Below are 57,671 nucleotides of genomic sequence, written 5' to 3'. Positions count from 1 at the left end.
GATAATTTCATAGACACCTGTTGCTGCGAACAGGTTTTTCCATAAAATCACCATCACTGCACCCATAATCATACCTGCCAAGGCACCATTCAAAGTCATGCGTTTCCAGAACAGGGACAGAATGATCAGCGGGCCAAATGCAGCACCAAAACCGGCCCAGGCATAAGCGACCAGACCCAGCACTTTCGATTCAGGATTACCCGCCATCCAGATTGCCAGCAGGGCAATCAGCAGCACCATAAAACGGCCAACCCAAACCAGTTCTTTTTGAGATGCATTTTTGCGCAGGAAGGATTTATAAAAATCCTCTGTCAGCGTACTTGAGCAGACTAGAAGCTGACAGCTTAAAGTACTCATTACCGCAGCCAAAATCGCAGCCAGGACAATACCGGCAATCCATGGGTTGAACAGAATTTTGGTCAATTCCATAAATACAGTTTCAGGATTGGCATTCACCACACTGGCCAGTTCCGGATGTTGCTGGAAATAAGCAATACCAAAGAAACCGGCAGCCACGGCACCAGCTAAGCACAGGATCATCCAGGTCATACCAATACGGCGTGCATTTGGAATTGACTTGACTGAATCTGCCGCCATAAAGCGCACCAGAATATGTGGCTGACCAAAATAACCCAAGCCCCATGCCAGTAGCGACAGGATAGCCACCGTACTTAAGTCACCGACCAGATTCATGGCCTGTGGACGTGCCGTTTCAAGCGCCAGAGTGACCTGAGACATATCAGAGAAGGTCAACAGGGTCACAATTGGCGTGAGCAACAGCGCAAAGATCATCAGGCCAGCCTGAATGGTATCGGTCCAGCTGACTGCCAGGAAACCGCCAATAAATACATAACTGATGGTGGCAATGGCACTAATCCAGAGCGCCGTCGTGTAGGACATTTCAAACATGCTTTCGAACAGGCGCGCACCTGCCACCATGCCTGAGGCACAGTAAATCGCAAAGAAAATCAGAATCACAAAAGCCGATACAATACGTAAAATTTTCTTCTGGTCGTTAAAACGATTGGAAAAATAATCTGGAAGGGTCAGGGCATTGTGCTGAACTTCCGTATGTACCCGTAAGCGGCCAGCCACCAGCAACCAGTTTAACCAGGCACCAATAATCAGGCCAATGGCAATCCACATTTCCGACAAACCGGAAAGATAAATTGCACCGGGCAGGCCCATCAGCAGCCAGCCACTCATATCGGAAGCCCCAGCGGAAAGTGCAGTAACAAAACTACCTAAACGACGGCCCCCTAAAATGTAATCGGAAAAGTTTGTGGTCGCACGATAAGCCATCAGGCCGATCACCACCATGGCGACAATATAAAAAAGAAAGGTAATTAACGTTGGATTTAGGGAGCTCATACGGTATCCATTTTCGAGTTGGACAGTAATCGAATAAGGACTTATGTTGATGATAAATGCTGTGGCGAAACACAGATCTGGCATCAAAGCCCAAAGGATTTCAAAAAATAACGCGAAATTTAAGCATAAATTCCAAATCTTTGCTGAGATTTTCGTGTTTAAACGAAAAATAGGCAGCGAATACGCTGCCTATGGATTTGAAAATGAAAATTTTTACTGAGGCGGACGACCCATCACGCCTCGAATCGTGTTCAGCACGTCTGCAGGCAAGACCACCGTTTTGGCATTCGGTGATTTGGCCATATCTTGCATGGCCTTGATATATTGCTCACCGAGTAAATAGGCAACCGGAATCTCATTACTACCAATTGCCGAAGTCACCATATCAATCGCACGTTGTGAAGATTCAGCCAGAACCACCTGTGCTTCTGCATCACGGCGCGATGCTTCCAGACGACCATCCGCTTCCAGAATGGCAGCCTGTTTTTCACCATCAGCTTTGGTCACGGTCGCACGACGTTGACGTTCAGCAGCGGCCTGTTCTTCCATCGCGGTTTGCATGGTGACTGACGGTTTAATGTCCTGAATTTCAACTGTTTTCAGGGTAATACCCCAGTCCGAGATATCATCGGAAATACTGGATTTTAAACGTGCTTTAATATGATCACGTGATGATAGTGCATCATCCAGATCCATTTCACCGACAATCGAACGTAATGAGGTTTGTACCAGGTTTTGAATTGCCCAAGAATAGTTTTCAATGCCGTAGACCGCTTTTTCAGGTGTGGTCAGGTTGATATAGGCCACCGCATTCATGAGTAACACGGCATTATCGCGGGTAATCACTTCCTGTGAAGGAATATCCAGCACAATATCTTTGGTGGTGACTTTATAAGCCACTTCATCAATATACGGAATGACAAAATTCAGACCCGGATTCAGCGTCGTATGGTATTTGCCCAAGCGTTGTGCGATCCATTTATAACCTTGCGGGACAATACGTACCCCTTTAAAAATTGTAATCGCCACAAAGGCCAAAAATGCGATAACAATTATAGTTCCACCAGACATATCTTATTCACCTTTTTCATTTTGATAATGTGTGCTGTGGGGTTGAACCACCAGATCATTCCCCAGAATATCCACGACGCGAACACGGTCACCGACCTGAACCTGATCCAGAGTACGACATTCCCATTCATCTGAGCCTAAAACCGGCATCGGGAAACGTACCCGGATTTGTTCATGTTCCAGATTGGTCTGAATCACCATGCCAATTTGGCCAATAGTCGCTTCACGAGACAGGCCAGCTTTGGTTTTATCAATCGAAAGTGGCTTGATAAATTTAAACCATGCCAGCGTACAGAGGACGGATAGAGCAATCCAGGTCAGGATCTGGGTGGTCAGTCCCATCATCGGGAACATCCAGTATAAAATGCCCACTAAAATGGCGCCGATACCAAACCACAGGGCAGCAAAAGCGGGTAGAAGCAATTCCGAAAGAATCAGCAAAAAGCCTAATACAAACCAGTGCCAAGGTTCAATAACAAATTCCATATCGTGACCTATATCGCTAAGTGTTTAATTAATCATCATTATGTGATTAAGCCCAATGTAACAGATGCCGGTTCAGATGAATATAAAAAATTCGTACCTTAGAATTTCGCAGCACGTGGTGCTTTAAATGCAGCAGGGGACTGTTTGAAATCAGTAATCATTTTCTGGATGGCCCGGATTTTTAACTGTGCTGCTTTTTCACCCTCCAGAATGGTTTGATTGCTGGCCTTTAAATCCAGGGTGCCAATATGGCCAACTTTAGGCTGGATTACCACATTGGCCTGACTGAGTTCTTCATGAATACTTTGCTGTCCCATAATATTCAGGGTTTGATCCAGCACACCCCACATATTCAGGGCTTTACTAGCATCCGGACGGGCAGAAATATCGACAGCAATGACCAGATCGGCACCCATATCCTTGGCAGTTTTGACTGGAATCGGGCTGACCAGTCCACCATCGACATATTTCAGACCGCCAATGGTGGCCGGGACAAATACATTGGGAATACTGCAAGAGGCGCGCACCGCCTGTCCGGCATTGCCTTTAATAAAGTCTGCCTTGCGTCCCGTATCCAGGCGGGTCGCCACCGCAGCAAACCGTATCGGGAACTGCTCAATCGGTTTATTCGCCACATTTTTGTTGACGAAATCCTGTAACTTTTGTCCGGCAATAATCCCTTGCCGATTCAAGGTTAAATCACGGATGTCCGACTCCTTAAAGTTCAAGGCAATTTGCTGCAACTGATACGGTGATTTGCCGCTGGCATATAGACTGCCGACAAAACTGCCGGCACTTGTGCCTGTGACAATTTTCGGTTTAATGCCGTGTGACTCCAGTACCTTAATCACGCCAATATGGGCGAAGCCTTTCGCACCGCCGCCGCCAAGTGCAATTGCAATCACGGGTTCGCGGGCCTGAAGTGGTGTAGGAGTCGGTGTGGTTTTACTGGCTTTATCACATGCAGCCAGACTGAGGCCAAGACAGCCAATCAGAGCATAAGACACTAATTTCATTGTAGGAAATGATCACTAAATCATCAAAATATAGGCTATCAGAGCAAAAAAACAGGATTTTGCCTAGTCTTTTTTCAACAGCTTTTGTAAAGGCCTGGCAATCCAGTCTGGATTTTTTGCCGAAATCTTGCCTTGATAATGTGCATAAATCTGCACCAGATCATGTTCATAATCGCCCGTCGGCTGATAGACACCCAGAATATGAATGGTTTTAATATCATAATCAAAAGCCAGCATGACAATAGGCAGGCCGGCCTGATCGGCAATATGATAAAAACCACTGCGGATTTTTTCTGGCGCTTTACGTGAACCTTCGGGTGCCATACCGACCCAAATCTGGGGTTTTCGCTTGATGATTTCCACGATCTGCTGAGTATGACCTTGTGGACTATCCCGAACCACCGGAATCACCCCAACCCATTCAAGTAAGGGCTTTAATGGGGTATGGAACAGGCTGTTTTTACCAAAAATAGTGACCTTTAACCCGATAGCTAAGAGTGCAATAAAACCATGCCAGGCATCAATATTGGACGTATGTGGAGAAATAATCGCAACGGCTTTTGGTAAATTGGGAAACTCACCTTCAAGCTGCCACCCCTGCACTAAAAAGATCCGTTTAAAAAAATAACGGCTGAGTCGATTGCCTCGACTGGGTACCAAGGGAGGTAATTCTGGAAAGTGCTTTTTGGTCATGCTTAAAGTCTCTTCCTGACACATATTTTTCTTTATTTTTAATGATATTAGGCTTTTACTTTGGTTTTTTCATTGGCAAAATGTCCAGCTTGTTGAATGATTTCTGCTTCTTTTGCCTATTAAGGACCCAGCATGCCGAATATGTGGAATACTTACATTGTGTTGTTTTCCCTGTATTGGGCGCAAGGATTGCCGGTCGGATTTATGACTCATGCTTTGCCGGTGATCTTACGGGCAGAAGGAGTGTCGCTGGCACAGATCGGTGGTTTTGGCCTGCTCATGCTGCCTTGGTCAATCAAGGTGTTTTGGGCGCCATTGGTCGATCGTTATGGCTCTAAAGCTACAGGGCATTATCGAAGCTGGATTATTCCGCTGCAATTGCTCTCGGTGGCAGTGCTGATCGCCTTGTCCTTTTTGCCCATTCAGGCTTTAGATCAGCCGGTTTATCTATTGGCCTTTTTTATTGCGTTATTATTTATGAATGGGGTGGGGGCGACACAGGATATTGCCACCGATGCACTGGCAGTCAATATTCTGAAAAATGAACAGCAGCACTGGGGCAATACCTTTCAGGTGATTGGATCACGTTTGGGTTTCATTGTCGGTGGTGGTGCGATTTTACTGTTTTTAGATCTGTTGCAGTGGCAAAGCACTTTTTTGCTTTTGGCTGCACTAGTTTTTATAAACACACTGCCTGTTTTAAAATTTAAAGAGCCACAGCATCGCTCGATCGCATCTGAGCAAATTACCGCTTCCAGTAAAATAAAAATCAAAGCCTATTTTCAGTATTTTTATACACATCCAGGCTTGCGTTGCTGGTTGCTGGTATTACTGAGCTTTAAAGTCGCGGATGGGCTGTCTGGCCCTTTGCTGAAGCCTTTAATGGTCGATCTCGGTCTGAGTTTCAGCCAGATCGGCGTATATGTGACCATGCTGGGTGCAGGTGCCGCCTTGATCGGGGCCGGTTTGGCAGGTTATTGCCTGAAGTTTTTTTCGCGTCGCTCTTGTTTGATGTCTTTTTCGATTCTCAAAATACTGAGCTTAATGGCCTATGCCTGGCTGGCAGCACAATATGAAGCCCAGCTTAAAGTCGAAAACTGGCTGATTTATACTATTAATGCAGCAGAAGATCTGGTTTCGGCAATGCTCTTGGTGGTAATGCTGACGCTCATTATGCAATACAGCCGTAAGCGTCTGGCCGGGACTGATTTTACTTTTCAAGTCTCAATTATGGCGACGGTAAGTGGTGGCTTATATATGTTGAGTGGGATATTGGGGGATTATTTAGGCTATGCAAAATATCTAACCTATATTGTTTATATCAGCATAGTGCTTCTATTGCCTATCGTATTTTGGGGGAGAGTCGATCAGCAATCACAGTCATCATGAAATATGAATTAAAGCTGACTGAAAAAAAAGCAATCTATTTTAAAAGTGTGGTTAATACATATTATAGATAAAAGTATGAGATAAAAATGATTTCAAACTGATTTGAAAGTTGTTAAATTCTTGATGTTTTCAAGTAGCTTGTTGTGTAGCTAGGGTTAAAAGTGTAAGTCCAGTCAAATACATGACATGATACGTGGGCTTTTAACTCGACATATATTGCGTGAGTCGTCTTTCGAGATCATAACCAAGCTATTTCATAATTATAGATATTCCACACGGTGTAGGTTTCAGTTGAAATCACCGAACTTCCAATGCCAATGAACATGTGTTCACTATGGAGAATTTAATGAGTCAAGTTTTAACAGGAAAGTTTTTAGCTAAAGGATTAGCAGTAGCAGTAACAACATTGATGATGGGGACTGTTGCACATGCTGAAACACAAGAGCAAAAAGAAATTAAGCAGCTGCGCCAAGAAATTGAAGCATTAAAAGCATTAGTATTACAGCAGCAACAAGTTCAGCAAACTCAAGCAGTGCAAATAGAACAAGTCAAAGCAACCCCACAACAATCAGCAGCTGCACCGAAAGCCCTAAGTACAAAATCAGATACTGAAGTGAAGCTATATGGTTTCGTTCGTGGTGATGCGAACTATATTATTGAAGGTTCATCAGGTGACTTCTCTGATGTTGCAAAAACCAATGGTCAAACGAATGACAAGTTCGTTGCAACAGCAAAAACAACACGAATAGGTTTAGATTTTAAAACCAATGTTGAAGGTGCAGAAATTGGCGGTAAACTTGAAAGTGATTTTGCAGGTACTAACGATTCATTCCGTGTACGTCAAGCATATTTAACCTATAAAAATTGGTTAATTGGTCAAACACAATCTACCTTCTTGTCAAATCATGCACCGTTTATGATTGACTTCAGCACCAACGTCGGTGGGGGTACTACCCGTCTACCAATGATTCGTTATGGTTTTGATTTATCTCCTGCAACACAGTTGTTCCTGGCTGCAGAAAAGCCAAACTCAAGTGCTGGGCACAATGAGTTAAATGCGAAGGGTGAAACAGTAAGTGTTGAACATAACAAATCAAGTGCACCAACTTTGACTGCTAAATTAGTTCATAACTTTGATGATAAAAAAGGCAATGCATCTGCACGTGCTTTAGTTGAAGTTACTAAAGATGAAAGCGTTAATGACCGTAAAGCAGGTTGGGGTCTAGCTGCAGGTACAACCTATCAAGTGCTTGAGCCTTTAAAAGCGACGATTGATGTGAGCTATACGCAAGGTGTGAACGGTATTCTGTATGGTACCAACGCGAATGCAGCATTTGTACATGATGCAGATAATCGTAATATCGAACAAAATGAAATTTGGGCGGTACAAACAGGCTTAACCTACAGCATCTTACCTAACTTAAAAACATCAATAGGTTATGGTGCATTGTTTGCTGATAAAGATTCAGACTATGCAGACCTCAATGCTATTGCAAACAAAGAGGTACAACAAGCGTGGTTAAACTTGGTGTATTCACCTGTTAAACCACTTGAGTTTGGTGTTGAGTATGTCAACGGTGAGCGTAAAGACTTTAATAATGATAAATTCAAAGATAATCGTATTGGTTTAATGAGCAAATATAGCTTCTAATTGATGATATAACGCTTAATAAAAAATCCCACCACTTGGTGGGATTTTTTATATCAATACTTTAGGAGAAGATTTTCTTAATGAAGCCTAGGGATTGGTACAGACTTAGATTACAAATTCTAATTTAAACTTTGTAATCTAAAAAAAGCGGTGCTTCGGCACCGCTTTTTTATATTTGAAACTACAAAACTTAGCAATTTTAGTTCTGATGCTTAAAGTGTCAGGCTGATACCATGATTATAAACCTTAGCATTCCGTTTTTAAAACTATGACTATTCAAGCTGTTTTATTTGACCTTGATAATACCTTGACCCATCGTGATCTCACCGCACAAGCTTATAGCCGCTCTCTGGCAGAGCATTATGCTCCGGCTCTGGCACAGGTTGAACCAGAAAAAATTATCGAGATTGTACGGCGCATCGATAATGGCGGTTATCCGAAAAAGGAATTGTTGACGCACGGCAGTATCGGGGCTTCGGCGGCTTATGCCTTATTACAGGAGCTATCCTGGTTAAATCCTCCCAGTATAGAAGAGCTGGCACAGTTCTGGTTCAGCCAGTTTGGTCGTTGCGCTGTAGAAGTGCCGGATGCCAAGCAGGTACTCGAGCAGTTGAAATCCCAAGGCTATCAACTGGCGATTGTTTCCAATGGTGGACACGACACCCGTTTAAATACCATTCGGGGTTTGGGGATTGCCGGTTATTTTGATGAAATCATCAGTTCGGGATTAGTCGGCTTCAGCAAACCCCAACCAGAAATTTTCCAGATTACTGCACAACGTTTAGGCGTCTTGCCTGAACATTGTTTATATATTGGCGATCATCCGGTGAATGATATACAAGGGGCAAAAAATGCCGGAATGCATGCCTTGTGGATGCAGGGCTTTCATCCTGATGCCGAAGAAATTCAATATAAAATCCAGCAGCTACCTGAAATTTTTACGCATTTACAACGGCTGAATCAGCTTTAATTCAAGTGATGCGTAAACAATTAATCGCTTCAGCCCACTGTGCTGATTTGCAGCGAGGACATTGTTGTGCAGCTGTGGAGAGGTTTTGAACCTGACCGCAATAAATACAGGCATATAAACGGTCTGCTTTCACCTGCTCCACGATCGAACAGGTTTTAGGAAATAGTGGCAGCCCAGGCCGAACCTCATCCGATTTGAAAAACAGGATACTGAACTTACCGTCTGTTTCCAGTAAACCGGTACGCACCTGACCCAGATGTTCTACGCCTTGCTGGCGCATTTCGGCAAAGAATTCATCATGTGACATTTTGCCTTTTTTAATTTCTTCAATGACCAGCAGGCCATCTTCCACAATATAAATCGGTTTGCCTTCCAGTAGGTCTTCAAACCATTGGTATTTCATCATCAGCCAAGTGGTCAGGCGATACATCAGGATAATCACCGACATCACCAGAACTGCCTGAATCAGGGGAATATCTTCGGTAAACATCGGGTCACCGGCAATTGAGCCCAGAGCGAGAATGATCGCGACTTCAAAGATGGAAAGCTGTCGTACACCACGCTTTCCGGTCAGCCGTAAAAACAGGATAATCATGATATACATGACTATACAACGTAGCAAAATCTCTGATGCAAAGCTCCAAGTCGTATCATGAATAAAGATCGAGACCCAATCCATTAAGCTGTTCCTATATAACGCGTTGAGCTGAGTCTAGCAATGTGGCAGGTTTATTTACTGCTGTGTTTATGTAAGCTTTTGAATATAAAATATATTATTGAAAAATAGAGCGAATTTATAATCAGATTTATTTATGAAGTAGCTAGAAGTTTCATGTAAATATTGCATAAATATTCATCACTTTAATTGTGATTCAGCTCACACTTTATTCCAAGTTGGTTTAGGACACTAAAATGATTATCTTATTGAAATTTAAATAATAATTTATAAATACTCTATCTTTTCATAGGCTTAAGTGTTTGGAAATTTGTAAGTAATTCACCAAAATTAAGTAAAAATCTGTAGTTTGTGCTCTGAAAAATGAGGCAGTCATAAGCCTAAAAATTTGTTTTCTAAATGAAAAATTATTGATTACGGTTCTAAGAGGGAAAATTATTGTGAAAAAAATATTCACATTTTTAACAGTGTTTGGTTTGAGTACGGCAGGCTATGCAGATGCCAATTGGGGCTATATGCAGCCTGAACAATGGTCGAATTTAAGCCAGAAATATACTGCCTGTGATGGTGCGAATCAGTCGCCAATTAATATTGAGCGGACGGTAAAAGCACAATTGGAACCGCTGAAATTTAGTTATAACACCATGATTCACGCCATTGAAAATAAAGGTCATACCATTCAGGTGGACTTTGCCGAAGGTGGTGAGCTGGAGCTGGATGGGGAGCGTTTTGAACTGAAACAGTTCCATTTGCATAGTCCGAGTGAGAACCTGATTCAAGGTAAAAGTTATCCTTTAGAGATTCATTTTGTCCATGCCAATGCTGATGGTGAGCTGGCAGTGGTTGGCATGATGTTTGAGCAGGGGCAGGACAGCCAGATGCTAAAACAGATGTGGAAACGTTTGCCGAAAAAGCAGGGTGAAAAAGTCGTGTTAAAGACACCACAGCCTGTCAATCAGTTGCTGCCTAAAAATCTGGATTATTATCGCTTTAGTGGCTCGCTGACCACCCCACCTTGTTCAGAGGGTGTGCGCTGGCTCATTTTAAAAGAGATCCAACAGGCTTCAGCCAAACAGATTGCTGAATTTTCCAAATTAATGGGGCATCCGAATAATCGTCCGGTACAGCCATTAAATGGTCGTGTCATTGTTGAATAATCATTTTGTTTGCGCCATTTGCCTACACATTGATGGCCTGAAAAGGCAATTTAAGGTTGTAGGTGATGGCTCTTTTCAATCTGTTTAATTAACTGATGGCTCGCATCATGAATATACTGGCTATGTTGGGTCAGTAAAGCTTGATGCTTGAGCTGTTTCTGGTTTTTAGGCTGTAATAAATGTTGTTGCAGAATTTCCTCGGAATGAAACAGTTCAAATGCCAATTGATTCAGGTTTGGGTCATAAATTTGACTATGTACAAATATATGCAGTTCTTTAGAAAAGACCGGAATCAATTCCAGATATTCGGTTTCTAGCGTATGTAAGATATTTTGAGTACTTTGCTGATGTAACTGCATTTGTTCAATGAAGTCAGCACTATAACGGCGAACACGATAAAGTGTCGGCAGCATCGTGACAAAGAATTTTTGTTTTTGCATGTCTTGTAAGGCATTATCACGATTTTGTGCCAAATGATTTAAATATAAGGGCACACTAATGGCGACAAAAATTGCAAACACAGATCCTAGCGCTTGTACCCATGCAGCGAGTTCCTGATTAAAGATTAAATCTGCCTGAGTTGCCATCTGAATCTCCTTTCAGCACAGTCACAAATTAAGTTATTGTTATATTGTTTGATATTAAACAAAATTTATTTGCATAAGGTGTATATTTGTGTCGATAACTGGCATACACCTGTCTCATAAAACCGTTAAACTTAATAATCTGTCCTGCTTATTTTGAATATCATGTCTTTCAATTTAAAAACCATGATTCAGCCATTCACAGCGCTTTCGACACAGCAGAAAAAGCTGGATCGCCTGATTGATAAAATTGAACAGCAGAAGCTTGAGCTGGCACAGTGGCAGCAGGCTGAAGAAGAGATTCGACAATATACACAGCAAAATTTCATACCGGTCTATCATGAATTGCATGGTGTTTTGTTTGAGCAGCTTGAACAATTGTGGCAGCATCTGCATGAGGCAGAATTTTCCAAGGCCGAGATCGTCGTACTGGATGAAAAAATTCAATCCCTGGCGGCTTACTTAAAAGATTCACAGGCAATGTCGGTGCAGGAAGCGCATAAGGTCAATGAAATTGATAGTTACTATCAGCAGCTCAATGAACATGTCCAACACAGAAAAAATCAGAAAAAGACCAATGCATCAGAAGGGTTTTCCGAAGATCAAAATGGTATAGATCAGGCCGACACAGATGTATTTGAAGAATGGGATAGTGAACATTTTCAACAAGTACGTGAGCAAGCCAGATTAAAACGCCAGCAGGAAAAACAGGCGCAGGCAGCAGCGATGGCAGAGCAGTCATTGAAAACCGTGTATTTAAAAATTGCGGCGGCCATTCATCCTGACCGTGAAGCGAATGATGTCAAGAAAATAAAAAAGACAGAGTTGTTGCAACATGCCAATCAGGCTTATGAAAAGCAGGATTTATTTGCTTTATTGAAAATGCAGCTTCAGATTGAACAAGACCGAGATCCTTCGCAAAAGAGTTTAACTGCAGAGCAAGTCAAGCTGTATCAACTGGCTTTGGATGTGCAGAGCCAGAAGTTACAAGAGCAGATCGATGTATTGATCAATCGATTGGTCTGGTCATCGAAAACCAGAATTGCAGTCAAAAAAGCGAAGGGTAAGGTTCAAATTGCTGACTTGTATAAGCAGATTGATGAAGATACTTCTACTATCAAGCAGCAAATCAAAGTAGAAAAAGAACGCCTGATGTATATCAAAAAGGTGAAAGGATTAGAGATGTTTTTAAGGCATGGGATGCTTTAATTTAAATAGAATCATTGCGTTCAAAAAAAAGCGCAAGTGATGAGCACCCTGAGAATTATACTGAGGGTACAAGGGACAGGGAAAATAACAATGAAAATAGATCCCCAATTATTAGAATTCGCCAAATCTATGCGCCACACCGCCACTGATGCAGAACACCTGATGTGGCAACTCCTACGTGCCAAGCGATTTATGAATCTTAAATTTCGTCGTCAGCATGTGATCAAACCTTATATCGTGGATTTTTACTGTCATGAGCTTGGTTTGGTGATTGAGTTGGATGGTAGTCAGCATGCAATAGATGATGCAATTGAATACGATGCTGAACGTACTAAGTTTTTAGAGGCTTTGGGGTTAACTGTTGTGCGGTATTGGAATCATGATGTGTTGGGGCGGACGGATGTGGTTTTAGAACATTTATGGAATGTATGCTTTGAACTGAAAATAAATTAATAATAGAAGCCCCTTCTCCCTCTGGGAGAAGGCTAGGGTGAGGGCAGAATTTATAATGACAAAAATTAAAAGCACCTCTCCCTAACCCTCTCCTAAAAGGAGAGGAAACACCATTGTGAAATCCATGCAATCATTAAATCAAATGAAGCTCCCTCTCCCTATGGGAGAGGGTTGGGGAGAGGGTTGTAAGCAAGTTGTGAAGATGCTAATAATAGTTGCGTGAAATTAATAAGTTAAAAGAATATGAGTGATTGGAATATATTTCTTGAAAATATAAAAACTGCGGAACAGGAATTAGGTAACCCGGCTGAAATTTGGTATAGAGGGCAATCCAAGTGCGAATGGACGTTAGAGCCAAGTCTAGTAAGAGTTGATAGTTGGGAATCAAAAGAAAAACTTCTTTTTGATGAATTTAAACGTTTATCAGTAGGGGTCTTCGAGAAAAGATCAAATGATTGGGATACATTATTTGATATGCAACATTATTGGATTCCAACGCGTTTATTAGATTGGACAACAGTTTTAGGCGTCGCATTAGCTTTTATTTTACATTCTGATTATTCGAATGATACAGATAGTGCAATTTATGTATTAGATCCATTCGCATTAAATCGTTTAAGTGGTCGTCACGAAATTATTGGTCTTCCAGAAGATGCATCATTTGAATATAAAAAAACATATTGGGAAAATCGACCTGTGAAAATTGAAAAACCTTTAGCAATACAACCTAATTATATTAGTGACAGATTGAAAGCTCAGGCTGGAAGATTCACAGTATTTGGGACAGCAGGTGGAAATTTTGAGAAAACTGCAACAGATTGTTTTCGTAAAATTATTTTGCCTGCTTCAGCTAAAGCTGAAGCTAGAATTTTCTTAAAGTGGGCAAATTTAAACGAATTTACTATTTATCCTGATATGGTTGGTATAGCCAATCATATTAAAACCAAAATTTTTTAGGTGTGATATGAAGTTAGAAAAAAAAGATCGCTTGATCTTGATTAACCAATATAAAATTTTAGCAAAATTGGATGTAAATGATGCTACTTATTATAAAGAGTTAATCCAGATTCTAGAAAATGGCTATGAAATTTTCTATTCGTTATTAGATCAATGGATAGATGATGAGATACCAGTAGAAAAAAGTCGTTTTGTGCTCAATATTCTGGATTTATATAGAGCAATTGAAGATTTAAAAAGAAAAACTAAAGATTCGCGATTGCTACAACATTCCTATGGAAACTTTAAAGGTTTTGATGGTAATAATGAGTCAGAATATCTTGGTTTCACAAGATTTTTAATTGAAATACAAGGTAAGTTTCAAGAGCAAAAACAATATTATTATGAGAATGATCATCTAAATAGCCATTGTCCAATGATTCATAAATACGAAAGAATGTTAGCGAAAGTTAAAGAAGGTGAAATTAGTATTTGGCAGATGAGTACTGAGCAAGCTTTAAGTATATTGGATGCATAAAAAATCCCCTCACTAAGAGGGGATTTTTGAATCAATCTAACAACGCATTAAAGCGCAGCAATTTGCTCCATATTCGCTTTAATTTTCGCTAACTGATCAGCAAACTCAGCAAGTTTTACTTTCTCGCCTTCAACAACCGCAGCAGGCGCTTTCGCCACAAAACCTTCATTGCCAAGTTTAGTTGCAATTTGGTCATGCTGTTTTTGAACCTTGTCTAAGTCTTTTTGTAGACGACCCAATTCCGCTTTAGGGTCAATTAAGCCCTTCATTGGAACGAATACAGACACATGACCCACTACAGATGAAGAAGACAATGGCGGTTGTTCACCGTCCGCAAGGAAAGTAATGCTCTCAACTTTAGCCAACGCAGTGAATAACGCTTCAATACGTGTGATCTGCGCTTTTTCAGCATCAGTCGTGTTTTGAAGAAGAACAGGCAACAAGCGAGCATTACCTAGACCCATCTCACCACGGATGTTACGTACCGCACCAATCAAACCTTGCAGCCATTGCATATCTGCTTCAGCTTGTTCGTTAATCAATGCTTGGTCAGCAACAGGGTACTGTGCAAGCATAATCGTTTCGCCAGAAATGTTCAGCTTCGGCGCAAGCGTTTGCCAAATTTCTTCTGTCAAGTAAGGCATCAACGGATGTGCCAAACGTAAAGACGCTTCCATGATAGCAAGAAGAACACGGCGGATTTCAGCTTTACGTTCTACCGAGATATTTTCATCATTCAGAACAGGCTTAGTCAGCTCTACATACCAGTCACAGTATTCATTCCAAATGAACTCGTAAATCGCTTGTGCAGCCAAGTCTAAACGATACGTTGCAAATGCTGTTTGCACTGCTTGTTCTGCTTTTTGTAGACGGCTTACAATCCACTGTTCAGGCAATTCCCAAAGGTCTTGACGAACTTCTTGACCAATCACTTGTTCTTCGCAGTTCATCATCACGAAACGGGTTGCGTTCCAGATTTTGTTCGCGAAGTTACGGTAACCTTCAACACGCTTCATGTCGAACTTGATGTCACGACCGGTGTTGGCAAGCGCACAGAATGTGAAACGAACCGCATCTGTACCGTAAGATTGAATACCTTCAGGGAATTCTTTACGCGTTGATTTTTCAATCTTTGCTGCCTGTTTCGGGTTCATCAAACCAGTGGTACGTTTTTGTACTAAAGTTTCAAGATCAACACCGTCAATCAAGTCTAATGGGTCAAGCACGTTCCCCTTAGATTTAGACATTTTCTGACCTTCGCCATCACGTACCAAACCGTGTACATACACAGTTTTAAACGGTACTTGTGGTGTGCCATCTTCATTCTTCATGAAGTGCATGGTCATCATGATCATGCGGGCAACCCAGAAGAAGATGATGTCAAAACCAGTCACAAGTACATCAGTCGGGTGGAAAGTATTTAAGAAATAGTTTTCTTTATCTTTGGCTTCATCGCCAGTCCAACCTAAAGTTGAGAACGTCCAAAGACCCGATGAGAACCATGTATCGAGTACGTCTTCGTCTTGGTCTAATTGAACATCAGCAGGGATGCCGTTTTTCTCACGAACTTCGGCTTCATCACGGCCTACAAATACGTTGCCTTCAGCATCGTACCAAGCAGGAATACGGTGACCCCACCACAATTGACGCGAGATACACCAGTCTTGGATGTTGTTCATCCACGCCATGTACATGTTGCTGTATTGCTCAGGAACGAATTTAATCTCGCCATCTTTAACCGCTTTAATTGCAGGCTCAGCAAGCGGTGCAATTTTCACATACCATTGATCCGTCAGTAACGGCTCAACGATGACCCCTGAACGGTCACCGCGAGGTAGTTTAAGCGTATACGGTTGGATTTGCTCTAACCAGCCTTCAGCTTCAGCTTGTTCAACTAATTTTTTACGTGCTTCAAAACGATCTAAGCCCACATATTCCGCAGGTGCAGGAATGGTTTTAGAGATTTGCTCCCCGGCTTTCGCGATGTATTCAAACTCAGCCAACACTTCAGCATTTTTGTTGAAGATATTGATGATTGGCAATTCGCAACGTTTACCCACTTCATAGTCATTGAAGTCGTGTGCAGGGGTGATTTTTACACAGCCTGTACCGAATTCTTTATCGACATATTCATCTTTAACGATTGGAACCGCACGACCAGTGATTGGCAGGATAATATTTTTACCCACCAAATCTGCATAGCGTTCATCATCAAGCGCAACGGCAACAGCTGTATCACCCAACAATGTTTCAGGACGCGTCGTTGCCACAACGATATAATCTTTACCATCGTGTGTGCGTAGTGACTTATCTTCAAAGAAGTATTTGAAATGCCACAATGAACCTGCTTCTTCTTTATCAGACTCAACTTCCAGGTCAGAAAGCGCAGTTTGGAGTTTTGGATCCCAGTTCACCAGACGTTTGCCGCGGTAGATCAGACCTTCTTCGTGAAGTTTTACAAACACTTCTTTTACAGCATTTGATAAACCATCATCCATGGTGAAGCGTTCACGAGACCAGTCTACAGAAGAACCCAAACGACGAATTTGACGGGTGATGTTACCGCCAGATTGTTCTTTCCATTCCCAGACTTTTTCGATGAACTTTTCACGGCCCAAGTCATGACGGCTAATGCCTTCTGCACCAAGCTGACGTTCTACCACCATTTGGGTGGCAATACCGGCGTGGTCAGTACCCGGTTGCCAAAGCGTATTTTTACCTGACATACGGTTATAACGGGTCAATGCATCCATGATGGCATTGTTAAAACCATGACCCATGTGCAAGTTACCAGTGACGTTTGGCGGCGGAATCATGATACAGAATGATTCGCCTTTTTCAGAGGGCTTGAAGTAGCCGCGCTCTTCCCAAGTTTGGTACCATTTTTTCTCGATCTCGGTCGGATCGTAGGTTGTCGCGATATTTTGCGCTGAATCAGTCATAGTCTAAACAGATCAAAAGTAGATGAAAAATTGGATCTATTGTAGCAAAAAAAATAGTGGATGCGGCAGCTTAACCAAATGCAAACTTTAGACAATTGGCATGCAGAGCAACTCGTCGTATGATGCAAAGATAAAAAACGCGACTCATCGCAGAAGATTAAAAAGGATAACAAGATGAGCTATAGCATTTCCCTGAAGATCCAGCCTGAAACCCATCAGCGCTTTATCGACCTTCATTCTAGATTAAATGCCGGTGATCCAGACAGTCTGGCTAAACCGCTCGGTGAAAATCTGGCCGATATGGCCTGTGAAATTATTGACCAGATTTTTGGTCAGATGGTGCAGATCGCGAAATCTCCCGACAGTGAATCTGAAAAAGTGATTCAGCACATTATTGAGACGACACGTAAATATATGCCTTGGTCGGTTTCCTTATTTGGCAATGAACGGCTCATGCCCATGGTGAATTATCTGCATCGCATGACCTATACGCATGACGGCGATGTTTTTGTGCGTTATCCGGTGGAAAAGATGCTGGTGATGGAGTTACTGGGTTGTGTGGATCAGATGAAAACCGGCAATCATCAATATGTCTCGCCGGCACTCAAAGCCTTTACCCAGGTCGTTGATCAGGGCGTGACCTGTCTGATCCGTGAACCGAAAAACCTGTTGAAGTTTAATGTTGTGGTCGATAAAACCTTAAATGGGGTGATTCACCTAACCACCCAGCTCGGCTATAAACGTTTTGATAAACTCGGTAATATCTATGATGCTGATACGATGCGTTATTATTTCGAGCATTTACTGGCATTTCTGGAAGATGAAAGGCCGCACCATATTTATTAAAACAAAGGAAACAGGATTTCATGGCGAAAGTTGAAAGTTTAAATGGAAAAGTGGTCTGGATTACTGGCGCATCTTCAGGGATAGGCAAGGCGATTGCACAGCAATGTGCCGCACAGGGAGCGCAGGTGATATTGACTGCGCGCCGTCATGAAGAACTGGAAAATGTGCGCCAAAGCCTGATCAATCCGGATCAACATATTTCCATCACGGCTGATATCACCGATGAAAGTCAGGTTCGCCATGCCTATGAGCAGGTTGTGCAACAAAAAGGCCGGATTGACTGGCTGATCAATAATGCCGGACTCAGTCAGCGTGCCCTGATTGCAGAAACCACCATGCAGACTGAACGCGCCATTATGGAAGTCGATTATTTCTCGCAGGTATTTTTGACCAAAACCGTACTGCCAACTTTTCTGGCACAAAAATCCGGCCGTATTGTGTTTATTTCCAGTGTTGCAGGTTTGCTCGGTACACAATATCGCGCGTCTTATTCCGCAGCCAAAGCAGCAATTCATATGTGGGCCAACAGCCTGCGTGCTGAAGTGGCAGATCAGGGGATTGGCGTATCGGTGATTTTCCCCGGTTTTGTTAAAACCAATGTGTCCCTGAACGCTTTAAATGGTCAAGGGAAGCCGCAAGGGCATGCAGATGAAGCGATTGAAAATGGTCTGTCCGCAGAAGATTTTGCCCGTCAAACTGTACAAGCTTTGCAGAGTGGCGAAGAATATATCGTGATTGGCGGCAAGAAAGAAAAACTCGGGGTACTGGTGTCGCGTATTTCGCCAAAAGTCCTGTACAAGATGATTCGCAAAACCAAAGTGAAATAAATCATTCAGACTCATTAAAAGGGCAATGTTGCCCTTTTTTAATCGCTCTCAAAAAGAAAATTATGAACAAACCTACAATTTAATTTCTGGAGGAGCTGACGCAAAGCGTGCACAACCCATCACACAGATATGCAGAAAATTACCTTTTCACTCTGGTACTTAAGTCAAAAACCGCTATGTTAGTTAAAAATAATAGTGAATTGGAATACGCTCATTCGATGAAAACACCGGTGCCAGACTATCTCAAGCATGTTTTAACTTCCTGCCAAGACAATGATAAAGGGGCCTTGGCCGACTATATTCCTGAGCTGGCAGCAGTCGATCCAGAGAAGTTTGCTTTGGCACTCTCCACCGTAGATGGCACGATCTATTCCACCGGTGATGACGAGGTTGAGTTCACCATGCAGTCCATGTCCAAGCCTTTTGCTTATGCCTTGGCCTTGCAGAAAGTTGGCCTGACCAAGGTCATGGAAAAAGTGGGCGTGGAACCTTCGGGCGAGGCCTTTAACCAGATTTCACTGGAGAAAGACACCAATATTCCGAAAAATCCGATGATCAATTCGGGTGCTATTACTGCCCACTCCCTGATTCCCTATAAACGCACAGTATCCCGGGCGGAACAGTTGCGCCGTTTTTTAAGCGGTTTGGCTGGACGTGAACTGAGTTTTGATACCGATGTATATACCTCCGAACTGAAAACAGCGTTTCGTAACAGATCCTTGGGTTATATGCTGCGTACAGTAGGAGTATTGGAAGAAGATCCAGAAGCGATTGTCAATGGTTATATCAAGCAATGTTCAATCAAGGTGACGGTCAAAGACCTGGCGATGATTGCCGGGGTACTCGCCAACGGTGGGATTCAGCCGCAGACCGGTAAAAAATTATTGGATCGTTCTGTGGTGCGGCAAGTCCTGAGCGTGATGCTCACTTGCGGGATGTATGATGCTGCCGGTGACTGGCTGACCACGGTGGGCATTCCGGCAAAAAGTGGGGTCGCAGGCGGCATTATTGGCGTATTGCCTGGACAGGTGGGCATCGCCGTATTTTCTCCACGAATTGATGAACATGGGCATAGCGCGCGTGGGGTCGATATCTTTGAACGTATATCCTGGGAAATGGGGCTACATTTAATGGAAGGGACGCCGTCGGCACAAACCATTTTACAAAACCGTTATCTCACTGGAAAACGCGATCATGTGGTGGTGTATGAACTGCGTGGCGTATTGCAGTTTACTGAATCGGAAATGCTGCTGCGTATTTTGGAAGATGAACCGGAAGGCAAAAAACGAATTATACTGGATCTGACCAATTTGACCCTAATTCATAATGTCGGCGCCCGCATGTTATTTGAAGGCGTGGCGCGTTTGAAAAAGGATGGTCATCCTGTTGTGGTGGTTGACTCGGAAGGAATTTTGAGTGAAGCACAGATGAAGGGCAATAAAAGGGTCGTGGTCAAAGAAAACCTGAACAAGTATCTAGAAAAATTTCAATAGACGCTTTTTCTGCTGTCTTGCTTGAGCACCGGCTGTATACCCGGAAATAAAAAAAGCCCCGATGATTCGAGGCTTTTTTAATAAATGATTTATTTAATATGTGCTGCAATGTCGCTAAAGATCACACCTAAACCATGTGCACCGGCATCCGGATAGCCCAAGCTACGGTCACCGACCGTACCCGCACGCCCCATACGTGCCACAATCTCTTGGGTCGATTCTGCACCTTTTACCGCAGCCGCTGCACCCAAGACAAAGTTTTCTTTAAAAGTCTTGCCGGTATTGGCAGACCATGAATCTGCACATGGTACTAGGGCATCAATCAGGGTTTTATCCCCCACCACGGCACCACGACCAAATGAACGCTCACCGGTCACTTGAATGCCTTTGACTGCCGCCTGCAACATTTCAGCAAAGTCAGCGACAGTTAAACTGGTTTTATCTTGAATGGCCTTACTCGCGGCACGGAAGGCTGAACCCCAGATTGGACCTGATGCACCGCCACAGTGTTCCATAATGATCATTGAGCAGTTCAGCATGAATTCATCCATATGCTGCGCTTGAATCAGACTTTGCCATTCACGTTTCAGCTGTTTAAAGCCTTTGGCCACGCTCATGCCAAAGTCACCATCGCCGGCATGGGCATCTAGCTCGCAGAAAGGCACTTCATTTTTAATAATGCAAGCCGCCATGACATCGACGACATAACGCATATTCTCAATCGTGAATTGCTCATTGCTGATTATTGCATGTTCAGGTTGGGTTTCAACTTCGGTATTGGCGCTGCGTTCAGCTGCTGCATCTTTTGCTGCAAATTCAAAAGGTAGTGCAGGTGAACCATCCGTTTTAAATGCAGGGGTATTGGCTTCTGCATCTAAATAGGTTTTCAGTTCAGCATCCAGCGCAAGTAAAGATACCGATGCACCGTTCATGTCGATACTGGTCATGTAGTTACCGACAAAAGTACGATAAATTTTGATGCCTTTACGTGCCAAATGTTCGCAAACATCGTTGTTAAAGACATACAGCTCCTGCATTGGCGTTGAACCAAAACCATTGACCAATACCGCTATTTCAGTCAGGTCAGGACGGTCAAGAAACAGGTCATCGATAATACGTTGTGCCAGTTCTTTTGATGGCAATATTTTTTCACAACGAATCCCCGGTTCGCCGTGGATGCCCACGCCGTATTCCATTTCATCATTGGCAAGAGTAAAGGTTGGTGTGCCTTTGGCAGGAACGGTACATGAGCTATAAGCAAAACCAAGACTAATGACATTGTCCGCAGCTTTTTGAGCCACAGCTTTGACTTCCGCAAGCTCTAAACCTTTTGATGCAGCTGCACCGGCAATTTTATGCACCAATACTGTACCGGCAACACCACGACGACCGACAGTATATAAGCTGTCTTTGACTGCAATGTCATCTGCTACTTTGACGTAATCCACGTTAATGCCGTCATCTGTTGCAAGCGCTGCACCATTCTGGAAATTCATCATATCGCCAGAATAGTTTTTAATGATCATCAGCACGCCTTTGTCTGTTGCAACATGCTGCAATGCTTTGTAGACCTGAATTTGTGAAGGTGATGCAAATACGTCACCACAAACGGCTGCGTCTAACATACCTGCGCCGACAAAGCCTGCATGTGCCGGCTCGTGACCGCTGCCGCCACCACTGATCAGTGCGACATTATTATGTTTTGCTTTTCTTGAAATGATTTTGTGTGACTCGGTAAATGCGAGTTCTGGATGAGCGAGGACGAAGCCTTTGCACATTTCGACAACCAGGTTTTCAGGGTTGTTGATGAGTTTTTTCATTGGAACACCAAGAGTGATTGATTTGGGAGATAAATTTATTGCTCTATTATTATAGAAAGTAATGATTTTTGCAGAGTTAAAAATGTAAAAGCGGATAAATTTTAATGAATGAGTCAGAAAAATAACGTTTTTGATATGTATATTGTTTGATTTAATTTCTCTATTAAGAAGTAAAACCTATTACCTTTTACAAAGATGAACTGGAATTTGATTGTGCTATTAGATTAGTGAGCTTTCTTTGATATATCATTCAATTTATTAATTAAGATTTAGAGAAAATATTATCGTGGCTGAACTCATTCCTCCAAATATACAACACTTAAGATCTGCCAGTAGTGGGGAAAGGAAAGTTTACCAATTATTGGAACATATATTTCAAGATGAAAATGCTATTATCTGGTATGAACCGAAAGCATTAAATCGTTATACTGATTTTTTGGTGTGGTTGCCAAAGCATGGTTTATTAGTAGTTGAAGTCAAGGATTGGTCAAAAGAACGATTTGAAACACTAAATCCAGATACATTCACAGGACGTTTTTATAATAAAAATGACACTAAAATAGTGTCTGTTCAGAATCCTGAAATGCAAGTACGTAAGTGCATGCTAAATATTTTAAATCAATTCAAAAAGACTGCGATATTTTTACAAAAGAGAGGTCCCTATCAAGGAAATGTTAAGTTTCCGATCAGTAGTTGTGTGATTTATACTGAATTAAAACAAGAGGATGCTAAGGGGATTGGACTCAGCTTTCCAGCTATTAGCTCCGAGCATAAGACCATATACAAGGATGATTTACGTTTAGTTGCCGAAAATAAAACGTTTAAACAAAAATTAATTAAGGCTTTCCAAGATGTTGCATTTCCATTTGAACCTTTAACTCAGGCGGAAGAGAAATTTCTTCGGTATATGATTTTTCCGGAAATTCGTGTCAATGAGTTTAAACAAGATGAGCTATTTGCCTTAGAGCCACAAGAAATTAAAGCTTTAGATTTAACACAAGAATCAATTGCCAAAAATATTGGTGATGGGCATCGTATTTTAAAAGGTGTAGCAGGAAGTGGCAAAACTTTGGTTTTAGCATGCCGTGCCAAGTATCTAAAAACAATTTATCCTGACTATAAGATTTTAGTGGTTTGTTATAACAATTCTTTATGCAACCATTTAAAGCATATGTTCGGTGATGATTTTAATAAGAAAATTGAAGTTCTTAATTTTCATAGCCTTGTCAAGCAGCTAACTGGAGCGAATTTATCTATGCTGCTTCAGGAAAAGCAGTCCGAATATAATACCCGGGTGGGGCACATTTTACTGGATTACCTGGAAAAGAAGGATGTACTAGACGCTGAATTATATGACGCTATTCTGATTGATGAAGGACAAGACTTTGCGCAGGAATGGATTATTGGGCTATCTAAACTAGTGAAATCTGAGAGTAACAATATTTTGTTCTGTTATGACCCTGCACAAAATATTTTCAACCGCAAAAAGCCAAGCTGGCGCTCTGTTGGCTTGCAGGTTCAAGGTAAAAAACCAGTAGAACTATATAAATGTTATCGTAATACTAAAGAAATTTTAGATATTGCCAAAGCATTTTTGAATTCTAAACAACCGGATAGCTTACAAAATAATGACGAATACGATCGTATTTTAGATTCTGACACAGGCGAATGTAAAACAGGAGAATATCCAAGTATTTATCATAAAAATGATGTCCGTCACTTGGCCGATTTGATCGCTCGGAAAATTCGTCAATTGTTGCAATCAGAAACTGCACCAAGGGAGATTGCTGTATTACAGGCAAAATCAGCCGTATACGATATTTTTGTGAGTGAGTTGAAGTCAAAATTAAATACTTATATACCAAATGTTGAAGCAGAATTTATTTTTAGCAGCGTAGAGAAGAAGGCATTAGACTTAAATAAAAATTCAATTAAAATTATGAATGTGGAGTCATCCAAAGGTTTGGAGTTTCCACATGTTTTTTTCGTTGGGCTAGATTACATGCCACGACTCGGTGAAAATCGTGATTTAGATTCCGAGCGAAAACTTGCTTATGTGGGTATGACTCGTGCACAAAATAAACTATTTATCCTGGGATGTGAAAATAAAGGATTTCTTGCCGATGTTAAAAAGATCTATGAGCAAGCAACTAGTTTATTGGACGTCGAAGAAAGCTCGGTGGAAGTTAGTATTGAAAAATCTGAAGTAACCATTTCCCAAGAAGATATAGAAAATATCAATGATTCAATGATTGGGCAAAAGTGGACAGAAGATGAGGAAGTTCGTCTGATTGATGCATTTATGGATGAAAAGCTGTCTATTAAAGAAATTGCAAAACGACATTCACGTAAAGAGGGTGGTATTCGTTCGCGATTGAGAAAGTTAAGACTAATTGATTGAAAAATAAAAAATCCCCTCAATCGAGGGGATTTTTCTTCTCTAAACTAGATGACTCTTAAACAATCGAATCATCCAAATTCGGCGCTAACCAACGTTTCGCTTCATCCAGCGTCCAACCTTTACGCTTCGCATAATCTTCCAACTGGTCGCCAGAGATTTTACCCACGTTAAAGTATTCAGTTTCAGGATTTGCATAATAGAAACCGCTGACTGATGAAGGTGGCCACATTGCAAAACTAGAGGTTAAGTAAGTTCCAATCTTGTCAGTTGTACCTAACCAGTCAAAGAGTGGCGCTTTTTCAGAATGTTCAGGACACGCAGGGTAGCCCGGTGCAGGACGAATACCGACATACTTCTCTTTAATCAAATCTTCATTCGACAATTGTTCATCTGCTTGGTAGCCCCAGAATTCTTTACGGATACGCTGGTGCAAATGTTCAGCAAATGCTTCCGCAAAACGGTCACCTAAAGCCTGCGCCATAATTGCAGAATAATCATCGCCTTTGGCTTTGTATTCTTGCGACAGCTCTTCCGCACCAAAGATTGAAACTGTAAAACCACCCAAATAATCCTGAGCCACATCTTTCTGTGCAATAAAGTCCGCCAAAGAATAGTTGGCTTTGCCTGTCACTTTATCCGACTGCTGACGTAGATGTTCAAAAGTATGGGTCACATTGCCATTTTCATCTGCCACAGCAACAGTGTCGCTTGCCACACGGTTGGCAGGATAAATGCTGAAGGTGGCACGCGCATCGAAACGTTTATTCTCGATGATATCTTTCAGCATAATTTGTGCTTGTTCAAACAAGTCACGTGCTGCTTCGCCAACTACGTCATCTTCCAGGATTTTCGGGAATTTACCCGCCAGACTCCAAGAAATAAAGAACGGTGTCCAGTCAAAATATTCCACCAAGGTTTCAAGTGGATAATTGGTGAAAGTTTCCGAACCAATGAAGTTTGGTTTTACTGGAGTGTGTGCACCAAAATCAATTTTAAAGCCATTTTCAATTGATTTTGCATAAGACAATTTGGCGGCTTTCGGCTGCTTATTGGCTAAACGTGTACGGATTTTTTCATAATCCGCCGCATAGTCCGTTGCCAGTTTTGGTTTCATCTCGGCAGAAAGCAATTGTGTTGCCACACCCACGGCACGTGAAGCATCAGCTGTGTAGTACACACCATCATTTTGATATTGCGGTGAAATCTTTACAGCGGTGTGGGCTTTAGAGGTGGTTGCACCACCAATCATCAATGGAATATTAAAGCCTTTACGCTGCATTTCTTTGGCAACAAAGACCATTTCGTCCAGAGACGGTGTAATCAAACCAGACAAACCGATAATATCGACTTTTTCATCAATTGCGGTTTGCAGGATTTTCTCGCACGGCACCATCACGCCCAGATCCACGATGTCATAACCGTTACAGCCCAGCACCACGCCGACAATGTTCTTACCGATGTCGTGTACGTCACCTTTTACCGTCGCGAGCAGGATTTTACCTTTGGCTTCAGCTTGGGTTTTCTCAGCTTCAATAAACGGATTCAGCCAAGCCACTGCCTGCTTCATCACACGCGCAGATTTTACCACCTGCGGCAAGAACATTTTACCGGCACCAAACAGGTCGCCAACCACGTTCATACCTGCCATCAATGGGCCTTCAATCACATCCAGTGGACGGGTTGATTTTAAACGGGCTTCTTCAGTGTCTTGGTCAATATACGTCGTAATGCCTTTGACCAGTGCATATTCAAGACGTTTTTCAACAGATTCATTACGCCATTCCAGGTTTTCTTCGGCTTTTTGCGTACCACTTTGACCACGATATTTTTCAGCGACAGCCAGCAGCCGTTCTGTTGCATCCTGACCACTTTCGCCTTGATTCTGGTTTTGAACCACATCTTCAACGGCAGCTTTTAATTCTTTATCAATGTCATCATAAATCGCCATTTGACCGGCATTCACAATCCCCATGGTCATGCCTTTTTGAATGGCATGGTACAAGAACACTGAGTGAATCGCTTCACGTACTGGCTCATTACCACGGAATGAGAACGAGACGTTAGAGACACCACCTGAAATCATGGCATGGGGTAGATTTTCTTTAATCCAGCCAGTCGCTTCAATGAAATCAACCGCATAGTTATTATGTTCTACAATCCCTGTCGCAATCGCAAACACGTTCGGGTCAAAGATAATATCTTCAGCAGGGAAGCCCACTTCATTGACCAGCACATCATAAGAGCGCTTACAGATCTCTTTTTTACGTGCTGCTGTATCGGCCTGACCATCTTCATCAAATGCCATCACAATCACTGCTGCACCGTACTGACGGCACAGGCGGGCACGTTCGACAAATTCGTCATAACCTTCTTTTAAGGAAATCGAGTTCACCACGGCTTTACCTTGCACGCATTTCAAACCTGCTTCGATAATCTCCCATTTAGAAGAATCGAGCATGATCGGCACACGTGAAATATCCGGCTCAGACGCAATCAGATTCAGGAAGTGCACCATGGCACCTTGTGAATCCAGCATGCCTTCATCCATGTTGATATCGATAATTTGTGCACCGGCTTCAACCTGCTGACGGGCAACATCGAGTGCTTCGGCGAAGTTTTCTTCACGAATCAGACGCAGGAATTTTTTCGAACCGGTGACGTTGGTACGCTCGCCGACGTTCACAAACAATGAATCCTGGGTGATGTTAAATGGTTCTAAACCGCTTAAACGACAGGCAGGCGCAATCTCAGGAATTTGACGCGGGCTAATGCCTTCCACTGCTTGTGCAATTGCGCGGATGTGATCCGGTGTGGTACCACAGCAACCACCGGTAATATTGATCAGACCGCTTTCCGCAAATTCTTTAATGAAAGCTGCAGTTTCTTCCGGTGTTTCATCATATCCACCGAAGGCATTTGGCAAGCCAGCGTTAGGATGTGCTGAAACAAAAGTATCCGCTACATCCGACACGGTTTTGACGTGTGGACGCATCGCATCTGCACCAAGCGCACAGTTAAAACCAATCGAGATCGGTTCTGCATGACGCATCGAGTTCCAGAACGCTTCTGCGGTTTGACCGGTTAAGGTACGGCCAGATGCATCGGTAATGGTGCCTGAGATCATGATTGGCAGTTCATAGCCCAATTCTTTAAAGACTTCTTTCACCGCAAAGATCGCAGCTTTGGCATTTAAAGTATCGAATACAGTTTCAATCAGGATGATGTCGACACCACCTTCAATCAGCGCTTTGGTTGATTCAATATAATCCACTTTTAAGGCATCAAAAGTGATGTTGCGGAAGGCTGGATCGTTAACGTTTGGAGAAATAGACGTGGTACGTGATGTCGGACCAATCACACCTGCCACAAAACGTGGTTTTTCTGGGGTTGAATATTTGGCACAGGCTTCTTTGGCCAGACGCGCCGCTTCACGGTTAATCTCGGGAACCAGATCTTGCATATGATAGTCAGACATCGAAACCCGCGTACCGTTAAAGGTATTGGTTTCAATAATGTCGGCGCCAGCTTCCAAGTAAGCTTCATGAATACCTTGAATGATTTGTGGTTGTGTCAAAACGAGCAGGTCGTTATTGCCTTTCAGATCATAAGCCCAATCAGCAAAACGCTCGCCACGGTAATCGGCTTCTTCCAGTTTATGGCGCTGGATCATGGTACCCATCGCACCATCGATAATTAAAATTTTCTTGGCAAGAAGTTCTTTTAAGGTGGCAAGTGTCGACATTCAAACTTTCTCAGTAGAAATCAAAAAACATCGGCCATATTAGCAGAATTAATGCTTGAATTCTGCGCCTCCTTTCTCAGAATGATGGATATACATGATATGAAAATTTGATAAGTCAGTTAGAACAAGACAGGTTTTTGTTATCCGGTCTATGCCGTATTCAGCTTTAAAATGGGATCTCGCTAAAACTGGCAAAAATATATTTGAAAAATTAAGCTGATGCTTTTATTCATGAAATTGTCATATTTATTGACTATGCTCTGTACATAGAAATTATGGTCATCTTAAGCGTAGATGGAATTTCAAAGCTTTAAGCGCAAAAACAGGACACGTTTTTGAGTTCTGAAAAGCTGGAATTTTATCTTAAGTTGATGATTTATTGAATCAAACAGCAGTGTTTTACTCGGGATTAAACAGGACGAACAGCAGCAAGAAAATCTAAATTATTGCTTCATATGACAGCAGTTTGTCATATAATTGTCACAATTTAACTGAACAATAGGGGAATTCTTGAATCCTCTATTCCTGCTTGCATGAATCCTAATCAAACTCCCATAGATTCAGCACACGAGTCGGCTTCGCACAAGTCGACCAATGTTCACGTGCCGACACCAAAATTCTTTATGCCAGTTTTTCTAACTGTCATTATCTCTACTCTTATTTATATCGGTTTTCAATTGTCTGCCGATTTAGCGCATGTTCCTGCACTGGGTTTGTATTCAATTATTCTCCTGGCGACGGCATTGTTTATTGCGCTGGGCTTTGAATTCGTCAATGGCTTCCACGATACTGCCAATGCGGTTGCCACGGTCATTTATACCAATGCACTTTCTGCGCCTGTCGCTGTAATGTGGGCCGGTTTCTGTAACTTCCTTGGGGTTATGGTGGCCAGTGGTGCGGTGGCTTACGGTATTATTGCACTGTTACCTGTTGAGCTGATCATGAATGTCGGCTCCGGAGCAGGTTTTGCCATGGTGTTTGCCATGCTGATCGCTGCGATTGTCTGGAACCTGGGAACATGGTTTCTTGGTATTCCTGCATCCAGCTCACATACCCTGATCGGTTCGATTCTGGGTGTGGGTATCATGAACTACATTCTGCACGCGAGTAGCGGTGCATCGGGTATAGACATGGAGCAGGTGATGAAAGTCGGTAAGGCGCTGTTATTTTCGCCTTTAATCGGTTTTGCATTTGCCGCTGTGCTGTTCTTGCTGGTGAAAAAAATCTTCAAGAAACAGGTGGAGCTGTTCCAGCCACCTGAAGGTAATAAACCGCCACCCCCTTTAATTCGTGCCATTTTGATCTTTACCTGTACCGGTGTCAGCTTTGCGCACGGTTCAAATGATGGTCAAAAAGGCATGGGGCTGATCATGTTGATTTTGATTGGCTGTGTACCAATGGCGTACTCACTCAACAAAAACCTAGATCAACAGCATATCCAGACTTTTGGGCAATTGTCTGCGCAAACGGCCAATGCGATTTATCCAGACCATGCGGATATTGAAGATGAAAAAGCGCGTCAGATCATCACGACTTATATCCAAACCAAAGAAATCACCCCTGAAGTGGTGCCTGCATTGGCGAGCCTCACAGATCATTTAGGTGAAAAAGTCGGTAGCTATAGCAGCATTAGGGAAGTGCCTGAAGCACAGGTTTCAGAATTCCGGAATGACATGTACCTAAGTACCACGGCTTTCAAGCGTTTGGACAAAGCAGAAGCTTTACCTGCAATGACGGCTGAACAGGACAAAACGGTAGATCAATACCGTGACAGTCTGGATTCATTCTTGCAATACATCCCGACCTGGGTGAAAGTGGCCGTTGCTCTGGCGCTGGGTCTGGGTACTATGGTTGGCTGGAAGCGTATTGTGGTGACAGTCGGTGAGCGTATTGGTAAGCAGCATATGACTTATGGTCAGGGGATGTCTGCTGAACTTGTGGCGATGTCGACCATTGCGGCTGCGGATGGTTTTGGGATGCCGGTATCGACCACTCATGTATTGAACTCTGCGGTTGCAGGTACCATGGTGGCGAATAAGTCAGGTCTGAACTTCCAGATGGTGAAAACCATTCTGTCTGCCTGGGTTTTCACTTTACCCGCCACAATTTGTTTATCAGGTACTTTGTACTGGTTGTTACTTAAAGTTTTCTAATGTTATTAGATAAGTAAAAAACGCTGCTTTTGCAGCGTTTTTTTATGAAGTTTTTTGAAATCCTCTCCCTTGGAGAGGGTTGGAGTGAGGGGGAGAATTTTGAATAAAAATAATATTGACTCTAGAAGAAGGGTAGAGTGAAGGAAATAAATTACTTCTTAAGCTTACTTAATAATCCCTTGGGTAACTTCTCTGTCGCAAAACCATATAGGGCAGCAAAAGGTAATGCAGTTCGCGCCAGATAAGCCACTCGCCACAAGCCACCATGATTGGCGCCATGCATCATCAATTCCAGTGGATGATTCAGCTTCATTTCAGGATTGGCTACAGAGGTGGCATTACGCAGATCATGAATCCACAGGGCTGCCATCAATGCATTTGTGGTTTCAGGTGCAAAAGCTTCGACATCAAACAGACTGGCACCGTTAAACGCGGCTTTTAATAGCGGATTCTTGGTGACTGAATACGTGGTTGTAGATGGAGCGATATTGATGCTGACACGTTGACCCTGAGCGCGAGCTAAAGTAGCACGCCATTGTTGAATGCGTTTGGCTAGTGCATAGTTTGGACCTTGTTCTACCACCAGACAGTCACAAATCCCATAAGACTGGTCACCAGATTGAATCAGCTCATGCGCATTTTTCTGAAAAAAGTGTTTGCGGCTTACAGTCGATACACCTTTGGAAATCAGTGTCTGTGCTTTCGAGCGCTCCGCATATTTCACTTTTGATGCTTCAATCACTTCACTTGGAACCGCATAGACATCGGTCGGGGTACACATATACATCAGGCTGGTATTGGCTTTTTGTTCGCTGACATATTTCATGATGGCATCCATCGCCATCGAAACACGGACATGCTTCTCGCCATCCAGATAGGCAATTGCGGCCAGATCCAGATCCGGCTCAAACTGTAATAGCCATTTAGCAATCTCGGGAATCTGAGTCAAAAGATTGGCACCGAGTTTTTCTTTTAGAACATCGTCAGGCGTATCTTCTGCAAGTGCTTCAGTACAGGGCGCATACAGCGTGGCATTGCCTTGGCTGATGGTATCGACAATCTTGCCCCATACCCGGGTGTTTGGCAGGTCAATCGCTACAATATTGGCTTTCCATTTTGCCAGCCAGGTCAAAGGGCCAGCTTCAGATGCAGCACCAAACAGCACCATGGTTCGATCTGACAAATCAAACCATTCTGGGTGCGCCACACATTCACGCAGGGCATTGGCATGGCTGCTTTCCATAATACCTTGGTTTTCCCAACGTTCAATCTGCTTCACTAAGGCATCGCCTTGCAGCTTCTGGCCGTGGTAGGGCACATACCATTCTGGTGCAGCCTGACTGCTTCCCGTCAATTTAAAGCTATGTAGTTGATCGGCGGGCAAGGTGAGGGCATCTTTCAGTAAATGCTTCTGGCCATCACGGTAAAATTCAAAAGTCTGATGGGCCTTTTCCAATCCATCTTCGGCAATTTTCAGGCTGGCTTCAGGCGAGCTTAGCCCTTGCTCGACCAGTTGCTTAAAATGCACGGTATATTGTTTGCGCCAGTTTTTTTCTGATTGTGCCTGTGCAGCACTGTGCTGATTCACATTGGCCAAAGCTGCTGCGATGATCGCGCGTCCTGTTTTTGAGCTACTTGGTTTTTGTTGATTGGACTGAAGCGGAAATTGAAGACCGTCTGGTGTAGTGGACATGCAAAATATCTCGTAAATGACAGTAATTAATATACAGATGTATACATTATCGCTGCAAAATTCACTCCAAGATTGGCAATAAGTGACATCATGACTTTTTAATATATTACGAGATGTTTCAAATAAATAAGAGAGCCATGGCGCTCTCATTTATTTTTAGCGGAAATATCAAGCTTATCTTATATGTAGCCTTATTTCTCTAGCCTTCAATAACCCTGATTAAAACGGAACCTGCATCAGTTTATTCAGGAAATGCGGAATCAGGCGTGGCTCCAGAATAATGGTCATGATCACGCCGTAGGCTGCTCCCCACAAATGCGCGCTATGATTAATGTTGCTATTGCCTTTTTTGCCTGACCAGATGCTATAGGCCACATAGAGCACGGCAAAAATAATCGCAGGAACCGGTATAAAGAACACAAAAATCAGCTTCCACGGCTCAAACAGAATATAGGCAAACAGCACTGCAGAGACTGCACCTGATGCACCAAGGCTCGCCCAACGCGGATTATTTTTATGGGTCAGATAACTTGGAATAATAGCTGCAATCAGACCGCCCAGATAGAACAGAATAAAACCCAGATCATATAAATACTGACGATAAAAGCTCTCGATCACACTGCCAAAAAAGAACAGGGTAATCATATTGAATAGCAGGTGAGTTCCATCGGCGTGAATAAAACCATGGCTAATAAAGCGGTCATATTGTCCACGTTGCAGTGCCGGTGGCCAGAAAATCAGGCGATTCATCACCGTCTCTTTAGAGAAGGCAATAAAGGACACAATACAGGTGATCAGAATAATGGTAACGGTGTGATTAAAAGGTAAATCAAGCATATAAAGTAATTCTAATGGTGCCTATTTGCCAATTATGATGCCATTAAAATTGCACTAAAGTTGTACTTTTATAATAAATCCGACAATTTTAGTTGATTTTTAAAAATTCCCCCCGATCTTCAGTTAAAATAGCCGTCTGAGCTTGAGGAAATTATTGTTATGTCGACTGAGAACAGCAGCACTCCAGTTGTTGGTGAAATTCCCAACTTATTGATTACACCAACAGCACAAGAGTATTTAAAGGATTTACTGGATAAACAGAACACCCCGGGTATTGGTGTGCGTGTTTTTGTAGAACATCCGGGTACTCCTCGCGCTGAATGTTGCATGGCCTATAGTGCACCTGATGAAGTTGTACCGACAGATTATAAGCAGGAATATCCTGAGTTCCCTGCTTTTATCGACTCGCCATCTATTCCGTATTTACTTGATGCCGTGATTGACTACAACAAAGACCGTTTTGGTGGTCAGCTGACCTTCCGTGCGCCAAACTCTAAAGTGCCACGTGTGGGGCCAGATGCATCGGTAGAAGAGCGTATTACCTATGTATTGCAGTCTGAAATTAACCCGGGTCTGGCAGGGCATGGCGGTAACTGTGCCCTGGTTGAAGTCAAAGAAGACCCAGAGCATGGCTTAACAGCGGTGCTTAAATTTGGTGGTGGTTGCCAGGGTTGTTCAGCGATTGATATCACCTTGAAACAAGGGGTAGAAACCACGCTAAAGCAGCATATTCCTGAATTGATGCATGTCGTTGATGAAACGGATCATAGCCAATCTGAAGGTGCGTATATGAAATAAGCTGTTCTATAGAACAGTTCATTTATCGCATTCTAAAAAACCTCGAACTTTCGAGGTTTTTTTATATCTGGCTTTAAGTTTAATAAATGTTAATGATAATAATTATCAATAGTAATTGCATTTGTGGAAATCCCTGTTACACTTCGCAACCGAATAAACATGATCTCTTCATAACTCTTAGGACGTGCAAGGTATGAATAAGCCCTTCTTAAAAACAACTTTAGCTTTCGCAGTATTTACAGCAATGACTGTTTCAGTCCAAGCGCAAGACCAAGTTACTGAAGAAAAAGAGGGAATCGTACAGGCTGATGCGACCAAATTACAAACGATTGTGGTGACTGCGAGTGGACAGGCAGTTGATGTTAAATCTGCGCCAGCTTCAATTAGTGTCATTACGGCAGAAGACATACAGAAACAGCCTGTTTCAAGTCTGGCCGATATCTTGAAACGCGTGCCCGGCGTAACAGGGGGCCTAAGTTCAAATGGGGCAGGTTCAAAAATACAATTACGCGGGATGCCTGACAATTACACGCTGATCTTAATTGATGGTAAACGTGTGGGCTCTTCTCGAGATACCAATTATCGTGCAAACCTAGGACATCAAGATCTAAACTGGGTGAGACCAGAAATGATTGAACGTATTGAGGTTGTACGTGGACCCATGTCTTCTTTATATGGCTCTGATGCGATGGGTGGAGTGATCAACATCATTACCAAAAAAATCCCTTCAGAATGGGGCGGCTCATTGACCTTAAACCATACCATGCCAACGACATCTTCGGATTTAGGGCGAACCATTCAATCAGGACTCGTGGGATATGGCCCTTTAACCGATACACTAGGTATGCGTGCCACAGTCGGGATCACTGAACAGGAAGCGGATCAAGGCTATCAAACCTCTGACCGTAATCTTCCCGGAATGGCAGGAAGTAAAGCAACCGGACAATCGGGTAGTCGTGATCAGAATGCGAACTTAAAGTTTGATTATACGCCGAACGATATTCATAGCTTATCTTTAGAGCTGGGTTATAGCTTGCAAGAGAATAATGCCTCGACCACGCCTCAGGTGGTGGATGGTAAAGAACAGGCTTTATTAGCATGGGGTCCATCTGAGTTAGAACATCGTTCAGTGTCTCTATCACATGATGCTCAATGGGGTTTCGGTGATTCAAAAATTACGGCTTACTACAATGATTATGATCAAAGTCAGGTGACAGAGACTGGGCCGACCACACAAAAATCCAAGGAAAGCATTGTAGAAGCTAATCTCAATATTCCGTTTAAATTAGGTGTGGAGCATGTTGCGACAGTGGGAGGTCAATGGAAATCAGAAGAACTGGTTAATACCCGTAATATTGGGCTGGCTATTCCAAGTTATGACGGCAAAGAATATGGTTCAGAGCTAGAAGGAGATACCTGGGCATTGTTCGTTGAAGATAAAATTGTTTTTAATGATCAAGTCAATTTGACCCTTGGTAATCGTTTTGATCATCACGATAAATTTGGCACACATAATAGTCCACGTGCTTATTTGGTGGTGCAACCAAATGATGCATTGACCATTAAAGGTGGTGTTGCTCAGGGCTTTAGAGCTCCTTCACTCAAAGAGAATACTGCAGGTGCAGCGACGCGTTCAGGGGGGAATGGATGTACATCCTTGAAACCTTTAGGCTATGTATCGGGCGGATGTTATATGGCGGGTAATGCAGACCTGCAGCCTGAAGAAAGTACCAACTATGAACTTGGATTTAATTTTGCTCAAAATGATTTTGATCTCGGTTTAACTTATTTCCACACAGATTTTAAAAATAAAATTGAATATCGTGCTTTAGGAGAAATTAATGGGGTGTGGTGGACACAATATCAAAATGCTGAAAAAGCGCGTGTACGGGGCTTGGAAGCAAGTGTGGCATTACCACTTTTAGAGAATTTAAGCTGGAAGATCAATGCAACCTATTATTTTGAATCAAAAAACTTAGTGACTGGCAGAAATCTTTCAACGATTCCCGAGTTATCCGTTTATAGCGCACTCAACTGGATTCCTACTGATCCACTTTCATTGGAACTTGCAGCGCAATATACCGGTGAACAATATACGGCAAGTATTGAAGATACGGTAGTGATGCAAAAACCACATACGGTATTTAACTTATCTGCGAATTATGAAGTGAACGATCAAGTGACTGTTCGAGGTGGTCTCAATAATTTATTTGATAAAAAATTAGTAAATGCTTCAAATGATTATTATCTGGATCGTCAGGAAGTCTTTGTCGGACTGACTTATAATTTCTAAACAATTTAAAAGCCGCTCTCGAGCGGCTTTTAAACTTTATACTTTAAGAATCTTCAAAGTATCTTCTGAATAATAAAACTGTTCCAGATATCTGCGTGTACGTTCACGTAAATGACCTTGTGAAACCATCTGTTGAATGATCGGGTTCAACAATTGCTGTAACTCATGCTGGATTAAGGCTTCATCAATATTCAGATCACGCAGCAAGCTGTCAAAAGTATGTTCCTGATTGCGCACATACCAGGTATGAATTCCATCATGAACTTGCTGTTTTAGATAATCCGTCTGACGCAAATGATCCCAGATCTCATGTCCTAAACCGACTGTCTGATTTAAATCCTGAAGCTCAATATAATTTTTCAATACCGATACCGGCATATCTTTAATTTTATGCCAGAGATTGGCCTGAAAATGATAGAGTTTTTCATCATCAAAGTGCTGGTTCAGCACATGTTCACTCATCTGGCTCAGTTTTAAAATATTCTTTTGCAGATAACGCGCAATAGTACTGTCCAGATCCGTATCGGTGACATTTTCCAGTACCGACTTGCCCATTTTCATAAAACGGGAAACCCCAGGCACGCTTTTAGCGATGACAGAATTATCCAGATAATCCTGAATGGAATGCTGGATCAGTTGCGTGATCATGGCCGAAAATGCCGGATTATTCACGACGGTCTTAATCAGACGCTGACGATGGCCACTTTTACTGGCAACATATTGTGCGATTTTATCCACGGTCAGGACTGGAATCACATCGGCAATTTTGGTCGTATCGTTGGCCGGATGCACCAGTGCAAAACGGATATGCTCAGCAATCTGCTCAATCAGAAAGCTGCTGGCAGCAGTATCCAGAATCTGTTTTTGTAAAAGCTGATGAATCAGATCACAGCTCCATAGATCTTTCAGGTTCTGTTTACGTAACCACAGATAAAACGCATGAAACTCAGTTTGAATCGTTTCAGATTGAGAAAATGCCTGATCGAGAAAATCAAGTTGAGCATCGATCAACTGCTCAATCATCGGGTGTTTCTGCATAACGGCTCTGAAACTTAATTTAAAGGAATGAGTTTATCAGCAAGCGGGTTTTTTAGGGTCTGGGTCTTGGCCAGAAAAGGCAAATAATGTTGTGCCACCTGTTTTTCTGCTTCCAGAATCGGCATATGCCCGACATTGTTCAGAATCACCGGCGTTTCGGCACGTTTCAACAGGGCATGCAGTTCTTTAACCACTTCGACATTGATGATCCGGTCCTGTCTGCCCCATAAAATCAAGGTCGGTGCTTCAACTGTGCGGGTCAGGCGGGCAAAGGTTTCTGGTGTATAAATCCGGTTCAGCATCACGACCTGATCAATCGATTTACTGGTCTGCTCAGAACGTGAAATCAGCAGTTTTTCCTGTGCATACTGGAGCTGATAAGGAATCACCGGCGGGTTCTGCATCAGCTGTCTGGAGACATCTTGCAGATCACCGGGCTTGCTGACGATCAGGTCTTTTAGGGCTTGCGGGTCTTTGGTATAGGGCGTATTGCCCATTTTGTAGAGACCGGCACTATTGATTAAAAATAGGCTTTGCGTATCGAATGGATATTGTGAGGCATAGACCGTGGCAATCGATCCCCCCAGGGAATGTCCGGCAATATGTAAATTCTCGTCTACATTTAAGGTTTCAATGAATAAACGCATCTGAGAAGTCACATTGGGCACAGAAACATCGAAACTCTCCGGAATCTTGGTATCGCCGTTGCTCGGCAAGTCAGGAATAATCACATGATAATGTGGAGTCAGAAACTGTGCGACCCGATTCCAGTTATCTCGCGTTCCTGCCAGACCATGAATCAGCAGAATTGAAGGCTTGTTCTTGGCACCACCTTCACTGTAGCTCCAGGTCACATCACCGATTTTAAGTGTCTTGGATTGAAGTCCAGCCTGTGTTCGTTCCTGCAGCAGATGTTGTTGTAATATTTTGGCAGGCTTTTCATTCAGCTGGCTAAACATATATTGACTATGTGCAAAGCTCGGCAATGCCATCGTAAACGCGACTAAGGTCGAGCAGATTATTTTCGAGCGCAACTTTATTATTTTCTTCATTGGCACATTCCCCAAAAAATACACAGCGAGCAAATTGCTCAAATACTTCCATGTTGTAAATTTGCTATTTCAGTCAAATAAAAACATTATTCTTCATTCTATTTTAAATCAATCCTGGCGCTTGTCACCCATTAGTTTTTTGCTGAACAGCATTGAATGATTTTAAAATGTGATGTGCTGCACATAAAACCCCTGCTGAAATGAAATTACATAAATGTTAAAAATTTAAGCAGCTAAGATTTTTTGCAAGTGACATTCAAAAAAACTGGCAGTAAAATATTGCAACTAAAACATCGGTGATAGAAAAGAATGCTCACAGCTCAAGAAGCTTTAGAACGTCTTAAACAAGGGAACCAACGTTTTGTCAGCGGTGATACCTCGCATCCAAAACAACTGAGCCACCAACAGCGCGCAGAAATGGCAGAGGATCAGAACCCATTTGCAATTGTACTGGGCTGTTCAGATTCGCGTGTCCCGGCTGAAATGGTTTTTGATCAGGGTCTCGGTGATCTTTTTGTGATTCGTGTTGCAGGCAATATTGTCGCACCATCACAGGTCGGGAGTGTTGAATTTGCGGCGGAACGCTATGACTGCGCTATTGTTGTAGTCTTAGGTCATAGTCATTGTGGCGCGATCCAGGCCACCATTGATACCTTAATGTGCCCAGATTGCCCGCCGTCGGCAAACCTGATGTCGATTGTAAATCGAGTACGTCCTTCTGTTGAAACCTTAATGCAAACTGAACTGAAAAATGATTTGGCAAAATTGTCCAAGCATGCCGTGCGTTCTAATGTATTTGCATCGGTTAACCAACTACGTCATGGTTCAGCAGTATTAGAAAATCTGATTGGTCAAGGACAACTCAAAGTGGTCGGTGCTGAATATTCACTGGAAACAGGTGAAGTATTGTTCTTTGATTTTTAGGCAAAATTTATTTAAATACAATCTAAAATAACTTAAAGGCGCTTTATAAAGCGCCTTTAATGTATGGATAGGCATTATTTAGCAGGATGGTTTGTGCCTTGGCATTTGGATGAATCAGATCCTTTTGCATCAGGGTTTTATTGCCGGCCACACCCTGCATAAAGAACGGTAACAATTTCACCTTATATTGCTGGCTCACTACTTTATAATTATTTTCAAAGGCCTTGCTATAGGCCTGTCCATAATTAGGCGGCATCTTCATACCAAATACCACGACTTTGGCCTTGGCTTTCTGGCTTTGCTGAATCAGGCTGGCTAAATTTTTTTGAATCATTTGCGGCGGCTGTCCGCGTAAGCCGTCATTACCCCCCAACTCAATCACCACAAGGTCTGGACGATGCGTCTGCAACAGTTTCGGCATTCTGGCCAGCGCTCCACTGGTGGTTTCTCCACTGACACTTGCATTGACCACTTTATGCTGTTTCGGATACTGTTGCTCTAAACGCTTTTGTAATAAATGTACCCAGCCTTGTTGTGGCTGAATACCGTAACCAGCACTTAAACTATCACCTAAAATCATAATCGTCTTTGCTGATACCCCGAGCGGTAACAGGCACAGACTGAGCAAAAACAAGTAAGACAATACCCGAGTTTTCTGATTAAGATCTTTCATATAGGACACGTATGATTCAAAGTAGCAACGATTCGAACATCATGCCACAGGCGATTATTTCTGCCCAGAAATTGACACAAAAGATACAACTTTCACAAAAACAGCTGACTATTTTTGAGGATCTTGATCTGGAGATTATGGCAGGCGAGCAGGTGGCAATTACCGGTCGTTCCGGCTCGGGGAAATCCACATTGCTAGGCATTCTGGCAACGCTGGATCAGGCCAGTTCAGGCCAGCTCATCGTCAGTGGCGAGTCGGTTTCTACCTTGAATGAAGAACAACGTGCGTTGGTGCGCCTGAAAAATATCGGGTTTGTGTTTCAGTCTTTTCAGCTCTTGCCACATCTGACTGCCCTTGAAAATGTCATGCTGCCACTGCGTTTACAGCCCAGTTTCAAATATGCAGAAGCTGAACAAAAAGCCTTGGCGCTACTGCATAAAGTTGGTCTGGATCGGCAGGCACAACAAACCCCGAAAGTCCTGTCTGGCGGGGAGCAGCAGCGTGTCGCGATTGCCCGGGCACTGGTCAGTGAACCGAAAATTATTTTTGCCGATGAACCCACAGGCAATCTCGACGGTGAAACTGCCAAGGAAATTGAACAGCTTTTGTTTCAGTTGAATCGGGAACTGGGTACGACTTTAGTTCTGGTGACGCATGACCGTAAACTGGCACAGCAATGCCAGCGACATTTTGAACTGCTGAATGGCCAGTTGATTGAACATCCGAGTGGAGGATGAGATGAACCCTCTATTTCGTCCTCTACTCACACAAAGTTTTAAAAGTACCGGAATTTATCTGTTAATTATTGCCTTAACTTTGGCGATCAGTGCAACAACAGCGCTCAAGTTTAGCAATGAACAGATTCAGAATGCAGTGGCCTTACAGGCCGCAGAAATGCTGGCCGGTGATCTGGTGCTTTCGGACAATGAGCCTCTACCAAAAGAATGGCGTGATCAGGCCAAACAGCTGGATTTACAGCAGTCCGAAGTCACTTTCTTTAACACCATGGCTTATACCGATGAACAGTTTGTCATGGTCAATGTTAAAGCCATCGATCAGGCTTTTCCCTTGCGTGGCGAGCTGCGGCTGCAACCTGCAAAAACGAAGATTCAATCGGGTGAAATCTGGCTCAGTCCACGGGCTATGGACCTGCTCAAAGTCAAACTGGGCGATCAGCTGAATATTGCCGATGCGGCGTTTAAAGTCACAGCCAAGATTGAACAGGATTCTAATCAGGAGCTCGGATTTTCTGGCTTTTCGCCAACGGTGATTATTTCTCAGGCGGATGTGGCACGCACCAATGCGATTCAGGTGGGTAGCCGGATTGAATATCGCTTGCTCATGGCTGGCCGTCCAGACGATACCCAACAATATGAAGCCTTGTTCAAGCAGCAGCTCAAGTCCGAAAACGGCTCGGCTGAAACGCCAGCAGAAGTGCAGGGACAGGAATTTGAGGAGCAAAGCAGTCTCCGGTTACGCAATGCCAGTGAGGGCAATACCCGCTTAATGAAGCCGATTGCCAACCTGGATACCTTCCTGCAACTGGCCAATATTCTGACCATTTTATTATGTGGTATCGCGATTGCTCTCACTGCGCAGCGTTATGTCCAGCAGAATCAAGATCATATTGCCTTGATGCGTTGTATCGGTGCGACCAAACAGCAGATTTTATCGGCTTATCTGGCCTTGCTCGGCACAGTACTGCTGATTGCCATGTCGATTGGTACAGTGATCGGCATTGGTCTGGGTTATGGGTTATTACAGTTAATGCTGCAACTGATTCCCAACTTAGAAATTGAATTCTCTGCTATGGCGATGCTGCTCGGGCCATTACCAGTCGCGATGCTGACCAGTGCGGTGGTGCTGTTGGGCTTTGTCATGCCGAGCCTATTGCAACTGTTGAACACGCCACCAATTCGAGTAATTCGCCAGCAGGAAAAATCAGTGCAATCCATGCTGTGGATGCTGCTGACCGGAACGCTGAGCCTGATTATTTTTAGCGTGATTCTAACCGAAAATCTGCTCCTGACTGCCTGGGTAATTGGCGCGATTATTGTGTTATGTGCAGTGTTGTATCTGACGGTATGGTTGATCTTAAAACTGCTGCGCAATCAGAAATTGAATCTGTCAGCCTATGTACGAACACCATCTCAAACAGCCTTACAGATTACCGCTTTGGCCTTGGGTCTCAGTCTGATTACAGTATTAGCCGTATTGCGCACAGACCTATTAGAGCGTTGGCAGCAACAGTTGCCGCAAGGTACACCAAATCAGTTTATGTATGGTTTGCCGCCGTTTGACATGCCAGACCTAAAAGCTCAAATTGAGCAGAATGGCTGGAAAAGTACACCACTTTATCCGAACGTTCGTGGGCGTCTGGTGGCTAAAAATGATCAGCCTTTTGCTCCAGAATTAGTCAAAAGCAATAATACTTTAAAACGCGAGCTGAACCTGACCCAGTCCGACAGCTATCCACAGGATAATGTGATTATTCGTGGTGACGCAGTTTTGCAACAGGTCGGCACGGTATCGGTCGAAGCCAATACTGCTGAAGAATTAGGTATCAAGATTGGCGACAAGCTCAGTTTCAGTCTGCCTGAAGGTGTGCTGGAAGCGAAGGTCATCAATTTAAGAACGGTCGAGTGGGAAAGTTTTAGTCCGAATTTCTTCTTTATTTTTGCCCCGAATAGCATGGATGCCAATGCCGGAAGTTATCTGGGCAGTTTCTATGTGCCGGAACAAGATAAGGACAAACTGGTGTCTGTGATCCAGCAATTTTCCAATACGGTATTTATTGATGTCAGCCTGATTCTGGAAGAGATCAAGCGTATTGTGAATGTACTGGTGCAGATCGTGACGATTCTGGCCGTGCTGGTTAGTATCTCCGGTTTTCTGGTACTGATGGCTTGTCTGAACCTGCTCATGGATGAACGCAAACGTGAAGTGGCCTTGCTACGGTCATTTGGCAGCTCCAAACAAAAACTGAAAACCATGATGAGTCTGGAAATTGGTTTTATCGGACTGTTTGCCGGAGTGGTTTCCTGTCTGTTTGCCGAAGTGATTAGCGCAATCGCCAGTTATCGTATGGATTTAATGATTCAGCCACACTGGGAAATCTGGATTATCCTGCCGATTTTCATGACTGTGTTATGTGCGCTGATTGGCCGTTATCGTCTGAGCTATCTGTCGGACATTCCGCCCTTACAAAGCTTGCGCGAGATGAATCAGTAAGATTCATCTCCATGGCTTTTTAAATTCGCTGGTATTTAAAGCGGCAATGATTTAAAGCTGCAATTGTTGTCGCATCAGGTCGAGAATCTCTTGCCACAGTGGGCGAATTGCTTCGATCAAGGCCAAGTTATGTTGATAAAGCAGCACACAGAGGCCAAAACCAATCACTAAAGCGATCAGGTTGATCAGGCGGCTACGCTGCATTTTTTGTCCGGCATACCACAGCAAGGTTAAAAAAGCGCCCATCAACATGCCACCAATATGTGCGGCATTGTTGATTCCGCTGATCATAAAGCCCATGGCCAGGTTCAGACCCATCACCATCACCAAGGTCTTTTTATCCAGAATAAAACGTTGCTGGGGCAGCATCGGCAACAGGGCCAATACCGTCAGTGAAGCGCCGAGTCCCATCACCGCACCGGATGCACCGGCACTGACCGCCGGCAATAAACTTGGGTTGGCCACACCCCCTGCAATCAGATCATAGCTGTCCTGAATGTTCATATAGCCACTGAGCAAACTGCCCATTAAGCCGGCACACAGGTATAAGCCAATAAAATACATCCGGCCAAACAGTTGTTCGGCAACACTACCAAAAATATACAAGGCCCACATATTCAACATCAGGTGAATCAGGCCAAAATGGAAAAACATGCTGCTAAACAAACGCATGGGTTCCGCTAAATAGGTTAAAGGTGCATAATCGGCACCCCAGAGAATCGCATCTCGGGTACTCGGCTGGCTGATATCCATACCATTGATGGCCTGCCAGCCAAATAATCCGACATTAATCGCGATTAAAATGGCGGTGATCCACCAGAGATGCATTTCAAGTTTGCGATGTTCGACAGGGGGAGAGTATTCAGACATGCTATTTTTTTGCTGTGATTGTATATTTCGAATAAGCTTAACACGAAAAATTAAATTTTCAGGAGTAACGCACTGACATGAAAGCCTTCCTGATCCGCACGATGCTCGTCATCGTCAGTGTGATTCTGCTGGTTCAATTGTGGATCTTTGCCAGTCTGGCCTGGTGGCGAACCAATCCGGTGAACACCACCATGATGATGCGGATTGATTACTGGACAGAACCTTCCAAAGCGATTCAGCATCAGTGGCGTCCCTATGATGAGATCAGCCTGAATCTGAAACGTGCCATTGTCACTGCAGAAGATGGAAAATTCATTCATCACCATGGTTTTGACTGGGACGGCATTCAAACTGCGCTGAATAAAAACCGGGATCAGGGCCGGGTGGTGGCTGGGGGGTCTACCATTTCCCAGCAATTGGCGAAAAACCTATTTCTGGTTAATAAGCGTTCATTTGTACGTAAAGGCCAGGAAGCGGTGGCCACCTGGATGATGGAACGCATGTGGTCGAAACAGCGGATTCTGGAAGTCTATTTAAACTCGATTGAATTTGGTGACAATATCTATGGCGTAGAAGCCGCAGCCAAACATTATTTTGGCAAAACTGCGCAAAGCCTGACTCAGGATCAAGCGATCTTTCTGGCGGCCATTCTGACCAATCCAAAATATTTTCAGGATCATCGCAACTCCTCTGCCTTAAATGCACGCAAGCGCATGATTCAGCGTTATATGCGTTATGCAGAATTGCCTTAAATAATTATTTAAAGAAAAAGCCCAGTTTTTGGGCTTTTTTTTATGAAATTGTCATCAATTTGAAGCATACTTGAACTGATAAGCACAATTTTAAATCCGCATAGGTTTGATATGAATACGGCAGCCAGCACTACTTCAGCACAGCCCGAATATACATATAATGATCGTTATATAAATCGTGAACTGTCTATTTTAGACTTCCATTTACGCGTCCTGGAACAGGCTGTCGATCCTTTACATCCCTTGCTTGAACGCATGAATTTCCTGTTAATTTTCTCGCGTAATCTGGACGAATTTTTTGAGATTCGGGTCGCAGGAATGATGGAACAGTTAGATTTGGACAATGAAAGTCGCAGTCCGGATGGCCTGACCCCAAAGCAGGTGCTGGAACAGATTTCCAAAACTGCACATGCTGCGATTGAACGCCAGTACCGTATTTTAAATGAAGAAATTTTGCCAAAACTGCGTGAGGAAGATATCTGTTTCTTGCGCCGTGGTGAACTGACTCCGGCACAATCGGCCTGGGTGAAAAAATATTTTCAGGAACAGGTTGCGCCCGTCCTGACGCCAATTAGCCTAGACCCTGCACATCCGTTTCCACGTCTGGTGAATAAATCACTGAACTTTATTGTGACTCTCGAAGGTAAAGATGCCTTTGGCCGTCAGATTGATCTGGCTGTGGTGCCAGCGCCGCGTTCGTTACCACGCGTGGTACGTCTGCCAGATGAATTAACCGATGGCAAAGAGCATCATGTGATGCTGTCCGCGATTATTCATGAACATGTTTCGGATCTGTTCCCAGGCATGACAGCGACCGGTTGCTATCAGTTCCGTGTCACGCGGAATGCCGATCTGGCCCTGAATGAAGATGTTGAAGATTTGGCTAAGGCGCTTAAAGGCGAACTCAGTTCACGCCGTTTTGGCCGTGCTGTACGTCTGGAAGTGACAGAAAACTGTCCGCAGCATATTTATGAATATCTGCTGAATGAATTTGATCTGGAAGAAGAGCAGCTTTATAAAGTCGCAGGCCCAGTCAATCTGGCGCGCTTACTGTCTAATTTCAAGCGCCCGCATTTACGCTATGATTCACATACCCCGATCATTCCCAAAGTACTGAAAAAATCTGAAAATATTTTTAGTGCCATGCAAAAACAGGATATCTTGCTGCATCATCCGTTTGAGTCTTTTGCACCGGTCATTTCATTGTTGCGTGAAGCTGCACGTGATCCACAAGTGCTGGCGATCAAACAGACCCTGTACCGCAGTGGCCCGGATTCTGAAATCGTGCAGGTGCTGGCGGAAGCTGCCCGCAATGGCAAGGAAGTCACGGCCGTGATTGAATTGCGTGCACGTTTCGATGAAGAATCCAATATCGAAGTGGCCAATGTCCTGCAAGAAGCCGGTGCGGTGGTGGTCTATGGCATCGTTGGCTATAAAACCCATGCCAAAATGATTCTGGTGGTACGCCGGGAAAATAATAAACTGGTGCGCTATGTACATCTGGGAACCGGCAACTATCATGCCGGTAATGCGCGAATCTATACTGATTATGGTTTGCTCACCACGGATAAAGACCTGTGTGAAGATGTGCACCGTATCTTTCAGGAGCTGACCGGTATGGGGAAAATGGCCAAGCTGAAAAAGCTGTTACATGCGCCATTTACCTTACATACCCAACTCATTAATTATATTGATAATGAAATCGTGAATGCCAAAGCAGGCAAGCCGGCGCAGATTATTGTCAAAGTTAATGCGCTGACCGAGATGCAGTTGATCAATAAACTCTATGAAGCTTCTCAGGCCGGGGTACAGATTGACCTGATTATCCGCTCGATTTGTAGTTTGCGTCCGGGATTGCCAGGTTTGTCTGCAAATATTCGGGTACGTTCGATTGTCGGGCGTTTCCTAGAACATACCCGCGTGTATTATTTCAGCAATAACGGTAATGCACGGGTTTACTGTTCAAGTGCAGACTGGATGGATCGCAACCTGTTTAACCGGGTCGAAGCCTGCTTCCCGGTAGAAGATGAAGCGTTGAAAAAACGCATCTATCAACAGGGGCTGCTTAACTATCTGAAAGATAATCAGCAATCCTGGTTATTACAAGGGGATGGAACCTGGCTGCGGGCACAGCTGCAAGAAGGTGAAAAGCCACATAATGCTCAACGCATTTTATTGGACTTGTTTAAATAAATGCTCTCAAGAGGCTGAAAATTCAGCCTCTTTTTTATCCAGAAAATAGCATTCAAGGGTTTTAATCAGAGGATATCAGCAGTTTGCGATAGATCTGTTTGACCTGGGCATACATCTGATAGTCAGTCAGCTGGAGCTGTATGTCTACTGGGATTTTTTGCTGGCTGAGTAAGTGTAAGAGCTGCAATTCGGTTACCTTGAGACAGGTTTTGTCAGTGAGCTGGTACAGGATATGTTCTGCCAGTTCAGCATGGATATAGGCACCGCCACGCAAGACAATTTTCAGGCTTTCAGTAAACTGGATGAATGAAGCCTGAGGTTGGATATAGCTATTTGCACCAGATAAGATTGCTGAATAAATGAGTGCTGTGGATTCACTCTTGAGTACGGCAACTACAGGTGTATTTGGGTTATGCCGTTTCATCTGGCCGATGAAATGAATCTGTGAGGCTTCTGTCAGGTGATAAAGAATCAAGTTAGGCAGATGTTCGGCAATCATCTCTTGTGCAGATTGGAAATTGTCTGCATACAGCAGCATATCTGGTTGATAGCCCAGTTGTTGCAGTACAGTCTGAGTTTTGGACAGGTTCAGGTCAGTAAATGAAGCGATGACTAAAACCGGTGCAGGCAAGAGGGCAGCCAATAAGCTCAATCCTGTTGATTCTAAGAGAAGGCTATACTGTGGATGAAGCAAAATAAAATGAATATCCCAAAAAATAGGGATTTAACGATAATCACCTCATCTTCGTCTTAAATAGCATTTATTACAGATTAAAACCGATGACATTAACAGTCAGCTTGAGACTTTAGCAGGTCTATAATGGTTGGTTATATCCACTTTGAGATATAAAAAAAGGAGCAACGGGTGTGCTCCTTTTAATCATCTAAAATTTTAGCTCAAGCAGCATTGTGCTGAGTGATTTTTTGGAAAATCTGTAATAACACATCAAACTCGCTTTGTAGCGGCGTACTTTTACGCGTCACCAATGCCAGGGTGCGACTTGGCGCAGAGTTGATTGGCTTGACCAGAATCTCAGGGTTGGCTTTGATCATATTGGTATAAATCGCAATTTCTGGCAATAAAGTAAAACCAAGATTTGCAGAGACCATTTCGATTAAAGTCGGCAAAGAGCTGGCTTTTAAACGATGATCATTTTTACGCTCACCAATCGGGCAGGCACTCAGGGCATGATCACGTAAGCAATGACCTTCCTCAAGTAACATCAGGCGAGACAGATCAAGATCTTCCAGAGAATTCGCTTGTGCAGCGTGTTGGTCTGATTTTTGATAAACCAGATACAGATTCTCTTTGGCAATCTCGGCCACTTTCAGGCCACGTGTATCGAAAGGTAGCGCCAAGGCCACCATATCCAGGTTGCCATGTTCCAGTTTTTCTACAATTTTCTCGCTTTGTGCTTCATGCAGATGCAACTGGATTTTTGGTAATTGTTTATGCACTTCTTCTAGCAGCTGTGACAGCAGGAAGGGAGCAATCGTAGGAATCACGCCAAGATGTAAATCACCGGTTAAGGGTTCACTCATCTCACGACTTAAGCGCATCAAGTCCTGAGCATCAGCCAGTAGAACACGTGCGCGTGCAACCACTTGTTCACCAAGAGGCGTTAAACGAACATTCTGGCGGTCGCGTTCAACAAGTACGCCACCGAGTAAACGCTCCAGCTCCATAATGCCGCCAGACAAAGTTGACTGGGTGACAAATGAGCGGCGAGCAGCTTCTGTAAAATGTAGCGTCTCTGACAGTGTTACGAGGTATGACAGCTGTCTTAAGGAGGGTAGTGCAGCCATAGTGTCCTAATGTTTATGATTTAAAATGATCAGCAAATAATTCGCTAAGATATGGAATAAAATGCGGTGGGATATCATGCCCCATTCCATCAATTAATTCAAATTTAGCCCCTGGAATCGCTTTTGCAACGGCCTTGCCATGACTGGGAGGCAGCAATCGATCACGAGCACCATGAACCACCAGGGTCTCTTGCTTGATTTGCTTGTTCAGTTGCAGCAATGAACCTGTACATAATATTGCTAAAAACTGTTGAAGTACACCGGCAGGATAGTAACTTCGTTTATATAATTTACGTGCGGTCTGCACCGCTTCCAGATGATTGACATAACCTGGCGAACCGATGATGTTAAACAGTTTTAGACTATGATCTACAATACCATCTTCATCTGTTGAAGCCGGTTTGTCAATCAAACTAAAGAGTTGCTTGGGAAAGGGCGGCGGCAGTAGTGGCTGATTGTTGCTGGTAAACAGTAAACCCAGTTTTTTAACTTTGTCCGGATAGCGTGCCGCCAGAATCTGGGCAATCATGCCACCCATGGATGCACCCAATACATCAACCTGTTCCAGCTGCATTTTTTCAATCAGCAGACTGACATCTTCAGCCATATCATACAGATCATAAGGTGCCCCCTGATTGCCCAGACCGAGCACAAAACGGCTCATCATTTTCAGGGTGTTCAGGCGTGGGCCCTTGTTATGGATTTTTGAAGACAGGCCAATATCGCGATTATCAAAACGTACCAGATGGAAACCTTGATCAATCAATGATTTACAAAAAAAGTCAGGCCAGTACAGCACCTGTGCACCCAGTCCCATAATCAGGAGCAGCGTAGGATGTTCCGGATTTCCACCCACCTCGACATGTAATTCCACACCATTACCCAGATCAACTCTGGTTTCACGCATGAAAGAACTATATGGAGAAAGATTAAACTGTAATGCGCTGTGCATAATTGCTGTCCTAATTAAAGGATATTTTGTTTAAAAAATATCCTGAGTATTAAACCTCTAAACCACAGCAGGAATCAAGTCAGGAACCTGCTTGGTCAAAGACAGACGTTGTTTGCCCGCAGTTGCACCCAAGAGTACAAAGCCACGTAAAGTGCCGCTACCGTCGATGGCTTTGGCCAGCATGCCATCTTCCAGCTCTTCAGTTTCCCAGGTGACCTCAACATCGACTGGTGCAGGCAGGACAGTTAAAGGTGCAGCAGGCGTTTTCACTGCCACTGGCATAGCCGGATAATGTACAGCCGTATGTTCGCCATTCAGGGTTTTTGCCAGCGCGCGCGCCTGTTGCATGATGGGCATGACATAAGGCAATAAGGTACCATTCACTTCAGCACAGTCACCTACGGCATAAATATCGGCATGATTGGTTTCCAGTTGCGCCGTGGTTAAAATTCCACGACTGGTATGAACATCTGCCTGTTTGGCCAAAGAAATATTCGGCTGTAGACCTACCGCAGACAAAACCACATCAGCAACGAGAGACTGACCATTGGCCAGCATGACCAAATAGTCACCATTTTCAGCACGAGAGACCTTCTCGACCGTGGTGCCCAAGACGAAATGAATGCCGGTTTCTTCAAGGTTTTTCTGGAAGGCCGTTGCAACATGTTCAGGTAATAAACGGCCCAGCGGTTGAGGTGCTAGATCGATCACTGTGACCTGATGCTCGGTATTTTGCAGGTCATTGGCAAATTCGCAGCCAATCAGGCCTGCGCCTAAAATCACCACGCGTTTATCTTCACGTGCCGCCAGATTGCTGCGGAACGTCTTATAGTCACTTAAATTATTCACCACATGAATGTCATCACTGGCATCACCGGAAATGGCTAAACGTACCGGGTTGGCACCGACCGCCAAGACCAGTTTGGAATAATTCTGTGTGCTTTCCTGACCATCTTTCTCAAGTACCAGCTGATGATCTTCCGGATGAATGGCTTTGACCCAAGTCTGCTGTTCAATCCGCATATTCAGTTGTGCCGACATTTTTGCAGCATCGCCCAATGCAATCTGTTCAGGCGCTTTTTTGCCAACCAAAGCATTGGAAAGGGTCGGTTTGGCATAATTTATCGCATCATCCGCGCAAATCATCAGCAGTTCATGCTCTGGATTAAGTTTGCGAAATTCACGTGCTACAGCATAACCTGCCATACCTGAACCAATAATAACGATAGGATGCATAGTCGTTTCCATGCTGTAGGGCTCTCCATGCTGTTTTATATGAGGATAAAAAGGACATAAAAAAAGACCATATCGACATGGTCTTTAACTGGGCGTGCTCAGACTTCGATCATTTCGAAATCGACTTTAGACACGCCACAATCTGGACAGGTCCAGTCATCCGGGATATCTTCCCATTTGGTTCCCGCCACGATGCCGTCTTGAGGCCAACCTTCCGCCTCGTCATAAATCCATCCACAAACGATGCATTGATACTTTTTCATGTAACTCTCCAAAACTGAGCAAGTGTAACCGTCAGCTTAAAATCCATAAAATGGCAAGACTCTAAAAGAATATGACTTTTTAACAGTGAACATATTTGGCTAAATTTTTACGCAGTTCTATTCAGAAAGTAAAGTGAATAAAAGCTTAATCAGCGAAATTAGCAGCAGAATGACTTTGGGATTCAGTATTTCTCTGAAAATGAGTCAAATCGGCTTTGCTGGCAAATGCTGTGGAGTGATGAAGCGGCTGCTGTGGCAAAATTTAGCTTAAATGAGGCGTTATAGACCAAAGTCGTGCAGTAAAAACTGAGGTTTTTATATAATTTAGAATCAGTAAAGTCTGGATTAAATATTTTTATAATAAATGAATTTAATAAAATCAATAACTTGTGCTTAAATATTGAGTTTTTATTATACAGCTCGGCTTGTTCATTGGCTGGAAATAGGTTTAAAATTCGCATATTCCTTTTCTTTTTTTAAGATCTCCCATGAGCAATTTGTCTACTTCTTTGTGGTCTCACATTCGTACGGTCCAAGATTTTCCAAAACCAGGAATTTGCTTTTATGATTTGACCCCACTTTTCATGAGCAATATTGGTCCATTGACTGATGCCCTGATTGCCAGCATTCCTGCTGACAAACTGGCAGAAGTAGAAAGCTTTATCGCAGTGGAAGCGCGTGGTTTTGTGTTGGCAAGCCTGTTGGCACAACGTACCGGCAAAGGCTTGTTATTGGTGCGTAAAGCAGGAAAATTGCCGCCTCCAGTCGTGGGTGTCGGTTATAGCCTGGAATATGGTCTGGATCGTTTAGAAATGTCTGCGGAAGTTCAGTCTCAGAAAGTCATCATTGTTGATGATGTTCTGGCAACAGGCGGAACTTTAAAAGCGGTAAATGAATTGGCACTCAAATGTCAGCATGAAGTACTAGGTGCAAGTATCTTTCTTGATCTTCCTGATTTGCATGCTGAATTAGGTCTGGATATCTGGTCAGTACTGGATGATAAATCTCAGCCTGAAGCTGCGGTTGCCTAAATTGTAGATTTAAAAAAAAGCTCCTCAATATCGGTAATGCCGGTCAGTTAAGAAATTGACTGGCATTTTCTTTTTTAAATTCATGATCATATTTGACAAGTAGAAAAGTCATCCGCAACTGTTTGAGGCAGGACTAGATTTAAAAATGATTGTTTCTGCGACAAATTTACTAGTCGATGGTGGCTGACGAGTTTTGCGGTGAGGAGTGTTGCTCCGCAAGATGCCTTCCTTGCGAAGCTTCGCTTCTCATTTGGGCGAAACCAAAGTAACAAATAATTTACAAGAATTTGATTTATAAAGTTAAGACTCCGCCGTGAATGACTAAAAAGTTAAAGAGTCTATTTCTAAACTCCTTAACTGATCAGCATTACCTCAATATCGGGGCTTTTTTATTGTCTGATAAAATGATGTTCAATTTCCTGAATCAGCGTATTAATCTGTTCAGGATGTTCTAGTCGATGATGGCCGCCATCAACTGCCTGAATTTGCATATAGTCTTCAAGCTGTGCCTGAACCGCATGCATATCCAGAATTTCATCGCCCAGTTCGAGATAGGCAAACTGCGGAATATCATGCTGTAAATCGCCATGACAAATTGCCGGATAATCATCTCTGAAATTGGGTTGCAAAATGGGATTCGCCACCACACAGGGAAGGTGATAAGCCTGCGACATTTTCAGTGCCCAATAGCCGCCAAGATTATGACCCACCAGAATATCCGGTTTGATGGTTTCAATCATCTCATGATAAAAACTGGCGACCGAATTATAGCTCAGATTACGATAATCGACATCAATACAATATTTATGCACGACATTAATTGCATGAAACTTGGTGGATTCTCTGGAGGAATCTAAGCCATGTAAAAACAAAATCTTAGACATAATCTTACTCATTTTTATGGGGCATGCCATATTGGTATTTATTGATTGGCACATCATCTTCAATCTGAGCATCATTGTAGAACGTGTGGACATCCAAGGCAGTTAGCTATTGGTCTAAGCCAGCATTTTTTTGTGCAGTGATTGGCTCTACCTCGTCACACACTAGGACTTTCATCTAAGTAATCGCATAATCGGCTCCAAATCGAGCTGAATTGTATTGGTAGAGTGGATTAGATTGAGGGGATAAGGTTGGGAAAATGCCGAGATAGTGGATTTTTCCAAAGAAAAGCCGCTTCCTGAGAGTGTTTAAGCTACGATTTGGGTAGGATTTCTGCTATTCTATGCAACTTCTATTTTTTAACTAATCTTATTCGAGGCAGAGATGACGCAAACTAACGCTCAATCGACTTCTGAACAAATCATTTCCGAAAACGATTTAATTGCACAGCGTCATGCCAAGTTAAAGCAAATCGAAGCTCAGGCACAAGAAACTGGTAAAAGCCCATGGCCAAATACCTTTAAGCGTGAGCATTATGCCCAAGATTTACAAGACCAGTTCGCTGATAAATCTAAAGAAGAAATTGAAGCAGGCGAAAAGGTCTACGTCAAAGTTGCCGGTCGTGTGATGTTAAACCGTGGTTCATTTATTGTGATCCAGGACATGACAGGTCGTATCCAGCTTTATGTCGCCCGTAAAGAACTCGCTGCAGATGTACTTGCGACCATCAAAGGTCTAGACCTTGGCGACATTATTGCAATCGAAGGTTATATCGGTCGTTCAGGCAAAGGCGATCTGTATGTACACATCGAACATTTTGAATTATTAACCAAATCATTGCGTCCGCTGCCAGACAAGTTCCACGGTCTGAATGATACTGAAGTGAAGTATCGTAAACGTTATCTTGATCTGATCGTGAACGAAGAAACCCGTAAAACGTTTGAAATTCGTGCCAAAGTGGTTGCAGGTATTCGTGCCTTCCTGACTGAAAAACGTTATATGGAAGTTGAAACGCCAATGATGCATGTGATCCCAGGCGGTGCTTCTGCGCGTCCGTTTGAAACGCATCATAATGCACTAGATATGCCATTGTTCTTGCGTATTGCGCCAGAGCTTTATTTAAAACGTTTGGTGGTGGGTGGTTTTGAACGTGTGTTCGAAATTAACCGTAACTTCCGTAACGAAGGGGTATCTACGCGTCACAACCCAGAATTCACCATGATTGAATTCTATCAAGCCTATGCAGATTATAAAGATCTGATGGAATTGACCGAGCAGATGCTGGAAAAACTGGCGCTGGATATCTTGGGTTCGACCGATGTACCTTATGGTGATGAAGTGTATAGCTTCAAAGGGCCATTCAAGAAAATTTCAATGTTTGATGCAATTCTGGAAAATAACCCGCAATTTACTCCGGAAAATGTCAATGACCGTGAGTTCCTGGCAAAATTCCTTCAAGAAGAATTGAAAGAGCAAGTGAAGCCAGGTTTTGGTCTGGGTAAACTGCAAACGATTGTGTTTGAAGAAACAGTTGAAACCAAACTGCGTCAACCAACATTCATTACGGAATATCCAGCGGAAACTTCTCCATTGGCACGTCGTAATGATGATAATCCGCACATCACCGACCGTTTTGAATTCTTTATTGGTGGTCGTGAACTGGCAAATGGCTTCTCGGAATTAAATGATCCAATCGACCAGGCGGAACGTTTCCAGGCACAGGTTGCGGAAAAAGATGCGGGTGATGATGAAGCGATGCATTATGATGCAGACTTTGTAGAAGCACTGGAATATGGCCTACCGCCAACAGCCGGTGAAGGTATTGGTATTGACCGTCTGGTGATGATCTTTGCTAATGCAGCAAGTATCCGTGATGTGATCTTGTTCCCGCATATGCGTCATAAAAATGCATAAGTGCTGAATTTTAGAAAACCCGCTTAGGCGGGTTTTTTTATGCTTTAAATCGCTATACTAAAAAATTAAAGACAAAAAAAACGCAATGATTGGGGTGATCATTGCGTAGAAAAAGGAATGTTTTTTCAAACTACATCAAGCTTAACTGTGGAGAGAGTTAAATTTGATTCCTTACTGTATGTAGCTATAATACGACCCGGTAAGGCTTGACTCAGCAGTATTCATGTTAATAGATGTTAATTAAGGTTAAAACTATGGAGATTCTATGGGCGAGTTTGCTGCTTTATCGTGCATAAACACCTCGCAATAAAAAAGCCCTTCATATGAAGAGCTTTAGGTGGTCATTTTATGTTTAGAAACGGAATACACCTAAACCGGTTTTCACTTCATCTAAAGTCGCCTGAGTAATATCACGACATTTATCTGTTCCGGTCTTTAAAATATCCATAATATAGTCAGGGTCTTTAGCAAGCTCCATACGGCGCTCACGGATTGGACCAATCAATTCTTTGAGAATGCCTTCCAGACGTTTTTTCACTGTACCATCGCCTAAACCACCACGACGGTAGTATGCCTTAAGCTCTTCCAGTTCTTCTTTGTTTGGATCAAAGGCGTCCAGATAAGTGAATACTACATTGCCTTCAACCTGACCTGGGTCTTCCACACGAAGATGATTCGGATCGGTATACATGGCATTGACGGCTTTTTTAATATCTTTATCTGTCGCATCCAGCACAATGGTATTGCCCAAAGATTTTGACATTTTCGCTTTGCCATCAAAACCAGGGAGGCGGCCGACATTAGACAGTAGCGCTTTACATTCTGGTAACAGGTCATGACCGATTTGACGGTTCAGACGACGCACGATTTCATTGGTCTGTTCGATCATTGGAATCTGATCTTCACCCACAGGAACAACAGTGGCCTTGAATGCCGTAATGTCTGCTGCCTGAGCCACCGGGTAGCATAAGAAACCCGCTGGAATATCGCGCTCAAAACCACGCATCTGGATTTCAGATTTAATGGTCGGGTTACGCTCTAAACGTGACACCGTCACGAAATTGAGGTAAAGCATCGTCAGTTCGTTTAAGGCAGGTAAACATGACTGAACACAAATTGTAGTTTTAGTTGGATCAATACCGACAGCCAGATAATCCGTTGCCACTTCAATAATGTTACGACGTACTTTTTCAAAATTATCGGCATTATCGGTGAGTGCTTGAGCATCAGCAAGTAACAAGTGTTGATGGTGAGAATCTTGCAGGCCTACACGAGAGCGTAATGAACCGACAAAGTGGCCGAGGTGAAGTTGTCCGGTAGGACGGTCGCCCGTCAAGATCACTGGACGATTATCTTGATTACTCATTATTTATTCCAAAGGGTAGTCAGTACTACAGCTGTATTTTAACGAATGGCAATATTGTACGGTATTCTGTTTTTGATTGTCAGCCAGAAAAAAAGCTGTATTAAAAAAATCTTATTAATTAAACAAGTGAATACAATATTTTTAAGAATTTTGATTAAAATAAACTGAAATATGATAAGGATAATAAGTATGGCGAGCAGTTTATTACTATTATTAGATGATATTGCGACGGTCTTGGATGATGTGGCTGTGATGAGCAAAATGGCAGCCAAAAAAACAGCAGGCGTCCTCGGTGATGATCTGGCTTTAAATGCACAGCAAGTGTCAGGCGTACGGGCAGATCGTGAATTACCAGTAGTCTGGAAAGTGGCCAAAGGTTCTTTTGTCAATAAGCTGATTTTAGTGCCGCTGGCCTTGTTAATCAGCTTTATTGCCGGCTGGCTGATTAACCCCTTATTGGTGCTGGGTGGTTTGTTTCTGTGTTATGAAGGCGTGGAAAAAATCGTACACACCTTGTATACACCGAAGGCCAAGGATGCTGAACAGGCCCGTGAGCAACTGATCCAGACTGAAACAGATTTGCACCAGTTTGAAAATGAAAAAGTCAAAGGCGCGATTCGCACCGACTTTATCCTTTCGGCTGAAATTATCGTGATTACCTTGGGGACGGTGGCAGCAGCCTCTATGCTGACCAAAGTTACCGTTTTAAGCCTGATCGCGATCGTGATGACCATCGGGGTCTATGGTTTTGTTGCCCTGATTGTCAAACTGGATGATATCGGTCTGCATCTGACCGAGCAGCAGTCCGATTTTAAACAACAAATAGGACGCGGCTTGTTGGCATTTGCCCCGATTCTGATGAAAATTTTATCAGTTGTTGGAACTGCTGCGATGTTCCTGGTCGGTGGGGGAATTATTAATCATGCTATTCCTGTTATTCACCACTTTACTGAAGATAGTGTTAGCTATGTACAGGATATTCCCAGTATCGGAAATATTGTAGGTGCCCTGACACCGACCTTGATTAATTTCGCCGTGGGAATTTTAGCGGGTCTGCTGGTGATGCTGGTCATCAGCCTGATTAAAAAAATCTGGCCCAAATCATCAAAAGCTTAAGATGCAAAAATATCTGCAAATTGAGCAGATGAAGAAAAGGAAAAAACTATGCGTTGGAAAGGTCGTCGTGTCAGTAGTAATGTAGAAGACCGTCGCGGTGGTGGTGCCAAAGCTGGCGGAATCAGTATTATTGGGTTGATTGTGGCTTTTGTGGCCTGGAAATTCTTCGGCGTCGATCCACAGCAAGCTTATCAAACCACCAAACAGGTCACCCAAGGCGTATCGGGTACGGCGGAAACACGGGGTCTGGAAAATCCTACGCCGGAACAGCAGGAGTCGATTGATTTTGTCGGCACCGTACTGGCAGATACTGAAGATACCTGGACT

General features: G+C 43.3%; 47 protein-coding genes (2 of these 47 running past the window's edge). 24 read left to right on the top strand and 23 right to left on the bottom strand.

The window, feature by feature from the left end:
- The 5 genes from putP to CWI32_RS01065 form a co-directional block, all read right to left on the bottom strand.
- Positions 1-1,371: the 5' portion of a sodium/proline symporter PutP gene (putP, locus tag CWI32_RS01085; protein ID WP_005096195.1), read on the bottom strand. Its footprint begins 120 nt before the window's first position; the window shows 1,371 of its 1,491 coding nt (coding positions 1-1,371); its start codon is at positions 1,369-1,371; its stop codon lies off the left edge, out of view.
- A 213-nt stretch (positions 1,372-1,584) separates the two neighbouring features.
- Complete coding sequence (locus CWI32_RS01080) at positions 1,585-2,442, bottom strand: SPFH domain-containing protein (protein ID WP_005096199.1); 858 nt, start codon at positions 2,440-2,442, stop codon at positions 1,585-1,587.
- Between the two features lie 3 nt (positions 2,443-2,445).
- Positions 2,446-2,928, bottom strand: a complete 483-nt coding sequence (locus CWI32_RS01075; protein ID WP_100534438.1) for an NfeD family protein — start codon at positions 2,926-2,928, stop codon at positions 2,446-2,448.
- Positions 2,929-3,026: 98 nt separating this feature from the next.
- Complete coding sequence (locus tag CWI32_RS01070) at positions 3,027-3,944, bottom strand: patatin-like phospholipase family protein (protein ID WP_005096202.1); 918 nt, start codon at positions 3,942-3,944, stop codon at positions 3,027-3,029.
- Between the two features lie 63 nt (positions 3,945-4,007).
- A complete protein-coding gene (locus CWI32_RS01065; RefSeq protein WP_100357282.1) occupies positions 4,008-4,637 on the bottom strand; it encodes a 1-acyl-sn-glycerol-3-phosphate acyltransferase in 630 nt (209 codons plus the stop codon).
- A gap of 141 nt (positions 4,638-4,778) precedes the next feature.
- Here CWI32_RS01065 and CWI32_RS01060 point away from each other — a divergent pair, with 141 nt between their 5' ends.
- From CWI32_RS01060 to CWI32_RS01050, 3 genes are all read left to right on the top strand, one after another.
- Positions 4,779-6,026 carry an MFS transporter gene (locus tag CWI32_RS01060; protein ID WP_100534743.1) on the top strand — a complete coding sequence of 416 codons (1,248 nt, stop codon included), beginning with the start codon at positions 4,779-4,781 and terminating at the stop codon, positions 6,024-6,026.
- A 346-nt stretch (positions 6,027-6,372) separates the two neighbouring features.
- On the top strand, positions 6,373-7,677 hold the full coding sequence (locus CWI32_RS01055) for a DcaP family trimeric outer membrane transporter (protein ID WP_100534437.1): 1,305 nt from the start codon (positions 6,373-6,375) through the stop codon (positions 7,675-7,677).
- Positions 7,678-7,945: 268 nt separating this feature from the next.
- Positions 7,946-8,647 (top strand): HAD family hydrolase, encoded by a 702-nt coding sequence (locus tag CWI32_RS01050; RefSeq protein ID WP_100534436.1) that lies wholly within the window; start codon positions 7,946-7,948, stop codon positions 8,645-8,647.
- Between the two features lies 1 nt (position 8,648).
- On the opposite strand, the gene CWI32_RS01045 is transcribed toward CWI32_RS01050, so the two are convergent.
- Complete coding sequence (locus CWI32_RS01045; RefSeq protein ID WP_100355307.1) at positions 8,649-9,326, bottom strand: DUF421 domain-containing protein; 678 nt, start codon at positions 9,324-9,326, stop codon at positions 8,649-8,651.
- 437 nt (positions 9,327-9,763) lie between these two features.
- On the opposite strand from CWI32_RS01045, the gene CWI32_RS01040 reads away from it, so the two are divergent.
- A complete protein-coding gene (locus CWI32_RS01040; protein ID WP_100534435.1) occupies positions 9,764-10,480 on the top strand; it encodes a carbonic anhydrase in 717 nt (238 codons plus the stop codon).
- A 50-nt stretch (positions 10,481-10,530) separates the two neighbouring features.
- On the opposite strand, the gene CWI32_RS01035 is transcribed toward CWI32_RS01040, so the two are convergent.
- A complete protein-coding gene (locus CWI32_RS01035; RefSeq protein WP_100534434.1) occupies positions 10,531-11,067 on the bottom strand; it encodes a hypothetical protein in 537 nt (178 codons plus the stop codon).
- Positions 11,068-11,229: 162 nt separating this feature from the next.
- Here CWI32_RS01035 and CWI32_RS01030 point away from each other — a divergent pair, with 162 nt between their 5' ends.
- From CWI32_RS01030 to CWI32_RS01015, 4 genes are all read left to right on the top strand, one after another.
- Positions 11,230-12,273, top strand: a complete 1,044-nt coding sequence (locus CWI32_RS01030) for a molecular chaperone DnaJ (RefSeq protein ID WP_100534433.1) — start codon at positions 11,230-11,232, stop codon at positions 12,271-12,273.
- 90 nt (positions 12,274-12,363) lie between these two features.
- Positions 12,364-12,726 carry an endonuclease domain-containing protein gene (locus tag CWI32_RS01025; protein WP_100357274.1) on the top strand — a complete coding sequence of 121 codons (363 nt, stop codon included), beginning with the start codon at positions 12,364-12,366 and terminating at the stop codon, positions 12,724-12,726.
- 243 nt (positions 12,727-12,969) lie between these two features.
- Complete coding sequence (locus tag CWI32_RS01020; protein WP_100534432.1) at positions 12,970-13,683, top strand: FRG domain-containing protein; 714 nt, start codon at positions 12,970-12,972, stop codon at positions 13,681-13,683.
- Between the two features lie 7 nt (positions 13,684-13,690).
- The gene (locus CWI32_RS01015) at positions 13,691-14,200 is read left to right on the top strand and encodes a YfbU family protein (RefSeq protein ID WP_100357272.1); all 510 of its coding nucleotides are present in this window, start codon (positions 13,691-13,693) and stop codon (positions 14,198-14,200) included.
- Positions 14,201-14,247: 47 nt separating this feature from the next.
- Here the strand turns inward: CWI32_RS01015 and CWI32_RS01010 are convergent, their stop codons facing one another.
- The gene (locus CWI32_RS01010) at positions 14,248-17,142 is read right to left on the bottom strand and encodes a valine--tRNA ligase (protein ID WP_100534431.1); all 2,895 of its coding nucleotides are present in this window, start codon (positions 17,140-17,142) and stop codon (positions 14,248-14,250) included.
- A 174-nt stretch (positions 17,143-17,316) separates the two neighbouring features.
- Between CWI32_RS01010 and CWI32_RS01005 the strand changes: the two genes are divergently transcribed.
- The 3 genes from CWI32_RS01005 to CWI32_RS00995 all read left to right on the top strand — a co-directional run bounded on the left by CWI32_RS01005 (position 17,317) and on the right by CWI32_RS00995 (position 20,308).
- A complete protein-coding gene (locus CWI32_RS01005; RefSeq protein ID WP_100534430.1) occupies positions 17,317-17,988 on the top strand; it encodes a hypothetical protein in 672 nt (223 codons plus the stop codon).
- 20 nt (positions 17,989-18,008) lie between these two features.
- Positions 18,009-18,815 carry an SDR family oxidoreductase gene (locus CWI32_RS01000; protein WP_100357269.1) on the top strand — a complete coding sequence of 269 codons (807 nt, stop codon included), beginning with the start codon at positions 18,009-18,011 and terminating at the stop codon, positions 18,813-18,815.
- Positions 18,816-19,033: 218 nt separating this feature from the next.
- Positions 19,034-20,308, top strand: a complete 1,275-nt coding sequence (locus CWI32_RS00995; RefSeq protein ID WP_100534429.1) for a glutaminase — start codon at positions 19,034-19,036, stop codon at positions 20,306-20,308.
- An 89-nt stretch (positions 20,309-20,397) separates the two neighbouring features.
- Here CWI32_RS00995 and dhaK read toward each other — a convergent pair whose 3' ends face one another.
- Complete coding sequence (gene dhaK, locus CWI32_RS00990) at positions 20,398-22,128, bottom strand: dihydroxyacetone kinase subunit DhaK (RefSeq protein WP_100534428.1); 1,731 nt, start codon at positions 22,126-22,128, stop codon at positions 20,398-20,400.
- Between the two features lie 286 nt (positions 22,129-22,414).
- On the opposite strand from dhaK, the gene CWI32_RS00985 reads away from it, so the two are divergent.
- Positions 22,415-24,529 carry a 3'-5' exonuclease gene (locus CWI32_RS00985; RefSeq protein ID WP_100534427.1) on the top strand — a complete coding sequence of 705 codons (2,115 nt, stop codon included), beginning with the start codon at positions 22,415-22,417 and terminating at the stop codon, positions 24,527-24,529.
- A gap of 55 nt (positions 24,530-24,584) precedes the next feature.
- Here CWI32_RS00985 and metH read toward each other — a convergent pair whose 3' ends face one another.
- Positions 24,585-28,271 carry a methionine synthase gene (metH, locus tag CWI32_RS00980; RefSeq protein WP_100357265.1) on the bottom strand — a complete coding sequence of 1,229 codons (3,687 nt, stop codon included), beginning with the start codon at positions 28,269-28,271 and terminating at the stop codon, positions 24,585-24,587.
- A gap of 533 nt (positions 28,272-28,804) precedes the next feature.
- Between metH and CWI32_RS00975 the strand changes: the two genes are divergently transcribed.
- Positions 28,805-30,424: an inorganic phosphate transporter gene (locus CWI32_RS00975; RefSeq protein ID WP_005096235.1), complete on the top strand. Its 1,620-nt coding sequence runs from the start codon at positions 28,805-28,807 to the stop codon at positions 30,422-30,424.
- A gap of 151 nt (positions 30,425-30,575) precedes the next feature.
- Here CWI32_RS00975 and CWI32_RS00970 read toward each other — a convergent pair whose 3' ends face one another.
- Both CWI32_RS00970 and CWI32_RS00965 read right to left on the bottom strand, forming a co-directional pair.
- The gene (locus CWI32_RS00970; protein ID WP_100534426.1) at positions 30,576-32,117 is read right to left on the bottom strand and encodes a hypothetical protein; all 1,542 of its coding nucleotides are present in this window, start codon (positions 32,115-32,117) and stop codon (positions 30,576-30,578) included.
- 219 nt (positions 32,118-32,336) lie between these two features.
- Positions 32,337-32,954 (bottom strand): rhomboid family intramembrane serine protease, encoded by a 618-nt coding sequence (locus CWI32_RS00965; RefSeq protein WP_005096237.1) that lies wholly within the window; start codon positions 32,952-32,954, stop codon positions 32,337-32,339.
- A 159-nt stretch (positions 32,955-33,113) separates the two neighbouring features.
- On the opposite strand from CWI32_RS00965, the gene nfuA reads away from it, so the two are divergent.
- Both nfuA and CWI32_RS00955 read left to right on the top strand, forming a co-directional pair.
- Positions 33,114-33,752 carry a Fe-S biogenesis protein NfuA gene (gene nfuA / locus CWI32_RS00960; protein WP_005096238.1) on the top strand — a complete coding sequence of 213 codons (639 nt, stop codon included), beginning with the start codon at positions 33,114-33,116 and terminating at the stop codon, positions 33,750-33,752.
- Between the two features lie 193 nt (positions 33,753-33,945).
- The gene (locus CWI32_RS00955) at positions 33,946-36,045 is read left to right on the top strand and encodes a TonB-dependent receptor domain-containing protein (protein WP_100534425.1); all 2,100 of its coding nucleotides are present in this window, start codon (positions 33,946-33,948) and stop codon (positions 36,043-36,045) included.
- A 36-nt stretch (positions 36,046-36,081) separates the two neighbouring features.
- Here the strand turns inward: CWI32_RS00955 and CWI32_RS00950 are convergent, their stop codons facing one another.
- Positions 36,082-37,083: a hypothetical protein gene (locus CWI32_RS00950; RefSeq protein ID WP_100534424.1), complete on the bottom strand. Its 1,002-nt coding sequence runs from the start codon at positions 37,081-37,083 to the stop codon at positions 36,082-36,084.
- A gap of 14 nt (positions 37,084-37,097) precedes the next feature.
- Positions 37,098-38,135, bottom strand: a complete 1,038-nt coding sequence (locus CWI32_RS00945; protein WP_100357262.1) for an alpha/beta fold hydrolase — start codon at positions 38,133-38,135, stop codon at positions 37,098-37,100.
- Positions 38,136-38,444: 309 nt separating this feature from the next.
- On the opposite strand from CWI32_RS00945, the gene CWI32_RS00940 reads away from it, so the two are divergent.
- On the top strand, positions 38,445-39,059 hold the full coding sequence (locus tag CWI32_RS00940; RefSeq protein WP_005096244.1) for a carbonic anhydrase: 615 nt from the start codon (positions 38,445-38,447) through the stop codon (positions 39,057-39,059).
- 43 nt (positions 39,060-39,102) lie between these two features.
- Here the strand turns inward: CWI32_RS00940 and CWI32_RS00935 are convergent, their stop codons facing one another.
- Positions 39,103-39,732: an arylesterase gene (locus CWI32_RS00935; RefSeq protein ID WP_005172025.1), complete on the bottom strand. Its 630-nt coding sequence runs from the start codon at positions 39,730-39,732 to the stop codon at positions 39,103-39,105.
- A gap of 11 nt (positions 39,733-39,743) precedes the next feature.
- On the opposite strand from CWI32_RS00935, the gene CWI32_RS00930 reads away from it, so the two are divergent.
- Together CWI32_RS00930 and CWI32_RS00925 are read left to right on the top strand one after the other, a co-directional pair.
- Complete coding sequence (locus CWI32_RS00930) at positions 39,744-40,469, top strand: ABC transporter ATP-binding protein (RefSeq protein ID WP_005096248.1); 726 nt, start codon at positions 39,744-39,746, stop codon at positions 40,467-40,469.
- A 1-nt stretch (position 40,470) separates the two neighbouring features.
- Entirely contained in the window at positions 40,471-42,963 is a 2,493-nt protein-coding gene (locus CWI32_RS00925) for an ABC transporter permease (RefSeq protein WP_100534423.1), read from the top strand.
- Positions 42,964-43,014: 51 nt separating this feature from the next.
- Here CWI32_RS00925 and CWI32_RS00920 read toward each other — a convergent pair whose 3' ends face one another.
- Positions 43,015-43,833, bottom strand: a complete 819-nt coding sequence (locus CWI32_RS00920; RefSeq protein WP_100534422.1) for a rhomboid family intramembrane serine protease — start codon at positions 43,831-43,833, stop codon at positions 43,015-43,017.
- Between the two features lie 77 nt (positions 43,834-43,910).
- Here CWI32_RS00920 and mtgA point away from each other — a divergent pair, with 77 nt between their 5' ends.
- Positions 43,911-44,585 carry a monofunctional biosynthetic peptidoglycan transglycosylase gene (mtgA, locus tag CWI32_RS00915; protein WP_100534421.1) on the top strand — a complete coding sequence of 225 codons (675 nt, stop codon included), beginning with the start codon at positions 43,911-43,913 and terminating at the stop codon, positions 44,583-44,585.
- A gap of 111 nt (positions 44,586-44,696) precedes the next feature.
- Positions 44,697-46,778 carry a polyphosphate kinase 1 gene (ppk1, locus tag CWI32_RS00910; protein WP_100534420.1) on the top strand — a complete coding sequence of 694 codons (2,082 nt, stop codon included), beginning with the start codon at positions 44,697-44,699 and terminating at the stop codon, positions 46,776-46,778.
- A 61-nt stretch (positions 46,779-46,839) separates the two neighbouring features.
- On the opposite strand, the gene CWI32_RS00905 is transcribed toward ppk1, so the two are convergent.
- From CWI32_RS00905 to rubA, 5 genes are all read right to left on the bottom strand, one after another.
- On the bottom strand, positions 46,840-47,421 hold the full coding sequence (locus CWI32_RS00905) for a response regulator (protein WP_100534419.1): 582 nt from the start codon (positions 47,419-47,421) through the stop codon (positions 46,840-46,842).
- A 254-nt stretch (positions 47,422-47,675) separates the two neighbouring features.
- Positions 47,676-48,584, bottom strand: a complete 909-nt coding sequence (gene oxyR / locus CWI32_RS00900) for a LysR family transcriptional regulator OxyR (RefSeq protein WP_005172010.1) — start codon at positions 48,582-48,584, stop codon at positions 47,676-47,678.
- Between the two features lie 13 nt (positions 48,585-48,597).
- Positions 48,598-49,536, bottom strand: a complete 939-nt coding sequence (gene estB / locus CWI32_RS00895; RefSeq protein WP_100534418.1) for an esterase EstB — start codon at positions 49,534-49,536, stop codon at positions 48,598-48,600.
- Between the two features lie 57 nt (positions 49,537-49,593).
- Positions 49,594-50,772, bottom strand: a complete 1,179-nt coding sequence (rubB, locus tag CWI32_RS00890; RefSeq protein WP_074383094.1) for a rubredoxin reductase RubB — start codon at positions 50,770-50,772, stop codon at positions 49,594-49,596.
- Positions 50,773-50,870: 98 nt separating this feature from the next.
- Positions 50,871-51,035, bottom strand: coding sequence for a rubredoxin RubA (rubA, locus tag CWI32_RS00885; protein WP_005096258.1), 165 nt, complete (start codon positions 51,033-51,035; stop codon positions 50,871-50,873).
- A gap of 488 nt (positions 51,036-51,523) precedes the next feature.
- Here rubA and CWI32_RS00880 point away from each other — a divergent pair, with 488 nt between their 5' ends.
- Entirely contained in the window at positions 51,524-52,066 is a 543-nt protein-coding gene (locus tag CWI32_RS00880; RefSeq protein ID WP_005096259.1) for an adenine phosphoribosyltransferase, read from the top strand.
- Positions 52,067-52,455: 389 nt separating this feature from the next.
- Here CWI32_RS00880 and CWI32_RS00875 read toward each other — a convergent pair whose 3' ends face one another.
- Complete coding sequence (locus CWI32_RS00875; protein WP_100534417.1) at positions 52,456-52,950, bottom strand: YqiA/YcfP family alpha/beta fold hydrolase; 495 nt, start codon at positions 52,948-52,950, stop codon at positions 52,456-52,458.
- Between the two features lie 382 nt (positions 52,951-53,332).
- Between CWI32_RS00875 and lysS the strand changes: the two genes are divergently transcribed.
- Positions 53,333-54,862: a lysine--tRNA ligase gene (gene lysS / locus CWI32_RS00870; protein ID WP_005172002.1), complete on the top strand. Its 1,530-nt coding sequence runs from the start codon at positions 53,333-53,335 to the stop codon at positions 54,860-54,862.
- Between the two features lie 352 nt (positions 54,863-55,214).
- On the opposite strand, the gene trpS is transcribed toward lysS, so the two are convergent.
- Positions 55,215-56,228, bottom strand: coding sequence for a tryptophan--tRNA ligase (trpS, locus tag CWI32_RS00865; RefSeq protein ID WP_005172000.1), 1,014 nt, complete (start codon positions 56,226-56,228; stop codon positions 55,215-55,217).
- Between the two features lie 189 nt (positions 56,229-56,417).
- Here trpS and CWI32_RS00860 point away from each other — a divergent pair, with 189 nt between their 5' ends.
- Both CWI32_RS00860 and ypfJ read left to right on the top strand, forming a co-directional pair.
- Complete coding sequence (locus CWI32_RS00860) at positions 56,418-57,344, top strand: DUF808 domain-containing protein (RefSeq protein ID WP_086044017.1); 927 nt, start codon at positions 56,418-56,420, stop codon at positions 57,342-57,344.
- Between the two features lie 48 nt (positions 57,345-57,392).
- Positions 57,393-57,671 carry the start of a KPN_02809 family neutral zinc metallopeptidase gene (gene ypfJ / locus CWI32_RS00855; protein WP_100534416.1) on the top strand. The gene runs 627 nt beyond the window's last position, so only the first 279 of its 906 coding nucleotides appear in the window; its start codon is at positions 57,393-57,395; the stop codon falls past the right edge of the window.

The sequence above is a fragment of the Acinetobacter pseudolwoffii genome, assembly GCF_002803605.1.
Taxonomy (GTDB): Bacteria; Pseudomonadota; Gammaproteobacteria; order Pseudomonadales; family Moraxellaceae; genus Acinetobacter; species Acinetobacter pseudolwoffii.
Note: the sequence above shows the minus strand (reverse complement) of the source record. Positions and strands in the feature narration are given on the sequence as shown.

Excerpts from the sequence above, each read along its gene's own strand:
- CWI32_RS01080 (WP_005096199.1), bottom strand. The coding sequence starts at position 2,442 with ATGTCTGGTGGAACTATAATTGTTATCGCATTTTTGGCCTTTGTGGCG.
- CWI32_RS01075 (WP_100534438.1), bottom strand. The coding sequence starts at position 2,928 with ATGGAATTTGTTATTGAACCTTGGCACTGGTTTGTATTAGGCTTTTTG.
- CWI32_RS01070 (WP_005096202.1), bottom strand. The coding sequence starts at position 3,944 with ATGAAATTAGTGTCTTATGCTCTGATTGGCTGTCTTGGCCTCAGTCTG.
- CWI32_RS01065 (WP_100357282.1), bottom strand. The coding sequence starts at position 4,637 with ATGACCAAAAAGCACTTTCCAGAATTACCTCCCTTGGTACCCAGTCGA.
- CWI32_RS01060 (WP_100534743.1), top strand. The coding sequence starts at position 4,779 with ATGTGGAATACTTACATTGTGTTGTTTTCCCTGTATTGGGCGCAAGGA.
- CWI32_RS01055 (WP_100534437.1), top strand. The coding sequence starts at position 6,373 with ATGAGTCAAGTTTTAACAGGAAAGTTTTTAGCTAAAGGATTAGCAGTA.
- CWI32_RS01050 (WP_100534436.1), top strand. The coding sequence starts at position 7,946 with ATGACTATTCAAGCTGTTTTATTTGACCTTGATAATACCTTGACCCAT.
- CWI32_RS01045 (WP_100355307.1), bottom strand. The coding sequence starts at position 9,326 with ATGGATTGGGTCTCGATCTTTATTCATGATACGACTTGGAGCTTTGCA.
- CWI32_RS01035 (WP_100534434.1), bottom strand. The coding sequence starts at position 11,067 with ATGGCAACTCAGGCAGATTTAATCTTTAATCAGGAACTCGCTGCATGG.
- CWI32_RS01030 (WP_100534433.1), top strand. The coding sequence starts at position 11,230 with ATGTCTTTCAATTTAAAAACCATGATTCAGCCATTCACAGCGCTTTCG.
- CWI32_RS01025 (WP_100357274.1), top strand. The coding sequence starts at position 12,364 with ATGAAAATAGATCCCCAATTATTAGAATTCGCCAAATCTATGCGCCAC.
- CWI32_RS01020 (WP_100534432.1), top strand. The coding sequence starts at position 12,970 with ATGAGTGATTGGAATATATTTCTTGAAAATATAAAAACTGCGGAACAG.
- CWI32_RS01015 (WP_100357272.1), top strand. The coding sequence starts at position 13,691 with ATGAAGTTAGAAAAAAAAGATCGCTTGATCTTGATTAACCAATATAAA.
- CWI32_RS01010 (WP_100534431.1), bottom strand. The coding sequence starts at position 17,142 with ATGACTGATTCAGCGCAAAATATCGCGACAACCTACGATCCGACCGAG.
- CWI32_RS01005 (WP_100534430.1), top strand. The coding sequence starts at position 17,317 with ATGAGCTATAGCATTTCCCTGAAGATCCAGCCTGAAACCCATCAGCGC.
- CWI32_RS01000 (WP_100357269.1), top strand. The coding sequence starts at position 18,009 with ATGGCGAAAGTTGAAAGTTTAAATGGAAAAGTGGTCTGGATTACTGGC.
- CWI32_RS00995 (WP_100534429.1), top strand. The coding sequence starts at position 19,034 with ATGAAAACACCGGTGCCAGACTATCTCAAGCATGTTTTAACTTCCTGC.
- dhaK (WP_100534428.1), bottom strand. The coding sequence starts at position 22,128 with ATGAAAAAACTCATCAACAACCCTGAAAACCTGGTTGTCGAAATGTGC.
- metH (WP_100357265.1), bottom strand. The coding sequence starts at position 28,271 with ATGTCGACACTTGCCACCTTAAAAGAACTTCTTGCCAAGAAAATTTTA.
- CWI32_RS00975 (WP_005096235.1), top strand. The coding sequence starts at position 28,805 with ATGAATCCTAATCAAACTCCCATAGATTCAGCACACGAGTCGGCTTCG.
- CWI32_RS00970 (WP_100534426.1), bottom strand. The coding sequence starts at position 32,117 with ATGTCCACTACACCAGACGGTCTTCAATTTCCGCTTCAGTCCAATCAA.
- CWI32_RS00965 (WP_005096237.1), bottom strand. The coding sequence starts at position 32,954 with ATGCTTGATTTACCTTTTAATCACACCGTTACCATTATTCTGATCACC.
- nfuA (WP_005096238.1), top strand. The coding sequence starts at position 33,114 with ATGTCGACTGAGAACAGCAGCACTCCAGTTGTTGGTGAAATTCCCAAC.
- CWI32_RS00955 (WP_100534425.1), top strand. The coding sequence starts at position 33,946 with ATGAATAAGCCCTTCTTAAAAACAACTTTAGCTTTCGCAGTATTTACA.
- CWI32_RS00950 (WP_100534424.1), bottom strand. The coding sequence starts at position 37,083 with ATGCAGAAACACCCGATGATTGAGCAGTTGATCGATGCTCAACTTGAT.
- CWI32_RS00945 (WP_100357262.1), bottom strand. The coding sequence starts at position 38,135 with ATGAAGAAAATAATAAAGTTGCGCTCGAAAATAATCTGCTCGACCTTA.
- CWI32_RS00940 (WP_005096244.1), top strand. The coding sequence starts at position 38,445 with ATGCTCACAGCTCAAGAAGCTTTAGAACGTCTTAAACAAGGGAACCAA.
- CWI32_RS00935 (WP_005172025.1), bottom strand. The coding sequence starts at position 39,732 with ATGAAAGATCTTAATCAGAAAACTCGGGTATTGTCTTACTTGTTTTTG.
- CWI32_RS00930 (WP_005096248.1), top strand. The coding sequence starts at position 39,744 with ATGATTCAAAGTAGCAACGATTCGAACATCATGCCACAGGCGATTATT.
- CWI32_RS00925 (WP_100534423.1), top strand. The coding sequence starts at position 40,471 with ATGAACCCTCTATTTCGTCCTCTACTCACACAAAGTTTTAAAAGTACC.
- CWI32_RS00920 (WP_100534422.1), bottom strand. The coding sequence starts at position 43,833 with ATGTCTGAATACTCTCCCCCTGTCGAACATCGCAAACTTGAAATGCAT.
- mtgA (WP_100534421.1), top strand. The coding sequence starts at position 43,911 with ATGAAAGCCTTCCTGATCCGCACGATGCTCGTCATCGTCAGTGTGATT.
- ppk1 (WP_100534420.1), top strand. The coding sequence starts at position 44,697 with ATGAATACGGCAGCCAGCACTACTTCAGCACAGCCCGAATATACATAT.
- oxyR (WP_005172010.1), bottom strand. The coding sequence starts at position 48,584 with ATGGCTGCACTACCCTCCTTAAGACAGCTGTCATACCTCGTAACACTG.
- estB (WP_100534418.1), bottom strand. The coding sequence starts at position 49,536 with ATGCACAGCGCATTACAGTTTAATCTTTCTCCATATAGTTCTTTCATG.
- rubB (WP_074383094.1), bottom strand. The coding sequence starts at position 50,772 with ATGCATCCTATCGTTATTATTGGTTCAGGTATGGCAGGTTATGCTGTA.
- rubA (WP_005096258.1), bottom strand. The coding sequence starts at position 51,035 with ATGAAAAAGTATCAATGCATCGTTTGTGGATGGATTTATGACGAGGCG.
- CWI32_RS00880 (WP_005096259.1), top strand. The coding sequence starts at position 51,524 with ATGAGCAATTTGTCTACTTCTTTGTGGTCTCACATTCGTACGGTCCAA.
- CWI32_RS00875 (WP_100534417.1), bottom strand. The coding sequence starts at position 52,950 with ATGTCTAAGATTTTGTTTTTACATGGCTTAGATTCCTCCAGAGAATCC.
- lysS (WP_005172002.1), top strand. The coding sequence starts at position 53,333 with ATGACGCAAACTAACGCTCAATCGACTTCTGAACAAATCATTTCCGAA.
- trpS (WP_005172000.1), bottom strand. The coding sequence starts at position 56,228 with ATGAGTAATCAAGATAATCGTCCAGTGATCTTGACGGGCGACCGTCCT.
- CWI32_RS00860 (WP_086044017.1), top strand. The coding sequence starts at position 56,418 with ATGGCGAGCAGTTTATTACTATTATTAGATGATATTGCGACGGTCTTG.